This is a genomic window from Cupriavidus necator A5-1, from assembly GCF_000744095.1.
Classification (GTDB): domain Bacteria; phylum Pseudomonadota; class Gammaproteobacteria; order Burkholderiales; family Burkholderiaceae; genus Cupriavidus; species Cupriavidus necator_A.
The window spans coordinates 1,420,366-1,476,920 of sequence record NZ_JQLI01000008.1 but is presented as its reverse complement, the minus strand read 5'-3'; the positions used below and the strand labels follow the sequence as shown (position 1 = coordinate 1,476,920).

The 56,555-nt window shown below is 68.0% G+C and carries 50 protein-coding genes (2 of these 50 only partly in view); 30 read left to right on the top strand and 20 right to left on the bottom strand.

The window, feature by feature from the left end:
* The 3 genes from K307_RS30965 to uvrB all read right to left on the bottom strand — a co-directional run.
* Positions 1-192 carry the 5' portion of a hypothetical protein gene (locus K307_RS30965; RefSeq protein ID WP_022534159.1) on the bottom strand. The gene continues 30 nt to the left of window position 1, outside the view, so 192 of the gene's 222 nt are visible here — the first part of the coding sequence; it begins with the start codon at positions 190-192; the stop codon falls past the left edge of the window.
* A gap of 22 nt (positions 193-214) precedes the next feature.
* Positions 215-514, bottom strand: a complete 300-nt coding sequence (locus K307_RS30960) for a putative quinol monooxygenase (protein WP_042884776.1) — start codon at positions 512-514, stop codon at positions 215-217.
* A 65-nt stretch (positions 515-579) separates the two neighbouring features.
* Positions 580-2,664, bottom strand: a complete 2,085-nt coding sequence (uvrB, locus tag K307_RS30955; protein WP_042884775.1) for an excinuclease ABC subunit UvrB — start codon at positions 2,662-2,664, stop codon at positions 580-582.
* Positions 2,665-2,850: 186 nt separating this feature from the next.
* On the opposite strand from uvrB, the gene K307_RS30950 reads away from it, so the two are divergent.
* Together K307_RS30950 and K307_RS30945 are read left to right on the top strand one after the other, a co-directional pair.
* The gene (locus tag K307_RS30950; protein ID WP_042884774.1) at positions 2,851-4,047 is read left to right on the top strand and encodes an amino acid aminotransferase; all 1,197 of its coding nucleotides are present in this window, start codon (positions 2,851-2,853) and stop codon (positions 4,045-4,047) included.
* A gap of 358 nt (positions 4,048-4,405) precedes the next feature.
* The gene (locus tag K307_RS30945; RefSeq protein ID WP_042884773.1) at positions 4,406-5,695 is read left to right on the top strand and encodes a polyhydroxyalkanoate depolymerase; all 1,290 of its coding nucleotides are present in this window, start codon (positions 4,406-4,408) and stop codon (positions 5,693-5,695) included.
* A 43-nt stretch (positions 5,696-5,738) separates the two neighbouring features.
* Here the strand turns inward: K307_RS30945 and K307_RS30940 are convergent, their stop codons facing one another.
* The gene (locus K307_RS30940) at positions 5,739-6,374 is read right to left on the bottom strand and encodes a TetR family transcriptional regulator (RefSeq protein WP_022534154.1); all 636 of its coding nucleotides are present in this window, start codon (positions 6,372-6,374) and stop codon (positions 5,739-5,741) included.
* A gap of 304 nt (positions 6,375-6,678) precedes the next feature.
* On the opposite strand from K307_RS30940, the gene rsxB reads away from it, so the two are divergent.
* Positions 6,679-7,491, top strand: coding sequence for an electron transport complex subunit RsxB (rsxB, locus tag K307_RS30935; protein WP_042884772.1), 813 nt, complete (start codon positions 6,679-6,681; stop codon positions 7,489-7,491).
* Positions 7,488-8,132, top strand: coding sequence for an endonuclease III (nth, locus tag K307_RS30930; RefSeq protein WP_042884771.1), 645 nt, complete (start codon positions 7,488-7,490; stop codon positions 8,130-8,132). The genes rsxB and nth overlap by 4 nt, the downstream gene beginning before the upstream one ends.
* A gap of 129 nt (positions 8,133-8,261) precedes the next feature.
* Here the strand turns inward: nth and K307_RS30925 are convergent, their stop codons facing one another.
* A complete protein-coding gene (locus K307_RS30925) occupies positions 8,262-8,849 on the bottom strand; it encodes a malonic semialdehyde reductase (RefSeq protein ID WP_042884770.1) in 588 nt (195 codons plus the stop codon).
* Positions 8,850-8,936: 87 nt separating this feature from the next.
* A complete protein-coding gene (locus K307_RS30920; RefSeq protein ID WP_042884769.1) occupies positions 8,937-9,869 on the bottom strand; it encodes a DMT family transporter in 933 nt (310 codons plus the stop codon).
* A gap of 92 nt (positions 9,870-9,961) precedes the next feature.
* Between K307_RS30920 and K307_RS30915 the strand changes: the two genes are divergently transcribed.
* Together K307_RS30915 and K307_RS30910 are read left to right on the top strand one after the other, a co-directional pair.
* A complete protein-coding gene (locus tag K307_RS30915) occupies positions 9,962-10,393 on the top strand; it encodes a DUF1841 family protein (protein WP_042884768.1) in 432 nt (143 codons plus the stop codon).
* A gap of 122 nt (positions 10,394-10,515) precedes the next feature.
* Positions 10,516-11,817, top strand: coding sequence for a phospholipase A (locus K307_RS30910; protein ID WP_042887578.1), 1,302 nt, complete (start codon positions 10,516-10,518; stop codon positions 11,815-11,817).
* A 15-nt stretch (positions 11,818-11,832) separates the two neighbouring features.
* On the opposite strand, the gene K307_RS30905 is transcribed toward K307_RS30910, so the two are convergent.
* Together K307_RS30905 and grpE are read right to left on the bottom strand one after the other, a co-directional pair.
* Positions 11,833-12,243 carry a thioredoxin family protein gene (locus K307_RS30905; RefSeq protein WP_042884767.1) on the bottom strand — a complete coding sequence of 137 codons (411 nt, stop codon included), beginning with the start codon at positions 12,241-12,243 and terminating at the stop codon, positions 11,833-11,835.
* A 118-nt stretch (positions 12,244-12,361) separates the two neighbouring features.
* Positions 12,362-12,934 (bottom strand): nucleotide exchange factor GrpE, encoded by a 573-nt coding sequence (grpE, locus tag K307_RS30900; protein ID WP_042884766.1) that lies wholly within the window; start codon positions 12,932-12,934, stop codon positions 12,362-12,364.
* A 274-nt stretch (positions 12,935-13,208) separates the two neighbouring features.
* Between grpE and K307_RS48625 the strand changes: the two genes are divergently transcribed.
* Complete coding sequence (locus K307_RS48625) at positions 13,209-13,382, top strand: hypothetical protein (protein WP_042887577.1); 174 nt, start codon at positions 13,209-13,211, stop codon at positions 13,380-13,382.
* An 85-nt stretch (positions 13,383-13,467) separates the two neighbouring features.
* Here the strand turns inward: K307_RS48625 and K307_RS30890 are convergent, their stop codons facing one another.
* The 3 genes from K307_RS30890 to hrcA all read right to left on the bottom strand — a co-directional run bounded on the left by K307_RS30890 (position 13,468) and on the right by hrcA (position 16,134).
* Positions 13,468-13,863 carry an RNA-binding S4 domain-containing protein gene (locus tag K307_RS30890; protein ID WP_042884765.1) on the bottom strand — a complete coding sequence of 132 codons (396 nt, stop codon included), beginning with the start codon at positions 13,861-13,863 and terminating at the stop codon, positions 13,468-13,470.
* A complete protein-coding gene (hemH, locus tag K307_RS30885) occupies positions 13,860-14,975 on the bottom strand; it encodes a ferrochelatase (protein WP_042887576.1) in 1,116 nt (371 codons plus the stop codon). Before hemH ends, K307_RS30890 begins: the two co-directional genes overlap by 4 nt.
* A gap of 121 nt (positions 14,976-15,096) precedes the next feature.
* Positions 15,097-16,134, bottom strand: coding sequence for a heat-inducible transcriptional repressor HrcA (hrcA, locus tag K307_RS30880; RefSeq protein WP_022534142.1), 1,038 nt, complete (start codon positions 16,132-16,134; stop codon positions 15,097-15,099).
* A 112-nt stretch (positions 16,135-16,246) separates the two neighbouring features.
* On the opposite strand from hrcA, the gene K307_RS30875 reads away from it, so the two are divergent.
* The 4 genes from K307_RS30875 to mprA all read left to right on the top strand — a co-directional run bounded on the left by K307_RS30875 (position 16,247) and on the right by mprA (position 21,284).
* Positions 16,247-17,164: an NAD kinase gene (locus K307_RS30875; RefSeq protein WP_042887575.1), complete on the top strand. Its 918-nt coding sequence runs from the start codon at positions 16,247-16,249 to the stop codon at positions 17,162-17,164.
* Positions 17,165-17,217: 53 nt separating this feature from the next.
* The gene (gene recN / locus K307_RS30870) at positions 17,218-18,981 is read left to right on the top strand and encodes a DNA repair protein RecN (RefSeq protein WP_042884764.1); all 1,764 of its coding nucleotides are present in this window, start codon (positions 17,218-17,220) and stop codon (positions 18,979-18,981) included.
* A gap of 69 nt (positions 18,982-19,050) precedes the next feature.
* Positions 19,051-19,503, top strand: a complete 453-nt coding sequence (locus K307_RS30865; protein ID WP_080745272.1) for a hypothetical protein — start codon at positions 19,051-19,053, stop codon at positions 19,501-19,503.
* A 131-nt stretch (positions 19,504-19,634) separates the two neighbouring features.
* Positions 19,635-21,284: an MprA protease, GlyGly-CTERM protein-sorting domain-containing form gene (gene mprA, locus K307_RS30860; RefSeq protein ID WP_042884763.1), complete on the top strand. Its 1,650-nt coding sequence runs from the start codon at positions 19,635-19,637 to the stop codon at positions 21,282-21,284.
* 31 nt (positions 21,285-21,315) lie between these two features.
* On the opposite strand, the gene rrtA is transcribed toward mprA, so the two are convergent.
* Both rrtA and glnE read right to left on the bottom strand, forming a co-directional pair.
* A complete protein-coding gene (gene rrtA, locus K307_RS30855; RefSeq protein WP_155301401.1) occupies positions 21,316-21,852 on the bottom strand; it encodes a rhombosortase in 537 nt (178 codons plus the stop codon).
* A gap of 97 nt (positions 21,853-21,949) precedes the next feature.
* Positions 21,950-24,919: a bifunctional [glutamate--ammonia ligase]-adenylyl-L-tyrosine phosphorylase/[glutamate--ammonia-ligase] adenylyltransferase gene (glnE, locus tag K307_RS30850; protein WP_042887573.1), complete on the bottom strand. Its 2,970-nt coding sequence runs from the start codon at positions 24,917-24,919 to the stop codon at positions 21,950-21,952.
* Between the two features lie 188 nt (positions 24,920-25,107).
* Between glnE and K307_RS30845 the strand changes: the two genes are divergently transcribed.
* The 4 genes from K307_RS30845 (at position 25,108) to aroG (ending at position 33,436) form a co-directional block, all read left to right on the top strand.
* Positions 25,108-29,421: a YhdP family protein gene (locus tag K307_RS30845; RefSeq protein ID WP_080745270.1), complete on the top strand. Its 4,314-nt coding sequence runs from the start codon at positions 25,108-25,110 to the stop codon at positions 29,419-29,421.
* Positions 29,422-29,484: 63 nt separating this feature from the next.
* Positions 29,485-30,306: a carbon-nitrogen hydrolase family protein gene (locus tag K307_RS30840; RefSeq protein ID WP_042884761.1), complete on the top strand. Its 822-nt coding sequence runs from the start codon at positions 29,485-29,487 to the stop codon at positions 30,304-30,306.
* Positions 30,307-30,408: 102 nt separating this feature from the next.
* On the top strand, positions 30,409-31,869 hold the full coding sequence (tldD, locus tag K307_RS30835; RefSeq protein WP_042884759.1) for a metalloprotease TldD: 1,461 nt from the start codon (positions 30,409-30,411) through the stop codon (positions 31,867-31,869).
* Positions 31,870-32,356: 487 nt separating this feature from the next.
* The gene (aroG, locus tag K307_RS30830; RefSeq protein ID WP_042884757.1) at positions 32,357-33,436 is read left to right on the top strand and encodes a 3-deoxy-7-phosphoheptulonate synthase AroG; all 1,080 of its coding nucleotides are present in this window, start codon (positions 32,357-32,359) and stop codon (positions 33,434-33,436) included.
* Between the two features lie 72 nt (positions 33,437-33,508).
* On the opposite strand, the gene K307_RS30825 is transcribed toward aroG, so the two are convergent.
* Both K307_RS30825 and K307_RS30820 read right to left on the bottom strand, forming a co-directional pair.
* Entirely contained in the window at positions 33,509-33,907 is a 399-nt protein-coding gene (locus tag K307_RS30825; RefSeq protein ID WP_042884755.1) for a c-type cytochrome, read from the bottom strand.
* An 8-nt stretch (positions 33,908-33,915) separates the two neighbouring features.
* Positions 33,916-34,263, bottom strand: coding sequence for a c-type cytochrome (locus K307_RS30820; protein WP_042884753.1), 348 nt, complete (start codon positions 34,261-34,263; stop codon positions 33,916-33,918).
* 533 nt (positions 34,264-34,796) lie between these two features.
* Between K307_RS30820 and K307_RS30815 the strand changes: the two genes are divergently transcribed.
* The 3 genes from K307_RS30815 to K307_RS30805 are packed head-to-tail and all read left to right on the top strand — an operon-like array spanning position 34,797 to position 37,493.
* Complete coding sequence (locus K307_RS30815; protein WP_042884751.1) at positions 34,797-35,687, top strand: AAA family ATPase; 891 nt, start codon at positions 34,797-34,799, stop codon at positions 35,685-35,687.
* 13 nt (positions 35,688-35,700) lie between these two features.
* Positions 35,701-36,324, top strand: a complete 624-nt coding sequence (locus K307_RS30810) for a GNAT family N-acetyltransferase (protein ID WP_042884749.1) — start codon at positions 35,701-35,703, stop codon at positions 36,322-36,324.
* Positions 36,318-37,493: a vWA domain-containing protein gene (locus tag K307_RS30805; protein ID WP_042884747.1), complete on the top strand. Its 1,176-nt coding sequence runs from the start codon at positions 36,318-36,320 to the stop codon at positions 37,491-37,493. Before K307_RS30810 ends, K307_RS30805 begins: the two co-directional genes overlap by 7 nt.
* A gap of 21 nt (positions 37,494-37,514) precedes the next feature.
* Here K307_RS30805 and K307_RS30800 read toward each other — a convergent pair whose 3' ends face one another.
* Entirely contained in the window at positions 37,515-38,465 is a 951-nt protein-coding gene (locus K307_RS30800) for a LysR substrate-binding domain-containing protein (RefSeq protein WP_042884745.1), read from the bottom strand.
* Positions 38,466-38,612: 147 nt separating this feature from the next.
* On the opposite strand from K307_RS30800, the gene K307_RS30795 reads away from it, so the two are divergent.
* The 3 genes from K307_RS30795 (at position 38,613) to K307_RS30785 (ending at position 41,515) form a co-directional block, all read left to right on the top strand.
* Positions 38,613-39,599: a Bug family tripartite tricarboxylate transporter substrate binding protein gene (locus K307_RS30795; RefSeq protein ID WP_042884743.1), complete on the top strand. Its 987-nt coding sequence runs from the start codon at positions 38,613-38,615 to the stop codon at positions 39,597-39,599.
* Between the two features lie 12 nt (positions 39,600-39,611).
* Positions 39,612-40,499 carry an N-formylglutamate amidohydrolase gene (locus K307_RS30790; protein ID WP_042884741.1) on the top strand — a complete coding sequence of 296 codons (888 nt, stop codon included), beginning with the start codon at positions 39,612-39,614 and terminating at the stop codon, positions 40,497-40,499.
* Positions 40,500-40,750: 251 nt separating this feature from the next.
* Positions 40,751-41,515 (top strand): BspC domain-containing protein, encoded by a 765-nt coding sequence (locus K307_RS30785; protein ID WP_419187188.1) that lies wholly within the window; start codon positions 40,751-40,753, stop codon positions 41,513-41,515.
* 73 nt (positions 41,516-41,588) lie between these two features.
* On the opposite strand, the gene K307_RS30780 is transcribed toward K307_RS30785, so the two are convergent.
* Together K307_RS30780 and yaaA are read right to left on the bottom strand one after the other, a co-directional pair.
* Entirely contained in the window at positions 41,589-42,731 is a 1,143-nt protein-coding gene (locus K307_RS30780; protein ID WP_042884739.1) for a M14 family metallopeptidase, read from the bottom strand.
* 38 nt (positions 42,732-42,769) lie between these two features.
* Complete coding sequence (gene yaaA / locus K307_RS30775; RefSeq protein ID WP_042887570.1) at positions 42,770-43,555, bottom strand: peroxide stress protein YaaA; 786 nt, start codon at positions 43,553-43,555, stop codon at positions 42,770-42,772.
* A gap of 49 nt (positions 43,556-43,604) precedes the next feature.
* Between yaaA and K307_RS30770 the strand changes: the two genes are divergently transcribed.
* Together K307_RS30770 and K307_RS30765 are read left to right on the top strand one after the other, a co-directional pair.
* Positions 43,605-44,147, top strand: a complete 543-nt coding sequence (locus K307_RS30770; protein ID WP_042884737.1) for a PIN domain-containing protein — start codon at positions 43,605-43,607, stop codon at positions 44,145-44,147.
* A gap of 78 nt (positions 44,148-44,225) precedes the next feature.
* Positions 44,226-45,398: a pyridoxal phosphate-dependent aminotransferase gene (locus K307_RS30765; protein ID WP_042884734.1), complete on the top strand. Its 1,173-nt coding sequence runs from the start codon at positions 44,226-44,228 to the stop codon at positions 45,396-45,398.
* Positions 45,399-45,559: 161 nt separating this feature from the next.
* Here the strand turns inward: K307_RS30765 and K307_RS30760 are convergent, their stop codons facing one another.
* Positions 45,560-46,201, bottom strand: a complete 642-nt coding sequence (locus K307_RS30760) for a glutathione S-transferase (RefSeq protein WP_042884732.1) — start codon at positions 46,199-46,201, stop codon at positions 45,560-45,562.
* Between the two features lie 193 nt (positions 46,202-46,394).
* Between K307_RS30760 and K307_RS30755 the strand changes: the two genes are divergently transcribed.
* The 4 genes from K307_RS30755 to K307_RS30740 all read left to right on the top strand — a co-directional run bounded on the left by K307_RS30755 (position 46,395) and on the right by K307_RS30740 (position 50,704).
* Positions 46,395-47,918 carry a 3-hydroxyacyl-CoA dehydrogenase gene (locus tag K307_RS30755; RefSeq protein ID WP_042884730.1) on the top strand — a complete coding sequence of 508 codons (1,524 nt, stop codon included), beginning with the start codon at positions 46,395-46,397 and terminating at the stop codon, positions 47,916-47,918.
* A gap of 32 nt (positions 47,919-47,950) precedes the next feature.
* Positions 47,951-48,730, top strand: a complete 780-nt coding sequence (locus K307_RS30750; RefSeq protein ID WP_042884728.1) for an oxepin-CoA hydrolase, alternative type — start codon at positions 47,951-47,953, stop codon at positions 48,728-48,730.
* A 111-nt stretch (positions 48,731-48,841) separates the two neighbouring features.
* A complete protein-coding gene (locus K307_RS30745) occupies positions 48,842-49,567 on the top strand; it encodes a histidine phosphatase family protein (RefSeq protein ID WP_042884726.1) in 726 nt (241 codons plus the stop codon).
* Between the two features lie 60 nt (positions 49,568-49,627).
* Positions 49,628-50,704 (top strand): phosphotransferase, encoded by a 1,077-nt coding sequence (locus K307_RS30740; protein WP_042884724.1) that lies wholly within the window; start codon positions 49,628-49,630, stop codon positions 50,702-50,704.
* Between the two features lie 81 nt (positions 50,705-50,785).
* Here the strand turns inward: K307_RS30740 and ggt are convergent, their stop codons facing one another.
* Positions 50,786-52,516 carry a gamma-glutamyltransferase gene (gene ggt, locus K307_RS30735; RefSeq protein ID WP_419187187.1) on the bottom strand — a complete coding sequence of 577 codons (1,731 nt, stop codon included), beginning with the start codon at positions 52,514-52,516 and terminating at the stop codon, positions 50,786-50,788.
* Positions 52,517-52,875: 359 nt separating this feature from the next.
* Here ggt and K307_RS30730 point away from each other — a divergent pair, with 359 nt between their 5' ends.
* The 3 genes from K307_RS30730 to K307_RS30720 all read left to right on the top strand — a co-directional run.
* Positions 52,876-54,627 carry a vWA domain-containing protein gene (locus K307_RS30730; protein ID WP_051975228.1) on the top strand — a complete coding sequence of 584 codons (1,752 nt, stop codon included), beginning with the start codon at positions 52,876-52,878 and terminating at the stop codon, positions 54,625-54,627.
* A gap of 79 nt (positions 54,628-54,706) precedes the next feature.
* The gene (locus K307_RS30725) at positions 54,707-55,348 is read left to right on the top strand and encodes a sigma-70 family RNA polymerase sigma factor (RefSeq protein ID WP_042884722.1); all 642 of its coding nucleotides are present in this window, start codon (positions 54,707-54,709) and stop codon (positions 55,346-55,348) included.
* On the top strand, positions 55,345-56,555 hold the 5' portion of the coding sequence (locus K307_RS30720) for a hypothetical protein (protein ID WP_042884719.1). It continues 40 nt past the right edge of the window; the window shows 1,211 of its 1,251 coding nt (coding positions 1-1,211); the start codon lies at positions 55,345-55,347; its stop codon lies beyond the right edge, outside the window. Before K307_RS30725 ends, K307_RS30720 begins: the two co-directional genes overlap by 4 nt.

The following is a 56,555-nucleotide window of genomic DNA, read 5'->3' as shown; positions in this document are numbered from 1 at the left end:
CATGGCGGCGGCTTCCGCCATGGCGACGGCCGCTTCGGGCGTGGGCGCATCGCCCGCAATCGCCTCGTAGGTGGGCCCGGCTTGCTCGCCGAAGGCGTCGGCGATGCGCAGTTGGGCCGCAAACCCGCCGGCGGCGTTCGGCACCGCGCAGACCACAACCGCGTAGCCGCCGTATTCGAACTGGCGTTCCATCGTAGCTCCTCGTCCGTGGGCATCAGGGCAGCTTGGCCGCCAGCACCTCCAGCCTCTGGATCGGCGGCGTGTCCACGAACAGGTCCGGCGCCTTCGCCATCAGCGCCACCGCGACCTTGCCGCCCAGATGCGCCTCGCGCGCGGACTCGTCGGCAAAGGCATCGAAGATACCGAACATCGACGCGCCCAGCCGCAGCGCAAACCAGGCCGTGGTGCCGGCCTCCTGCTCTACCAGCGCCGCGGCGTCGCGCAGGAACTGCTCGACTTCCTGCTCCTTGCCGGGCCTGGCTTCCAGCGGTACCCACAGTCCAAGCTTGACCATGACGCGTCTCCGTTCAGGTGTGACGCATTTCACTATAGGCGAGCCGGACCGGCCGCCATCGCACATCAGGCCGGCGGCAGCGCGCCGTCGCCGCTGGCGCCGAACACCTGCGCCTTGAGCTTGGCCAGCTGGTCGCGCACCTGCGCGGCCTGCTCGAATTCCAGGTTGCGGGCATGGTCGAGCATGAGCTTTTCCAGCCGCTTGATCTCCTTGGAGACCTGCTTCTCGCTCATGTCCTCGTAGCGCGCCTGCTCCTGAGCGGCCTGCAGCTCGGCCTTGGCATCGCTGGCGTTGTAGACGCCGTCGATGATGTCCTTGATGCGCTTGACCACGCCGCGCGGGGTGATGCCGTTGGCCTCGTTGAAGGCGATCTGCTTGGCGCGGCGGCGCTCGGTCTCGCCGATGGCTTTCTTCATCGAGTCGGTCATGCGGTCCGCGTACAGGATGGCGGTGCCGTTGACGTTGCGCGCGGCGCGGCCGATGGTCTGGATCAGGGAGCGCTCGGCGCGCAGGAAGCCTTCCTTGTCCGCGTCGAGGATCGCCACCAGCGACACCTCCGGGATATCCAGCCCCTCGCGCAGCAGGTTGATACCCACCAGCACGTCGAAGGTGCCCAGGCGCAGGTCGCGGATGATCTCCACGCGTTCGACCGTATCGATGTCCGAGTGCAGATAGCGGACCTTGACGCCGTTCTCGGACAGGAACTCGGTGAGCTGCTCGGCCATGCGCTTGGTCAGCGTGGTCACCAGCACGCGCTCGCCGGCTTGAACGCGCAGATGGATCTCGGACAGCAGGTCATCCACCTGCGTGGTGGCCGGCCGCACCATGATGATGGGATCGACCAGGCCGGTCGGCCGCACCACCTGCTCCACCACCTGCCCCGCATGCTCCTGCTCGAACTGCGCCGGCGTGGCCGAGACAAACATCACCTGGCGCATCTTGCGCTCGAATTCGTCGAACTTCAGCGGCCGGTTGTCCAGCGCCGACGGCAGCCGGAAGCCGTACTCCACCAGCGTGGTCTTGCGCGCGCGGTCGCCGTTGTACATGCCGTTGAGCTGGCCGATCAGCACGTGCGACTCGTCAAGGAACATCAGCGCGTCGGGCGGCAGGTAGTCGACCAGCGTCGGCGGCGGCTCGCCCGGGCGCGCGCCGGACAGGTGCCGCGAATAGTTCTCGATGCCTTTGCAGAAGCCCAGCTCGGACAGCATTTCCAGGTCGAAGCGGGTGCGCTGCTCCAGCCGCTGCGCTTCCACCAGCCGGTTTTCCTTATGGAAGAACTCCAGCCGATCGCGCAGTTCGGACTTGATAGCCTCGATCGCGCGCAGCACGGTCTCGCGCGGGGTCACGTAGTGGCTCGACGGGTAGACCGTGAAGCGCGGGATCTTCTGGCGCACGCGGCCCGTGAGCGGATCGAAGAAGTGCAGCGACTCCACCTCGTCGTCGAACATCTCCAGCCGCACCGCCATCTCCGCATGCTCGGCCGGGAAGATGTCGATGGTGTCGCCGCGCACGCGGAAGGTGCCGCGCTGGAAGTCGGTCTCGTTGCGGGTGTACTGCATCGCGATCAGGCGCGCGATCACGTCGCGCTGGCTGATCTTGTCGCCGGCCCGCAACGTGAGAATCATCTGGTGGTATTCGGTCGGGTTGCCGATACCATAGATCGCAGAGACGGTCGCCACGATGATCGTGTCGCGGCGCTCCAGCAGGCTCTTGGTCGCCGACAGCCGCATCTGCTCGATATGCTCGTTGATCGACGAGTCCTTCTCGATAAACAGGTCGCGCTGCGGGACGTAGGCCTCGGGCTGGTAGTAGTCGTAGTAGCTGACGAAGTACTCGACCGCGTTGCGCGGGAAGAACTCGCGGAACTCGGCGTAGAGCTGGGCCGCCAGCGTCTTGTTGGGCGCGAACACGATCGCCGGCCGTCCCATGCGGGCGATCACGTTGGCCATGGTGAAGGTCTTGCCCGAGCCCGTCACCCCCAGCAGCGTCTGGAACGACAGGCCGTCGTCCACCCCCTCCACCAGTTGCCGGATGGCCTCCGGCTGGTCGCCGGCGGGCGGGAACGGCTGGTAGAGCTGGAACGGGGAGCCGGGAAATGTGACGAATTTGTCTTCGTCCAGGGCCGGCGCGGCTTCTGCAAGGTTCGACATAAGGGGGCGAATTAACGGGCGGAATTAGGGAAATACCTCAGGAATACGGGGCGGATACGCTAGAATCTTGGGGTTGTCAGCCCCCGCTTCAAGCCGGAAGAGTAACGGGGGCCTGGCAGCCCCCAGCGCAGTCCGGAGCATTCTACGCCTTCCCGTTTTCTTACATAGCCGACCACGAGATTCCAAATGAGTTTGTTTTCTGCCGTCGAGATGGCCCCGCGCGACCCGATCCTGGGCCTCAACGAAGCCTTCAATGCCGATACCCGCCCGACCAAGGTCAACCTGGGCGTTGGCGTGTACTTCACCGACGAAGGGAAAATCCCCCTGCTGCGCGCCGTCCAGGAGGCAGAAAAGGCCCGCCTGACCACCGCCACGCCGCGTGGCTACCTGCCGATCGAAGGCATTGCCGCCTATGACCAGGCCGTGCAGACGCTGCTGTTCGGCAAGGAATCGCCGCTGATCACGGAAGGCCGCGTGGTGACGGCCCAGGCACTCGGCGGCACCGGCGCGCTGAAGATCGGCGCCGACTTCCTGAAGCGCCTGTACCCGGACGCCAAGGTCGCCATCAGCGACCCGAGCTGGGAGAACCACCGCGCGCTGTTCGAAGCCGCCGGCTTCCCGGTGGTCAACTACACCTACTACGACGCCCCCAGCCACGGCCTGAACTTCGCCGGCATGGTGGAATCGCTGAAGTCGTACCCAGCCAACACCATCGTCGTGCTGCACGCCTGCTGCCACAACCCGACCGGCGTGGACCTGTCGCCCGAGCAGTGGAAGCAGGTGGTCGAGCTGGTCAAGGAACGCAACCTGATCCCGTTCCTGGACATGGCCTACCAGGGCTTTGCCGACGGCATCGACGCCGACGGCGCCGCGGTGCGCGTGTTCGCCGACTCCGGCCTGCCCTTCTTCGTGTCGAGCTCGTTCTCCAAGAGCTTCTCGCTGTACGGCGAGCGCGTGGGCGCGCTGTCGATCGTCACCACCGGCAAGGAAGAAGCGCAGCGCGTGATGTCGCAGGTCAAGCGCGTGATCCGCACCAACTACTCCAACCCGCCGACGCACGGCGGCACCGTGGTCGCCACCGTGCTGAACAGCCCGGAACTGCGCGCCATGTGGGAAGAAGAACTGGCCGAGATGCGCGACCGCATCAAGCTGATGCGCCACGCGCTGGTGGACAAGCTGGCCGCCAAGGGCGTGCCGGGCGACTTCTCCTTTGTCAAGGCGCAGCGCGGCATGTTCTCGTACTCGGGCCTGACCTCGGCCCAGGTCGACCGCCTGCGCAACGAGCACGGCATCTACGCCGTCGGTACCGGCCGTATCTGCGTGGCAGCGCTGAACAGCCGCAATATCGACGCGGTCGTCGATGCGATCGCGGCGGTAATGTAAGACGATGCGCATTCCGGCCGTCAGGAAAGGATGATTCCTGCGGTCGGAAATGGCTGATTTTCGCGGGCACCCCTTACCGGGTGACTGCCGAGAAGATCACAAAGCAACACAAAAAAAGCGGCTTCGGCCGCTTTTTGCATTTGTTTGCGTTTTTTAGGCCGGATGTCATCCGGAAATCAGGCCTTTGTCGTATTGTTTTTCGCGGAGATGCATGTACCTTAAGGTATATGCTGCACAGCACGATCGTCAGCACGGCCGTTCGATTAAGGGCATAATCGGCGCCACGATTCAAGGTGTATTGTCAGTACATTAGTACTTGGTGGTACGTATTTCTTTGTAAGACCCAGGCAGAAACGGCATGCTCTACCAATTGCATGAGTTCCAGCGCTCGATCCTGCACCCACTGACCGCGTGGGCCCAGGCGACCGCCAAGACCTTCACCAACCCCCTCAGCCCGATGTCGCTGGTTCCTGGCGCCCCCCGCCTGGCAGCCGGCTATGAACTGCTGTACCGACTCGGCAAGGAATACGAAAAGCCGGCGTTCGACATCAAGTCGGTGCGCTCCAACGGCCGCGACATCCCCATCGTCGAACAGACGGTGCTGGAAAAGCCTTTCTGCAAGCTGTTGCGCTTCAAGCGTTATGCCGACGACCCGGAAACCATCAAGCTGCTGAAGGATGAGCCGGTGGTACTGGTGTGCGCGCCGCTGTCGGGCCACCACGCCACGCTGCTGCGCGATACGGTGCGCACACTGCTGCAAGACCACAAGGTCTACGTCACCGACTGGATCGACGCGCGCATGGTGCCGGCCGACCAGGGCGCGTTCCACCTGTCGGACTACATCTACTACATCCAGGAATTCATCCGCCATATCGGCGCCGAGAACCTGCATGTGATCTCGGTATGCCAGCCGACCGTGCCCGTGCTGGCCGCAATCTCGCTGATGGCCTCGGCCGGCGAGAAGACGCCGCGCACCATGACGATGATGGGCGGCCCCATTGACGCACGGAAGAGCCCGACCGCGGTCAACTCGCTGGCGATCAACAAGTCCTACGAGTGGTTCGAGAACAACGTCATCTACACCGTGCCGGCCAACTATCCCGGCCACGGCCGCCGCGTCTACCCGGGCTTCTTGCAGCATGCCGGTTTCGTGGCGATGAACCCGGACCGGCACCTCTCCTCACACTATGACTACTACCTGAGCCTGGTCGAAGGCGATGCCGACGACGCCGAGGCCCATGTGCGCTTCTACGACGAGTACAACGCCGTGCTCGACATGGCCGCCGATTACTACCTCGACACCATCCGCGAAGTGTTCCAGGAATTCCGCCTGGCCAACGGCACCTGGGCCATCGACGGCAAGCCGGTGCGGCCGCAGGACATCAAGAGCACCGCGCTGCTGACCATCGAGGGCGAGCTGGACGATATCTCCGGCGCCGGCCAGACCGCGGCTGCACATGACCTGTGCAGCGGCATCCCCAAGGCCCGCAAGCAGCACCTGAACGCCGAACGTTGCGGCCACTACGGGATCTTCTCGGGCCGACGCTGGCGCGACGACATCTACCCGCTGCTGCGCGATTTCATCCGCAAGTACCACCCGGCCACACCTGCCACCGCTACAGCAGCTGCCACTGCCGCAGCCAAGTAACAAAAGAAAACGCCCGCAATCGCGGGCGTTTCTTCTTGCGCGTTCAGTGCCGCTTCAGGTAACAGAGCAGCATCTCTGAGTGCAGCTCGGCAAAACGCTCATGCTCATGCTGCGAGGCCACGTCGCGGCCGATCACGGCGCTGATGGTGTAGCGGTTGGACAGCACGTAGTAGCCCAGCGCGGAGATCGTCAGGTAGAACTGCGGCACGTCGATATTGTCGCGGAACACGCCCTGCTGCTGCCCGCGCCGGATCACATCGGCCAGCACGTCCACCACCGGGTTGATCAGCTGCTGCAGCTGCGCGGACTTCTTCAGGTGCCGGGCCTCGTGCAGGTTCTCGCTGTTGACCAGCCGGATGAATTCGGGGTGCTCGTAGTACCAGTCCCAGACAAAGCGCGCCAGGGTGCGCACGCCCGCCACGGGGTCTTCGTCGACCAGGTGGAGCTGCTCCTCGGCGGCGCGGAATTCCGCGTATTGCTTCTCAAGTACAGCAAGGAACAGCCCTTCCTTGCTGCCGTAGTAGTAATACAGCATGCGCTCGTTGGTTTCCGCGCGTCGGGCTATCTGGTCGACGCGTGCGCCGGCCAGGCCCCCCTTGGCAAATTCCTCGGTGGCCGCAGCGAGGATGCGTCGGCGCGTCCCTTCCGGGTCGCGTTTGGTCTTGGTCTCTGTTGACATTGGGTGGCTGGTCGATCGTTGCGCGGATTATGGCACAGGCCGGAGTGCGGCAATCCGGCTGCGCGACGCGCATCATCGCCGTTTCTGTCCGCCGGCGAAATCGGGGATAATCCTTGCGGCGCGAAGGCTCGCAGAAGCCTGCAGGGGCCGCAGTGGCCCGCCGGCATATTGTCCACCCCTATTGTTCGCCCGATTATGCGGGCGTTATGTCGCCAAGCACGCACAGCGCCCCGCCAATGTCCTGTCATGTCCTGTCCACCGTGTGCCTTTTCCGGTTTTGTCTCCTGATTTCCTGCCCGCTGCCGTGAATCCCGCCGTCCAGACCCTTGCCGACCGCATCGAGGCGCTGCTGCCGCAGACCCAGTGCACCAAGTGCGGCTTCAATGGCTGCCGCCCCTACGCCGAAGCCATGGCCAGCGGCGAGGCCACCTGCAACCGCTGCCCGCCGGGCGGCGCGGAGGGGGTGCGCCGCCTGGCAGCGGTGCTGAAGGTCGCACCGCTGCCGCTCGATCCCGAGCGCGGCATCGAGCAGCCGCGCGCGGTCGCGTACATCGACGAGAGCCTGTGCATCGGCTGCACGCTGTGCATCCAGGCCTGCCCCGTCGATGCCATCGCCGGCGCGGCCAAACAGATGCATACCGTAATCCCCGAGCTGTGCACCGGCTGCGACCTGTGCGTGGCCCCCTGCCCGGTCGACTGCATCGCCATGATCCCGGTCACCGGCGAGCGCACCGGTTGGGCCGCGTGGTCGCAGGAACAGGCCGATGCCGCGCACGCGCGCTACCTCGCGCGCAAGGCGCGGCTGGTGCGCGAGCGCGAAGAGAACGACGCGCGCCTGGCCGCCAAGGCCGCGGCCAAGCTCGCCGCGGTGCAGGCGGAAACGCCGGAAAGCGAAGCCGCGCGCGCCGCGCAGGAACGCAAGCGCGCCATCATTCAGGCCGCGATCGAGCGAGCCCGGCAGAAGCAGCATGCTGTGCAACCGCGCAACACGGAGAACGTTTCGCCCGCGGTGCAGGCCCAGATCGATGAAGCGGAAGCGCGCCGCGCGCGTGCGGGGCTCACCGCGCCCGCGACAGACAAGAACGCCGCCAACAAAGATCCAGAACAAAAACAATGAACGCCGCCAAGTGCCGTGCCATCTTCGAGACGCTGCGCGAGGTCAATCCGGCCCCGACCACTGAACTCGAATACAGCTCGCCGTTCGAGCTGCTGATCGCCGTGCTGCTGTCGGCCCAGGCCACCGACGTCGGCGTCAACAAGGCCACGCGCCGGCTGTTCCCGGTCGCGCATACGCCGCAGCAGATGCTCGACCTGGGCGAAGCCGGGCTGAGCGAATACATCAAGACCATCGGGCTGTACAAGACCAAGGCCAGGCACGTGATCGAGACCTGCCGCATCCTGGTCGAGCGCCACGGCGGCAAGGTCCCGCCCGACCGCGAAGCGCTGGAAGCGTTGCCGGGCGTGGGCCGCAAGACCGCCAACGTGGTGCTCAACACGGCGTTCGGCGAGCCCACCATCGCGGTGGACACGCATATCTTCCGCGTGTCGAACCGCACCGGGCTGGCGCCGGGCAAGAACGTGCAGGAGGTCGAGCAGAAGCTGCTCAAGTGCGTGCCTCATGAATTCCTGCACGATGCCCACCACTGGCTGATCCTGCATGGGCGCTATGTGTGCAAGGCGCGCAAGCCGGAGTGCTGGCACTGCGCGATCGAGCCGCTGTGCGAGTACCGTGAGAAAACGGAAGCGCCGAAGCTGTGAGGGGTTGATCAGCAGCACGCAGGACGACGCCGCACGATCCACCACGACGCGGTCCCCTCTCCCGCAGGCGGGAGAGGGGCGCTTGCTGCAAGCGTCATCGCAAGCAAGGCTCGCCGTCACACTACCAGATCAAACAATCCGGCAGGCTTCGTCGAACGACAGGCGCGGCCCGCGCGGGTGCAGCTTGTCGATTTCACCGTAGCCCAGGTTGCACAGGAAGTTGACCTTCCACTTGCCGTCCGGGAAGAACGCCGCGTCGACCTTGTCGGCATCGAAGCCGCCCATCGGACCGCAGTCCAGGCCCAGCGCGCGTGCCGCCAGGATGAAGTAGCCGCCTTGCAGCGAGCTGTTCACCAGCGCGTCGCGGGCGATCTTGTCGTCGTTGCCGGCGTACCAGGCACGGGCGTCGGCGTGCGGGAACAGCTTGGGCAGCTGGTCGTGGAACGCGGTGTCATAGGCAATGATCGCGGTCACCGGCGCCGAGCGGGTCTTCTCGGTATTGCCGGCCGACACGCACTCGACCAGGCGCGCCTTCTCGGCGGCGGTCTTGACGAAGACGATGCGGACCGGGGAGCTGTTGGCGGCGGTCGGGCCAAACTTCATCGCTTCATAGACTTGGTGCAGCACGGCGTCGTCCACGTGGCGGTCCTGCCACACGTTGTGGGTGCGGGCTTCGGTAAACAGCTGCGCCAGCGCGGCTTGGTCGATCTGGGACATGTGCTCCTTCCTGGTCAGGATTGATGAGAAGGCGCGATTGTACCGAACGGTGTCAGCGTGCCGCGACAGCACCTTTGAGCAAACCGTTCAATTCTCTTGCACGTTGGCCCGGGCTGGCGCCGGCGCGTTCGCGCGGCGCGTGAGCCACAGCACGCCGGCGAGGATCAGCCCGCCGCCGACGGCCTGCGCCGGGCCGATATGCTCGCCCAGCAGCACCGCGGCCAGCAGCACGGTCACCACCGGCTCCAGCGTCGACAGCATCGACGCCTGCGCCGCGCCCAGCCGCTGCAGGCCGGCAAAGAAGGTCAAGATGGCCAGCACCGTCGACAGCAGTGCGATACCCGCCAGCGCCAGCCAGCCGCCGGCGGTGGCCGGGAACTGCGGCGGCGCACCCGCGCCCACGCGCAGCAAGCCGACCACGCAGTAGACCAGCGCAGCCGCGGTGCAGATCACCGTAGTGGTGGCGATGGGGTTGACGCCCGCGGTCACGCGCGCGCCGACGATGATGTAGACGGAATAGATCACCGCCGCCGCCAGGCCCAGCGCAATGCCGAGCGGCGAGCCCTTGCCGCCGCCCACGGTCAGGCCGGCGCCGACCGAGCACAGCACCAGTGCGATCACCGCCGCGGTAGTGAGGCGCTCCTTCAGGAAGATGGCCGCCAGGATCGTCACGAACAGCGGGTACAGATACAGCAGCAGCGCCACCAGGCTGGCCTGTGCATGGTTCAGCGCGCTGAAGAAGCAAAACGACTGCCCCACATAGCCGATGCCGCCCATCGCCGCCAGCGCCAGCACGCGGCGCCATGGCGGCAGGCCAATGCCGCGCGTGCGCATCACCCACGCCAGCGCCGCGGCCGCCAGCACGAAGCGCACGAACAGCAGGCCGTAGACATCCGCGCCGGCGGCGTAGGCAAAGCGCGCAAAGATCGCCATGGCCCCGAAGGCGCTGGCCGACAGCGCGATCAGCAGCACGCCGGCAAGTTTGTCGCGGGCGTGGTCGGCGGCGGTGGAAGCGGTCATCGGGAGGGCGGGAAGTCGGCGATCCCGCATTCTACTTGGCGCGGCGGGTGCCGCCTGCGAGCACCGCAGCCCTCGTTTACAATGGCGCCACCATGTTCAATCCCTCACGAGAAGAAGTCCGCCGGTTCTTCTGCGATGCCTGGCAGAAGCAGATTGCAGGCGGCGTGCTGACCCCGCTGGAAGCCATTGCCGTCGACTGGATCGGCGAGCATCCCGAGTACCAGGACCTGCTGCGCGATACCGAAGGCGCGCTGGCGCAGGACTACACCCCGGAGCAGGGCCAGACCAATCCCTTCCTGCACCTGGCCATGCACCTGTCGATCTCCGAGCAGGTCTCGGTAGACCAGCCGCGCGGCATTCGCCAGGCCTACGAGGCGCTGGCGCGCCGGCTGGATTCGCCGCACCAGGCGCAGCACCAAGTAATGGAGTGCCTCGGTGAAATGCTGTGGCAGGCACAGCGCACCGGCCAGCCCCCTGACGGCGACCACTACGTCGACTGCGTCAAGCGCCGCGCCAACCGCTAAGGTACGCGCCAAGTGCAGCGTACATTTCGTCACAACCCTCCGACGGGTGCGTGGTAGGCTTTGCGGGTCCGTATTTTCCCTAGCCGCGTTTCCGTCACATGGCGGCGCGCTGCCCGCAAGCCATGTCCCGTATTGCCCTTCCTCCGCGCCGGCGCCGGCTGGCGCCCGCCGGCCGCGCCCTTGCCCCGATCTGCCTGTCGCTGATGCTGGCCTGGCCGCTGGCCGGCCACGCCGGCGTGGCGCTGCTGCAGCCGCCGCGCGTGATCGACGGCAACCAGCCGCTGACGCTGACGCTAGTGGTCAGCGCCGACGACGCCACGCGCCGCTACCGTATCCCCGACACGCTGGAGGTGACCGCTTCGGGCGACCTGCAGGCGCCGGTGCGACTGGTGCTGTGGCGAGAGGTATCGGGCCCGGCCGTGGTCAACCTGCGCCGCGGCGAGCACCGCGCGATCCGCTACACGGTGGCATTGCCGCCGGCCCTGCGCGGCCAGGTGCGGCTGGATGCGACTGGCATCGACGCCGCTCCGGTAACGGTGACGCTGAACCGCCTGCCGCAGCCAGGCGAGTCGGCCACGGCAACCCCGCCAGTCGCCGCCAAGCCGCCGGCGCCGCCCGCCGAGACTGCCGATACAGCCGATGCCGCGCCCGTGCCGGTGACCCCGGTCACCACCGCCAGCGCCCCCGCCCCGGCGCCGGCCGACCTGCGCGACAGCGCGCGGCTGTCGTTCCACGATCCGATGTACTTCATGGTCGGCGGGCATGGCGGCGCCAACGCCAAGTTCCAGCTCAGCTTCAAGTACCGCATCTTCGAAGGCGAGGATCCCGCGTCGAAAAGCCTGTTCGACAACCTCTACGTGGGCTACACCCAGTTCTCGCTATGGGATCTGTCCGAGAAGTCCAAGCCGTTCCGCGATACCAACTACAAGCCCAGCCTGTTCTATTACCTGTCCGATACCGGCGTGCGCAACAGCGTGATCAGCCGGCTGTCGCTGGCCACCGGCCTGGAGCATGAGTCCAACGGCCGCGACGGCGACGAATCGCGCAGCATCAACACGGTCTTCATCAAGCCGACCTTCTACTTTGGCGACCAGAACGACTGGCACTGGCGCGTCGCACCCAAGGTCTACGCCTACGTGGAAAAGTCGGAGAACCCCGATATCGCCCACTACCGCGGCTACATGGACCTGGGCATCGCCTACGGGCGGCCGGATTCGTGGGAGTTCTCGGCGACCCTGCGCAAGGGCACGCGCAAGTGGTACGGCAGCGTCGACGCGCAGGTCAGCTACCCGATGGCGCGGCTGCTGCCCGGCACCGCCGGCTACCTGGTGGCGGGCTACTTCGTCGGCTACGGGGAGAGCCTGCTCGACTACAACCACAAGCTGCCCTGGCAGTTCCGCCTCGGCTACGCGCTGTCACGCTGACGGCGCCAGCCCGACTCAGCCCGCCAGCGGCTTGCCGCTCGCCTTCAGCCGCGCATTGCCGACCGCGGCGGCAAACTGGCCGTGGCCGTGCCAGCCGGTGGCGCGGCCCAGCTTCTTGCCGTTCTGGAAGAACATGAAGACCGGGATCCCGTGCAGCCCGAAGCGGCGGCCCAGTTCCGGATACGCATAGACATTGGCGTGCAGCCAGTGCAGCTCGAGCGCGCGGATCGGCTCGGGATTGGCGAGCATGGCCTTCTTGGCCATCTCGCAGTTGAAGCAGTCCACGCCCCAGAAGAACACGCACACCAGCGCATCGCCGGCGTCGGCAATGGCGGCGTCGATGGTCTTGTCATCGACCTGCCGCATGCCGAAGGCATCGAAGGCGCGGTGGTCGAGATGGGGGGCCTGGGACGGTTCCTGTTCCATGGTCACGGTTGGCTCCGAAAAGACAAACGCCCGGGCCAGTCGGCACCGGGCGCTGCATCAGGGTTGAGGGTCAGGACATACAGCGCAGCCGCGCAGCCGCGCCGCCGCCCTGCCCGGCTTACTTGGGTGCCGCCACCGTCACCAGCGCCGGCCGCAGCACGCGGTCGGCAATGGTGTAACCGCGCTGCAGCACGGCAACCACGGTGTTCGGTTCCTGGTCGGCCGGCACCATCGAGATGGCCTGGTGGCGGTGCGGGTCGAACTTCTCGCCCACTGGGTTCAGTTCCACGATCTTGCCGCGCTCGAACGCCGCCGCCAGCTGGCGCGCGGTCAGCTCGACCCCTTCGCGCAGCTTGGCGATGTCGCCCGAGCCGTCGGCCAGCGCGGCCTGCAGGCTGTCCATCACCGGCAGCAGGTTGTCAGCGAAATTCTCGATCGCGAACTTGTGTGCCTTGGAAATATCTTCCTGCCCGCGGCGGCGGATGTTCTCGCCTTCGGCAACGGCGCGCATGTACAGGTCATAGTTCTCGCGTGCCTTGGCTTCGAGGGCGGCCAGCTGGGCCGCCACATCGTCCACGGCGGCGGTTTCCGGCGCTGCGGTGGTCTCCTGGCCTGCGGAGGCGGCGCTTGCCGCCTCATCGCCCGCGGGCGTAGGCGGCTGGGTGGATGGCGTCTGCTTCTGGTCTTCCATGTCGATCCGTATCAATACATTGTCGTGGCCGGCCGATGGCCCGGCCACGGGTGGTAAATCGGCGTGTGTTGCATGCAGTTGGTGGCAAGGCGCCGGTTTTCAAGAGTGGCGCCGGCGAGACGCGGAAACACACGGTTACAAAGCGTTGGCATATGCAATAGACGCCTTATTGCCTTGCTGCACCGCACTCACTAAGATTCTCTTAAGAAAAATGTCAAAAATGTCGGGGGCCCCGAAGATGGCTCACATTTGTGCCTCTTCCGAAAGGTTGGCCATGCATAAGCTGCCTGTGGTGACGGTGTGCCTCGTGGCCGCATTGGCGGTCATGACTGCCTTTATCTGTCTCTCCGGCGCGTTCACGCCGCGCGATACGGAGTATGGCAGTGGCAAGGCGGTGTTCAAGCATTACATCGTTCCTATCGTCAGTCAGGAAGTCACGCAGGAATAGTCGGCCGGGACCAACAGCCTCCTGTCCGACACCCTTCCGCTGCGCGGCGGCACCGGCATAGCGCCGGTGCCGCCGCGTTGTCATTTCATCCCTTGAAGTCGTCGATGCGGCGGCGGTCGCGCTTGGTCGGACGGCCCTGGATCTGCGCGGACGGCTCCGGCTGCAGGCGCCGGCGTTCGGCATCGGCCTGCCGGCGCGCCTGGCTCTCGGCGCTTTCCTCATACAGCGTCTGCGCCACTGGCGCCGGCCCGCGCGCCGGGGCAATGCCTTTCACCGCCAGTTCCCAGCGCTGCTGGTGCGCTTCCAGCACGACCTTGTCGCCCGGCTTCACCTCGCGCGAATTCTTGCAAGGCTGGCCGTTGACGGTCACCTTGCCGCGGTCCACCGCTTCGGCCGCCAGCGAACGCGTCTTGAAAAAGCGCGCGCACCACAGCCACTTGTCGATGCGCTGGCGCGCATCCGCCTCGAAATCCACATTCATGCCGCCGCTCCCCGGGTCTGCGCGCGCGAGCGCCGCGCTTCCAGTTCGTGCGGGTGCGGCGTGGCCAGCGGCCAGCCCTGCAGGTGCTGCAGCGCGATCTCCGCCATCGCCGCCACCCACGGTGCCGAATCATTCATGCACGGGATGAAGTGGAAGTCCTTGCCGCCCGCGACCTTGAATTCAGTCTGCCCTTCCATCGCGATCTCTTCCAGCGTCTCGATGCAATCGGCCGGGAAGCCGGGGCAGAACACGTCGACGCGGCCGGCCCCGACCTTGCCCAACTCGGCCAGCGTCGGCGCCGTGTACGGCTGCAGCCATTCCGCCTTGCCGAAACGAGACTGGAACGTCACCTGGTACTGACCCGGCTGCATGCCCAGCGCCTCGCCCAGCAAGCGGCCGGTCTTCAGGCACTCGCAGTGATACGGGTCGCCCAGCTCCAGCGTGCGCCGCGGCACGCCGTGGAAAGACAGGATCAGTTTGTCGCCGTGGGCGAAGTCCGGCATGCCGTGCCGGGCCCAGTAGTCGCTGACCTGCTGGTGCAGTGCCGAAATATAGGCCGGGTGGTCATGGAAATGCTTGACCAGCCGCAACTCGGGCTGGTTGCGCCACTGGCCGAGCACGCGGAACACCTCGTCGAACGCGGTCGCCGTGGTGGTGCCCGAGTACTGCGGGTACATCGGCAGCACCAGCACCTGCTCGCAGCCCTGGCGGCGCAGCGCCTCCAGCACCGACGCGATCGACGGGTTGCCGTAGCGCATCGCGCAGGCCACCGTCACCTCATGGCCGTTCTGGTTCAGCAGCCGCTGCAGCGCATGCGCCTGCCGCTCGCTGTAGACCAGGAGCGGCGAGCCCGTCATATGCGCCTCGCGCAGCCAGATCGATTCGTACTTGAGCGCCGAGGCGCGCGAGCGCAGCGGCAGGATCACACCGTGCAGCAGCGGCAGCCAGGCCGCGCGCGGGATCTCCACCACGCGCGGGTCGGACAGGAATTCCTTCAGGTAGCGCCCCACCGCCTTGGGCGTGGGCGCGTCGGGGGTGCCCAGGTTGACCAGCACGATCGCCGTGCGCGGCGCCTGGCCGTGCTGGTAGGCCGGTTCGGGAGAAAACGTCATGTCGCTTCCGGGTTGGCGCGGCGCAGGCAGGTCGCCAGCCATGGCGCCGGCATGGCGCACCGGCAAGATTTGCCGCGCTCGGTAGGGATGGGGCGGCAGCCTGTCTGACCAGCCAGCCGTATCACTGGTTCTGGCTCAGCGCGCTGGACAATAGCCGCGCGGTGATGTCGACGATGGGAATCACGCGCTCGTAGGCCATGCGCGTGGGGCCGATCACGCCCAGCGTGCCGACGATCTGCCCGTCGACCTCATATGGCGCGGTGATGACCGCCATGTCTTCCAGCGGCACCAGCCGGCTCTCGCCGCCGATAAAGATCTGCACGCCCTGGGCGTGGCTGGACACGTCCAGCAGCTGCAGCAGGCTGGTCTTGTGCTCGAACACGTCGAACAGCCGGCGCAGCTTGTCCATGCTGGAGGCCAGGTCTTCCACCTCCAGCAGCTTGCGCTCGCCGCTGATATAGACGTGGTCGTCCTCCTCGTCCTCGACGGTGCTGCCGGCCTCGACCGCCGCCTGCATCAGCTGCGACATGTCGCGGCGCAGGTCGCGCAGCTCCACGCGCAGGTGGTCGCGCACCGAGTCGAAGCTCATGCCGGCGTAGTGCGAGTTGAAGTAGTTGGCCGCCTCGATCAGCTGGGCCGGGGTGTACGCCAGTTCGGTCTGGATGATGCGGTTCTGCACGTCGCCTTCCGGGCTGACGATGATCAGCAGGATGCGCTTTTCCGACAGCCGCATGAATTCGATCTGCCGGAACGCCTGCGCGCGCCGCGGCGTCATCACCACGCCGGCAAAGTGCGACAGGTTGGACAGCGTGCGCGCCGCCATGGTGATCATCCGCTGCGGGCCCAGCTGCTGGCCACCGAGCTGGTCCTGGATCTGGCCGGTCAGCTCGGCCAGGTCGGCGTTGCGCTCGAGTGGCTTGGCCGTCAGCATGGAATCGACGAACAGCCGGTAGCCGCGCGGTGTCGGGATACGGCCGGCCGAGGTGTGCGGGCTGGAGATAAAGCCCATCTCCTCCAGGTCGGACATCACATTGCGGATCGTCGCCGGCGACAGGTCCAGCCCCGAGTACTTGGACAGGGTGCGGGAACCGACCGGCTGACCTTCCGCGATGTAGCGCTCGATCAGGGTCTTGAGCAGCGTTTTGGAACGTTCATCCATGATGTCCCGATTTTACGCAAGTTTTGGACCTTCAGGCGCCCGGCCTCGCCCGGCGCCGGGTTCCGCACCCGGCATGCTGACAACGATCACGGCGGTATGGTCTAATCCCGGCATGTCCGCCCCCCCGAAAGACAGCGCGCTGCGCACTCCGTTCAAGACCGTTGCCCTGGTGGGCCGGTATTCCACCGCCGGCATCGAAGGGCCGCTGGAGGAGATCGCCTCTTATATCCTGCGCAACGGCCAGGATGTGGTGTTCGAGCGCGAGACCGCGCTGGCCACCGGGCTGACCGGCTACCCGGCCCTGTCCGCCGAGGAGATCGCCGAGCAGGCCGACGTCGCCGTGGTCCTGGGCGGCGACGGCACCCTGCTGGGCCTGGCGCGCCAGCTGGCCGGCCACGACGTGCCGCTGATCGGCGTCAACCACGGGCGGCTCGGCTTCATGACCGATATCGCGCTGGAAGACGCGCATACGGTACTGCCCGACATGCTCGACGGCCGCTATGAGGCCGAGACCCGGCTGCTGCTGGAATCGCGCGTGGTGCGCGACGACATGGACATCTTCTCCGCGCTGGCGCTGAACGACGTGGTGGTGAACCGCTCGGGCATTTCCGGCATGGTCGAGCTGGCGGTGTCGGTGGACGGCTTTTTCATGTACAACCAGCGCTCGGACGGCCTGATCGTGTCGACCGCCACCGGCTCGACCGCATACGCGCTGTCAGCCGGCGGCCCGATCCTGCATCCTACGCTGTCCGGCGTGGTGCTGGTGCCGATCGCCCCGCACGCGCTCTCGAACCGCCCGATCGTGCTGCCGCACGACGCCGAGGTCACCATCGAAGTGGCCAGCGCGCGCGACGCCAGCGTCAACTTCGACATGCAGTCGCTGACCTCGCTGCTGCCGGGCGACCGCATCGTGGTGCGGCGCTCGCAGAAGCACATCAACCTGCTGCACCCGGTCGGCTACAACTACTACGCCACGCTGCGCAAGAAGCTGCACTGGCACGAGTATCCGTCCGAAGACAACCGCCTCTGAGCCGCCCCCCAGCCCGAGCCCGACCCACCGGACCGACACCCCCTCACGCCACGATGCTGCGCAGCCTGTCCATCCGCGATTTCGTCATCGTCGACACGCTCGACCTGGATTTCACTTCCGGCTTCACAGTCTTCACCGGCGAAACCGGCGCCGGCAAGTCCATCCTGATCGATGCCCTGGCCCTGGTGCTGGGCGAGCGCGCCGATGCCGGCGTGGTGCGCGAAGGCGCCCCGCGCGCCAGCGTCGGCGCCACCTTCTCGACCCACCCGGCGCTGGACGCCTGGCTGGCCGAGCGCGAACTCAACGGCGACGCGGAAGACGGCGTGCATAGCGTGCTGCTGCGCCGTACCGTCGATGCTGGCGGCCGCAGCAAGGCCTTTATCAACGGCGCCGCCGCCACGCTGGCGCAGCTGCGCGAAGTCGGCGACCAGCTGGTCGACATCCACGGCCAGCACGCGCACCAGCTGCTGCTGCGCCCCGACGCCCAGCGCCTGCTGTTCGACGCCCATGCCGGGCTGACCCAGCAGGCCGGTGCCGTGGCTGAGGCCTGGCGCGCGTGGCGTGCCTGCGTGCGCCAGCGCGAGGCGGTCGAGCACCAGTCGCGCGAAATGCAGCTCGAGCGCGAGCGGCTGGAATGGCAGGTGGGCGAGCTGGACAAGCTCAACCCGCAGCCGGGCGAGTGGGAAGAAATCCAGTCCGAGTACAACCGCCTGTCGCACGCCGCTGGCCTGATCGACGGCAGCCGCGCCGCGCTGGACGCGCTGTCCGAGGCTGACGGCTCGGTGCTGTCGGCGCTGAACACGATCGTGCACAAGCTGCAGCAGCTGGCCGATCTCGACCCGGCGCTGCGCGACGTGCTGGCCGCGCTCGAACCCGCCCAGATGCAGGCCGAGGAAGCCGCGCACTCGCTGACGCGCTATGTCGACCGGCTCGAACTCGACCCCGAGCGGCTGCAGGTGGTGGAAGAGCGGATGCAGGCTTTGCACGCCACCGCGCGCAAGTACCGCCTGCCGCCCGAACAACTGCCCGACGAACTGACCGCGCGCCGCCAGCAGCTCGACGACCTGCAGGCCGCCCAGGACCTGAACAAGGTGATGGCGCGCGAGGCCGCGGCCAAGGCCGCCTACCTGACGCTGGCGCAACACCTGAGCCACGCCCGCCAGCAGGCGGCGCAAGCGCTGTCGGCCGCGGTCACCGAGGCCATGCAGGGCCTGTCGATGGCCGGCGGCAGCTTTGTCACCGCGCTGAACGCACTCGAGGAAGGCCAGAGCTACGGGCTCGAACAGGTCGAGTTCCTGGTTGCCGGCCATGCCGGCGTCAGCGCGCGGCCACTGGCCCGGGTGGCCTCCGGCGGGGAACTGGCGCGGATCAGCCTGGCGATCTCGGTGATCACCAGCGAAGCGTCGCCCACGCCCACGCTGATCTTTGACGAAGTCGATACCGGCATCGGCGGCGCGGTCGCCGAGGTGGTTGGCCGGCGCCTGCAGGAGTTGGGCCGTGCGCGCCAGGTGCTGTGCGTGACACACTTGCCCCAGGTCGCCGCACAGGCCGGCACGCACCTGCTGGTCAGCAAGGAAACCACCGACGCAGGCGACGGCTCGGTCACGCGCTCGCGCATCCGCGTGCTCGATCCCGCCGGCCGCGTGGTCGAGACCGCCCGCATGCTGGGCGGCGCCACCGTCACCGCGACCACGCTGCAGCATGCCGAGGAAATGCTTGCGCAAGGCATGGCCGACAGCCAGGTCAACCTGGCGAGCCAGGCCGTGCGCGGAGCGGGCGCCAAGGAAGGCCGGCGCGGCCGCCGCGCCGCCGGCTGATCGCCCCGCTGCCCGCCCACGGCCGCCCTGCGCGGCGGCCGCCCACCCGATACTGACAGGAGCTTCACCATGACCCGCCAAGCGCCGCAAGCCGGCTTCCGGCATCGCCCCCGGGCATCCCTGCGCGCCGTGCTGGCGATCGCCACCGCCGCCTCGGCGGCACTGTTGGCGCTGTCCGGCTGCCAGGCCCAGTCCAAGGCCTACGCCCCGCCGCCGGGCAGCATCAGCGACGACCGCTCGCTCGGCGACATCATGGTCCGCTTCAAGCCGCCCACGGTGAATATGTCCGAAGACGCCGGCAAGCTGCTGGCCGAGATCAAGGGGCCGATCCGCTTCGTGGTCAAACGCCCGATGTCGGATGGCGTCTGGCTGGTGACGGCAATCTCGCCGTTGCCGGAGGCGACCATCGACCAGGCCGTCGACACGCTGCGCGCCACGCCACGCATCGACACCGCCGAGCCCGACCGCCTGATCAAGCCCAACCGGAAAATGCCCACCAGCCGCGACATGCCGCAGAGCTGACGGCGCTCCGGCGTTGTCCGGAAGAGACGAGTTCTAAGCCCTCGGTAGCCCTTGCGCTATCGGCCAGGATCGTATTCGCTACATAGCATGCCCCGCACCGTCCCCGCCGGCCGGCGCCCCAGGAGGAATACATGCCGCAATCCAACGCGCAGTCCGTCTTCTTCCGTCGATGCCTGCCGGCCCGCCGCTGGCGGGTAGCCCTCCTCACCGCAATCGCCATTTGCGGCGCGGTGCCGGCGACCGGAGCGCTTGCCGCGCCGGGCGCCCAGGCCTACACCGGTAATATCATCGTGCGCTGGCGCGATGGCTCCACCTCCGTCACCGACCCCACCAGCGCCGGCAAGGACCCGGCCTCGACAGCAACGGGCGCTCCCAAGGACAACCTGCAGCAACTGCGCGAGCGCACCGGCATCGCGGTCACGCTGCGCCGCCCGATGAGCGGCAACCTGCAGTTGCTGCAGGTGCCGGCCGAACTCGCCGCCGACCCCGAAGCGGCCGCGGCGCGCCTGCGCCAGGACCCGCGCGTGGCCGATGCCGTGCCCGACCGCTGGCTGCGGCTGCACGACACCCTGCCCAACGACCCCGAGTTCCGCGTCAACCAGCCTTACCTGATGGGCACCGGCACTGCTGTCGGCGGCGCCAACCTGCCGCGCGCCTGGGACCGCACGCGCGGCAGCACCGGTGTGGTGATCGCGGTGGTCGATACCGGCACGCTGCCCCACCCCGACCTGGCCGGGCGGCTGCTGCCGGGCTATGACTTCATCAGCAGCAGCACCATCTCCAATGACGGCGACGGCCGCGACGGCGATGCCACCGATGCCGGCGACAACGTGCCGGTGGGCTTCACCTGCCCCGGCAGCTCCACGCCGGAACAGGAGGCCACGTCCAACAGCTGGCACGGCACGCGCGTGGCGGGCGTGCTGGGCGCGCTCACCGACAACGCCCAGGACATCGCCGGCGTCGACTGGAATGCGCGCATCCTGCCGGTGCGCGTGTCGGGGCGCTGCGGCGCGCTGCTGTCCGATACCGTCGACGCCATACGCTGGGCCGGTGGCCTGCCGGTGCCCGACGTGCCGGCCAACCCGACGCCCGCGCGCGTGATCAATATCAGCCTGGGTGGCGGCACCTGCAGCAGCATCGAGCAGCAGGCCGTCAACGACCTGAACGCGCGCGGCGTGGTCGTGGTGGCCGCGGCGGGCAACAACCGCGGCGCGGTGGAAGCGCCGGCCGACTGCAGCGGCGTGATCGCCGTTACCGCGCATGCCAACGACGGCGAGAACGCCACCTATGCCAACGTCGGCCCGCAGGTCGCCATCAGCGCGCCCGGCGGCGGGTGCGGCAATTCGCGGGTGCTGAACGGTCAGTGCACGGTGACGCCGTCTGTGATCCGCACGCTGAGCAACCTCGGCCAGACTTCGGTGGGCGCGTACACCGTGTCGTCGTCGCAGGGCACCAGCTTTGCGGCGCCGATGGTGTCGGGCGTGGTGGCGATGATGTTTGCGGTGAACGGGTCGCTGACCCCGGCGCAGGTGACCACGGCGCTGAAAGCTTCGGCGCGGCCGCATCCGTCCGGCACCTTCTGCACCACCAACCCCGGTGTGTGCGGCGCGGGGCTGCTCGATGCCGACGCGGCGTTGGTGGCGGCGGTGTCGGCGCCACCCGCGGCAGCAGCGGTGGTTACCGCGTCCGGCGGTGGCGGCGGCGGCGCGGTGCCGGTCTGGAGCGCGCTGCTGCTGGCGTTGTCGGGCCTGCTGGGCTTTGCACTGCGGCGGCGTGCCTGAGCCCTGAAGCGTGGCGCGCGGGCGCTGCCGGTCAGGCGTCGCCGGCGCCTGCCGCCGGCCGCCGGGCCAGCCACCACTCCTGCAACACCCAACACAGCAACCCGGCCACGGCGCCCGCCGCATGCGCGGCGCGCACCACGCCGAAGCCCAGCGCCGGCTCGAACACCACCGGCGCCAGCCACGACTGCTCCAGCCAGACCTTGACCAGCACGCCCAGGCACAGCAGCACACCCAGCGCGCGTGAGAAGCCCGGCGCGCGCAGCAGCCCCAGCGCGCCCCACACGGCCAGCCCGTGCAGCGCACCGGACAGCCCGCCATACCAGCCGATCGCCGGCATGCGCAGCAGCACGGCTTGCACCGCAATGCCGCAGACGATCAGCACCAGCAGCATGGCGCGCGCCCGCGCGACGCGGCCCGCGAGCGCCAGCAGGCCGGTGGCCGCGAGCGCGTCGGCCAGCCAATGGCGCCAGTCCAGGTGTACCCACATGGCGCTCGCCAGCCGCCACCACTGGCCCTCCAGCCGCACCGCGTCGCGCAGGTAAAGGCCGTGCGCATGCCACCACGGCATGAAGGTGAACCAGGCCGACAGCGCCCACACCAGCGCAATCGCGGCCAGCAAGCCCGGCCACGATGCGCCGGCGGGCACGGGCCGCCCAGCCGCGCTTTCAGTCCTCACCGAACACGGCCCGCCACAGCGCGTGCACCTGCGCGGTCTGCGGCGCCACCGAGGCCGGCGCCACGCGCGCGTGCGCCTGGCCGTCGAGCCGCAACTGGTGCTGGCGCGCGCGGAACAGCCGGTAGGCATCGCCCACCGCCAGCGCCAGCGTGGCATCGATCAGCCCCAGTTCGCCGGCCTCGCGCAACAGCGCGATATTGCCGGCATTGCGCGTCAGCTGCGGATGGGCACGGCTGTGCAGCAGCACCAGGTACTGCACCGTGAACTCGATATCGACCATGCCGCCGCGGTCGTGCTTCAGGTCGAACAGGTCGGTCGGGTTGGGATGGCCCTCGGCCACCTTGCGGCGCATCTGCACGATCTCGTCGCGCAGCGCGGCAGCGTCGCGCTGCTGGCACAGCACCTCGCCGCGCAGCGCCTCGAAGCGGTCGCCGATGGCAGCGTCGCCGGCACAGTAGCGCGCGCGCGTGAGCGCCTGGTGCTCCCACACCCACGCGGTATTGTCGCCTTCGCGCAGCTGGTAGCGGCGGAAGGCGTCGAAGCTGGTAACCAGCAGGCCCGCGGCGCCATTGGGGCGCAGCCGCGTGTCGACGTCGAACAGCGCGCCGGCCGCGGTATGGCTGGTCAGCCAGGTGATCAGCCGGCGCGCGTAGGCGGCGTAGACATCGGGCGCGCGCTCGTGCTCGTCGTCGTAGAGGAAGATGATGTCGAGGTCCGAGGCGTAGCCCAGTTCCTTGCCACCCAGCCGGCCGTAGGCGATCACCGCGAAGCGCGGCGTGTCGCGGTGGCGCGTGGCGAGCTGGCGCCAGACCGTCTCCAGCGTGGCTTCGAGCATGGCATCGGCCAGGTCGGACAGGCGGTCGGCCACCTGCTCCACCGTCAGCATGCCCTGCAGGTCCTGCAGCAGCACGCGGAAGGTCTCGGCATGATGCTCGCGCCGCAGGATATCCATCTGGTGCTCGACCTGGCCCTCGGCGGCGAGCAGCCGTTCGTGCAGCCGCTTGCGGAACGCGGCCCAGTCCGGCGGGCCAGCGAGCGCGTCGCTGTCGAGCAGCTCGTCGAGCAGCTGCGGATGGCGCGTCAGGTAGGCCGCGGCCCAGCGCGAGGCATGCAGCGTCTGCGCGACGCGGTCCATCGCCTGCGGGTACTCGGACAGCAGGGACAGGTACGAGGCGCGACGGCTGATCGCCTCCAGGAAATCGATAAAGCGGGCGATGGTGCTGTCGGCGTCTTCCTGGCGCGCGGCCAGGTCGAGCGCGCGGTTCACCAGCTGGTCGAAGCGCGCACGGCTGGACTCGGACAGCGCGCGGTAGCGCAGCGACGACGCGATCGCGCGCAGCCGGTCGAGCAGCCCGGTGCAGTCGGTGAAGCCGGCGGCCTGCAGGCGATTGCAGGGCGCCGCGCCATCGTCGCAGGCCGCGTCGTCCTGCTCCTGTTCCGGGTTGTCCTGCGCTTGCGCGGCGTTATCGTCGAACACGATGCCCGGCCACAGCGCCTCGCAGGGGGCGGCATCGGGATCCGAGAAGGTCGCCTCGAACTGTTGCGCCACCGGCTCCTGCAGCGCCGCCAGGCGCGCCAGCAGTGCCTGCCAGTCGGCGCAGCCCATCATCCGCGCCACCGCCAGCTGCTCATCGGGCGACGTCGGCAGGTGGTGGGTCTGGGCGTCGTCGCGATACTGCAGCCGGTGTTCGAGCTGGCGCAGGAAGCGGTAGGCATCGCCGAGCTGCTCGGCCTGGCCGGCGGGCAGCAGGCCGCGCTCGACCGCGACCGCCAGCACTTCCAGCGTGGGCCGCACGCGCAGCGCCGGATCCTGGCCGCCACGGATCAGCTGGAACACCTGCGCCATGAACTCGATCTCGCGGATGCCGCCGCGGCCCAGCTTGATATTGAACGAGCGCTGGTTGACGCCGTGCCCGGCCAGCCCGCCGCTGCGCTTGGCGGCTTCGCTGCGGATCTGCGCGTGCAGCGAGCGAATTGCCTCGATCACGCCGTAGTCCAGGTAGCGGCGGAACACGAACGGCATGGTCAGGCGCGCCAGCAGGCTGGCGGTGCGCTGCGCGTGCGGCGTGTCCAGCGCCGACACCACGCGGCCCTTGATCCAGGCATAGCGCTCCCACTCGCGGCCCTGCACCACCAGGTATTCCTCCAGCATGCCCAGGCTGCACGCCAGCGGGCCGGCGTCGCCGTTGGGGCGCAGGCGCATGTCGACGCGGAACACATAGCCGTCGCCGGTCACGTCGGCGAGCAGGTTGATCAGCCGGCGTCCCAGCCTGATGAAGTACTCGTGGTTGGACAGGCTGCGCGAGCCGCCCCGGGTCTCGCCATCCTCGTCATAGAGGAAGATCAGGTCGATATCGGACGATACGTTCAGCTCGCGCCCGCCGAGCTTGCCCATGCCGACCACCACCAGCTCCTGCACCTCGCCGCTGGCGCCGACCGGGCGGCCGAAGGTCGCGGCCAGGTCGGCGCCCAGCATCGCCAGGCCATGCTGGATCGCCAGCTCGGCCAGGTCGGTCATGGCGCCGGTGACTTCGCCCAGCGTGGCCAGGCCGCGCAGGTCGCGCTCGATCACCACGCACATGACCTCGGCGCGCAGGCGGCGCAGCGCCCGCTTGGCGGCCTCTTCGGCATCGGCCGAGGGCTCGTGCAGCGCCTGCAGGCGCGCCTGGATCCAGGCGCGCGTCAGCGGCCGCGTGGCGGCATCGGCGAGGATGGCGGGCAGGTCCGCGCGGGCCTGGACGATGCGGCGCGCGTAATGCGAATACGCAGCCGAGTACAATACGTGGCCGCCGAGCTGACCACCGCCGTCGGCGGGCTCCGGCCCCTGCGCCACGGTGGTGGCAAAGGCGCCGGTGGCCATGGTGGCGGGGCCCTGCCCCGCAGGTGCCGGTGTGGCGAGCGCGCCATGTTGGTCGGTGGCGCCGCCGGCGGCGGAACTCGTCGGGTCAGAGGCAGTCATTCCAGTATTTGAAATGCGAGAAAAGGTGCGGCCTGCGCCGGTGTTTTCCTGCACGCGCATCAGGCGCGTCATCATAGTGAAGGCTGTGCGCCACGTGCGCAGGCTTGGCTCGCGCCACGTACGCATTCTTGTTTTAGCCGGCCGGGCACCAGATTGGAGAGCGGCTAGTATTGTCGGATAATCTGCGCATGTCCAGCCGCGCCCCACAACCCGCTGACGGTTCTCCCCCCAATAGCGGTGTGGGTGGGCACGAGGCCGCCGCTACGCTGGCTTCCTCCTCACATCCCGCGGCTTCCCCCCACATCGATGCCCCTGGCGCCCCGCGCAAGGCGTCCGCCTTTGCGCGCGCCGGCGGACTGGCGCGTGCGGGCGTGAAGGCCGGCCTGCGCGCGACGGCCGCCGCCGTGCGCCATCCGTTCTGGCGCGGGCTGGGCCGCGCGCTGGTGCGCCTGGCGCTGGTGCTGGCCGTGCTGGCGCTGGTGGTGGGCCTGCTGATCCGCTTCGTGCTGTGGCCGCAGGCATCCACCGCGCGCCAGTGGCTGGAAGAGCGCGCCTCGGTGGCGCTGTCGGCAAAGGTCAGCATCGGCAAGCTCGATACCTACTGGGACGGCTGGCACCCGGCCTTCCGCGCGGGGGACTTGCGCGCCGTGGACGCCCAGCGCCGCGTGCTGCTCGCCTCCGCCACGCTCGACGGCAAGCTGGCGTGGCGCTCGCTGTTCAGCATGAACCTGCAGTTCGTCACGCTCAGCGCCACCGGCACGGACGTGCTGGTACGCCGCACGCCTGAAGGCCGGCTGCTGGTCGGCGGCATGCTGGTGGACTCCGCCGGCGGCCAGCAGGACGACGACCGCTTCCTGGGCTGGCTGATGTCGCAGGGCCGGGTCTCGCTGTCGGGCGGCAAGCTGCGCTGGCTCGACGAGAAGGCCAGGCTGCCGCAGCTCGACGTGGGCGAAATCCGGTTCGACGCCCGCCGCGTTGGCGCGCGCCATGCCGTGACGCTGGAAGCGCGCTCGCCGGCGCTGGGCCCACGCCCGCTGGTGGTGCAGTCCACCTTCCGCAACGACTACCTGCACAGCGCCGGCAACTGGCGCTACTGGACCGGCCAGGCCACCTGGGACCTCAGCCAGCTGCAGCTGCCGGTGCTGCAGCGCTACCTGGCGATGTTCGAGCGCGTCGCCAGCGGCACCTTCAGCACCGACGGCAGCATCGAATTCCGCGAGGGCCGCATCGTGCGCAGCCAGACCCGGCTGCGCACCAGCGGCGTCGACCTGCAGCTGGCCGGCGCCGCCGCGCCACTGCGGCTGGCCAACGCGCAGGCCTTCCTGCTGCACCGGACCGAGCGCGACGGCAGCAACCTGCTGACCGTCGACACGCTGCTATGGCAGCCCGCCGACGGCGACGGGCAGGCCGCTGCCGGCGACAGCACCTGGCGCGAAGGCATGCGCAAGGTCACGCTGGGCTGGGCCAGCAACAACGACGGCAGCCTGCGCAAGTTCTCGCTCAAGGCGCCCACGCTGGACCTGAACACGGTGCGCGCGCTGGCCACCTCGATGCCGCTGGACACGGCGGTGCTGCGCCGGCTGCGCGCGCTGCAGCCGGCCGGCCACCTGGACAACCTCAACGTCAGCTGGAGCCGCGAGCGCACCGGCATGCTGGATCGCCGCGACGGCAAGGCGCATTACAAGGTGCAGGGGACGCTGCGCAACGTCTCGGTCAACGGCCAGCCGGCGGTGCCCGCGCTGCGCGCCAACGGCAGGCCGCGGCTGGGCACGCCCGGCTTCTCGAACCTGTCCGGAACCTTCGCCTTTGATGACCAGCAGGGCAATGTCCGTTTCGAAGGCAATGGTGCGGCACTGACGCTGCCCGGCCTCTTTGAAGAGCCACGCCTGCCCTTCGACCAGATCGGCGGCGACGTGCGCTGGACCCACACCGGCGGCAAGCTGGCGGTGACGCTGGACGGCATTCGCTTCGCCAATGCCGACGCAGCGGGCACGGTAGGCGGCACCTGGCGTGAAGGCGGCGACGACGGCTCCGGCATCGCCGACCTGAGCGGCGAGATGACCCGCGCCCAGGTGGCGCGCGTGCCGCGCTACCTGCCGCTGTCGATCCCGGCCGGCACGCGGCACTACCTGGCCGGCGCGCTGGCGGCCGGCGAGGCGGCCAACGTGCGCTTCGTGCTCAAGGGCGACCTGGCGCACTTCCCGTTCCACGCCCCGCACGAGAAGGCGGGCGAGTTCCGCGTCGAGGTGCCGATCGAACATGTGCGCTACCAGATCGCCCCGCACGAGACCGCCACGGGCACGGCCGGCGGCGCCCCGCTGTGGCCGGACTTTACCGACATCGCCGGACAGGTGGTGTTCGATCGCGGCGGCATGACCTTCCTGGCGAAGCGAGCGGCGGTGCAGGATATCCCCGGCGTCACGCTGCAGGACGTCAGCGGGCGCATCGACGATCTCAGCGAGCACGGCCGGCTGGTGATCGATGGCGGCGCCAGCGGCCCCGTGCAGGGCTTCCTGCGCTATATCGCCACCTCGCCGGTGCGCGAATGGACCGCGCGCGTGGCCGATGCGGCGCGCGCGCACGGAAACGGCGAACTCGGGCTCAAGCTCGACATGCCGCTGGAACACGCCAATGCGGCCAAGGTCGAGGGCCGCTTCCACTTCCCGGGCAACGATGTCGTGCTGAGCCTGCAGATGCCGCTGCTGGGCAACGCCAACGGCACCATCACGTTCAACGAGCACGGCTTCGGGCTGGAAAACCTGCGCGCGCGCTTCCTGGGCGGCGAGGTGCGGCTGGGCGGCGGCACCCAGCCCGACGGCGCCACGCGCGTAAGCGCCAGCGGCAACGCCTCTGCGGCCGGGCTGCGCGAGGCGGCCGCGGGCTCGGCGCTGGCGCCGCTGGCGGCGCGCCTCGAAGGCAGCACCGGCTACAGCGTGGTGATCGGCACCGTCGGCGATGCCCCGCAGCGCCAGTTGCAGGTGCAGCTCAGCTCCGGACTCAACGGCATGGCGATCGGCCTGCCCGCGCCGCTGGCCAAGGCTGCGGCGCACGACCTGCCGCTGCGGGTGGACCTGCGCCCGGCCGGCGGCGCGGCCCGCGCCGGCACCGACGAGCTGGTGGTGCAACTGGGCAACGCGCTCAACGCGCGCTACCTGCTGCGCCGCGACCAGAATGGCGGCAGCAACGGCATCGAGGTGCTCGCCGGCGGCATCGGGGTGCAGCAGGCGGCGCCGCCGCCGGCGGCCGGCGTCAGTGCCGCAGCCACCTTCGAGCAGCTCGATATCGACGCCTGGCGCGCCGCCTTCGCCACGACCGCCGCCAACGGCAACGCCGCCGGGACGCCCTCGCCGTTCCTACCCGGCCGCATCGCGCTGCGCGCGCGCACGCTGCACGGCATGGGCCGCACGCTGGATGATGTAACGCTGGACGCGACGCGCGAGGGCGACGGCTGGAACGCAAAGGTCGACTCGCGCCAGGTCGCCGGCGCGGTACAGTGGCGCCCGGCCGGGCCTTCGGCGTCCGGATCGCTGCAGCTGCGCCTGTCGCGCCTGAACGTGCCCGATGCCAGCGACGAACATAACGTGGTGGACGCGCTCGCCAGCAGCATCGACGACCTGCCCGCGATCGACCTGGTGGCCGACCAGTTCATGCTGCGCGGGAAAGACTTCGGCAAGCTCGAGGTCAAGGCGCATACCGGCATGAGCGGCGCCGACCCGGTCTGGACGCTGGACAAGCTGCAGATCGAGCAGCCCGGCGCCACGCTCACCGGCAGCGGCAGCTGGCGCGTGCCGCGCCGCCTGCGCGCCGATGGCAACGCCGAGCGCCGCACGCTGCTGTCGTTTGCCATCGATATCCGCGACGCCGGCGCCACGCTCGACCGCCTGGGCCTGGCGCACACGCTGCAGGATGGCAAGGGCAAGCTGGAGGGGCGCGTGGCCTGGCGCGGCTCGCCGCTGTCGATCGACTACCCGACGCTGTCCGGCAAGCTGTCGCTGGAACTGGAGAACGGCCAGATCCTGAGCGTGGAGCCGGGCGCGGCGCGGCTGCTGGGCGTGCTCAGCCTGCAAGGGCTGCTGCGCTTTGCCACGCTGGATTTCCGCACCTTGTCCGGGCGCGGGCTGCTGTTCGACCGCATTGCCGGCACCGGCACCATCGAGAACGGCATCGGCACGATCGAGGAATTCCAGCTCCGCAGCCCGCAGATCACCGCCAGCATGGCCGGCACCGCCAACCTGCTGAGCGAGACGCAGGACCTGCGCGTGGACGTGGTGCCGCGCATCAACGCCACGTCCACCTCGGTCGCCGCCGCGTTTATCAACCCGGCGCTGGGCATCGGCACGCTGGCCGCCCAGTTGCTGTTCGCCGACGAGTTCTCCAAGATGTTCACCCAGCACTACCACATCACCGGCAGCTGGGCCAACCCGCAGATCGGCAAAGTGGAGGACAATATGGCGCGAGGAACGACCTTCCAGAACCGCGCGGATCCGGCCTTCCCGCGCTGATTTTCTTGGTGTGAACCTGCTTTTCCGGTGAACCTTCGCCGTCCACAGAGGAAACCAACGCCCATGACAGCGCCCGCCCCGTTTCGCGTTGCCGCGGTCCAGACCGTCACCGGCACGTCGCTCGATGCCAACCTCGCACGCGCCGACGCGCTGATCGCCGAGGCCGCCGCCAGCGGCGCGCAACTGGTGCTGCTGCCCGAGTACTTCTGCATGATGGGCCGGTCCGAATCCGACAAGATCGCCGTGCGCGAGCGCGACGGCGACGGCCCGGTGCAGCAGTTCCTGGCCGACGCGGCGCGCCGCCACGGCATCTGGCTGGTGGGCGGCACGCTGCCGATGTGGTGCGACGATCCGGCGCGCGTCTACAACTCCTCGCTCGCCTTCGACCCGTGCGGCGAGCGCGTGGCGCGCTACGACAAGATCCACCTGTTTGGCTTCACCCGCGGCGCCGAGAACTATGACGAGTCGCGCACCATCCTGGCCGGCCGCACGCCGGTCAGCTTCGATGCGCCGTGCGGCCGGGTGGCGATGTCGGTGTGCTACGACCTGCGCTTTCCGGAGCTTTACCGCGGACTGGCAGCGGGCGAAGGCACCAGCTTGATTCTGATGCCCGCCGCCTTCACCTACACCACCGGGCAGGCGCACTGGGAGATCCTGCTGCGCGCCCGCGCCATCGAGAACCAGTGCTATGTGCTGGCCGCCGCACAGGGCGGCAAGCATGAGAACGGCCGGCGCACCTGGGGCCATTCCATGCTGGTCGATCCCTGGGGCGAAGTGCTGGCCATGTTGCCCGAGGGTGAAGGCGTGGTCGGCGGTGTCATCGACCCGGCACGCCTGGACGAGGTCCGGCAGAACCTGCCGGCGCTGCGACACAGGGTGCTGTAGCATGTACGCAATCGCGGGGCCTGCGGGCGCCCGCCCACGGATTTTCACGCGCCGGCAAGACAGAGAGCAAGCCGGCACGACCCAAAGCAGAAAGGACATTTCATGAACGCCGGCGATCTCGGAATCCGCAACCTGGCCACCGCGCAGCAACTGCTGCTGGCGCCGTACGGCCTGGATGAAGCCAAGCTCCAGCGCGTGCTGGCCGATATCTTCACGCACAAGGTCGACTACGCGGACCTGTACTTCCAGTACACCCGCAACGAGGCCTGGAGCCTGGAAGAAGGCATCGTCAAGTCGGGCAGCTTCAGCATCGACCAGGGCGTGGGCGTGCGCGCGGTCTCGGGCGACCGCACCGCCTTCGCCTACTCGGATGAAATCAGCCTGCCGGCGCTGTCGCAGGCGGCAGCGGCCACGCGCACCATCGGCCGCGCCGGCAGCGGCCGCATCAAGGTCGCCGGCGAGCTGGCCACGCACGCCGGGCGCAATCTGTACGCGCCCAACGACCCGCTCGACTCGATGAGCGCGGCCGAGAAGGTAGCGCTGCTCGAACGCATCGAGCGCATGGCGCGCGCCAAGGACTCGCGCGTGGTGCAGGTGATGGCGGGCCTGGCCGGCGAGTACGACGTGGTGCTGGTGGCGCGCAGCGACGGCGTGTTCGCCGCCGACGTGCGCCCGCTGGTGCGCGTTTCGGTCACGGTCATCGCCGAACAGGGCGGGCGCCGCGAGATCGGCTCGTCCGGTGGCGGCGGCCGTTATGCCTACGGCTACTTCACCGACGACCTGCTGCAGACCTACGTGGACGAGGCGGTGTCGTCGGCGCTGGTCAACCTGGATGCGCGCCCCGCCCCGGCCGGCGCGATGACCGTGGTGCTCGGCCCGGGCTGGCCCGGCGTGCTGCTGCACGAAGCGGTCGGCCACGGGCTGGAGGGTGACTTCAACCGCAAGGGCTCGTCGGCTTTTGCCGGCCGCATGGGCGAACGCGTCGCGGCCAAGGGCGTGACCGTGGTCGACGACGGCACGCTGGCCAACCGCCGCGGCTCGCTCAACCTGGACGATGAAGGCAACCCGACCCAGTGCACCACGCTGATCGAGGACGGCATCCTGCGCGGCTATATCCAGGACACGCTCAACGCGCGCCTGATGAAGATGCCGGTCACCGGCAACGCACGCCGCGAAAGCTATGCCGCGCTGCCGATGCCGCGCATGACCAACACCTACATGCTCAACGGCGACAAGGATCCGAAGGAGATCATCGCCAGCGTCAAGAAGGGCCTGTACGCGGTCAACTTCGGCGGCGGCCAGGTCGACATCACCAACGGCAAGTTCGTGTTCTCGGCGAGCGAGGCGTACGTGATCGAGGACGGCAAGATCAGCTACCCGGTCAAGGGCGCGACGCTGATCGGCAACGGCCCGGAATCGCTGAAGGACGTCACCATGATCGGCAACGACATGCGCCTGGATTCGGGCGTGGGCGTGTGCGGCAAGGAAGGGCAGAGCGTGCCGGTGGGCGTGGGGCAGCCGACGCTGCGCATCGAAAACATGACGGTGGGCGGCACCGCCTGACGCCTCTGCGCGACACGAAAAACGGGACCTGCACGGTCCCGTTTTTCATTGGCGCGACGCGCCATGGCCGCAGCCCACGGCCGTTGCGAAAGAACGCCGCGTCGCCGACACTTGCCAACATTTTCAAAAGGCGCTATAAAGATGCTTCGCTGTGTGACAAGCAACGGACGCACCGCGAAAAATCGTCCACCGGCGCGCAATTTCCTGCCTTTCTGCTACGCAGTGCAGCATAAATTCGGCGCCTACCGACCAAATCGATTCAAGCTGACCCAAGCCAACGCCTTTTTCCGCCATGTCCGCTAAGTTTTACTTTTACTTCTTTAGCGATCTCACACCGCTGGCGGATAGGGAGGGACGGCTGTAAGCAGCGCCCCGAATACAAAAGAAACCGCCAGCGACCCTGGCGGTTTTTTTATACCTGTTTGCCGAAGTGCCCCAAAACCCCGATTCCCCACTCCCACGACCTCACAGAAATCCTGGAGCCATCATGCTGAAGAACACCGACGACCTGCGCATTCGCGAACTCAAGGAACTGCTGCCGCCCGCGCACCTGATCCGCGAGTTTGCCTGCTCCGAAAAGGCCTCGGACGTGATCTACGGCGCGCGCCAGGCCATGCACCGCATCCTGCACGGCATGGATGACAGACTGATCGTCATCATCGGCCCCTGCTCGATCCACGACACCCGCGCCGCGCTGGACTACGCCAAGCTGCTCAAGGTCCAGCGCGACCGTTTCGCCGGCGAGCTGGAAGTGGTGATGCGCGTGTACTTCGAGAAGCCGCGCACCACCGTGGGCTGGAAGGGCCTGATCAACGACCCGCACATGGACGGCAGCTTCAAGATCAACGACGGCCTGCGCACCGCGCGCGAGTTGCTGCTGAACATCAGCGAGATGGGCGTGCCGACGGGCACCGAGTACCTGGACATGATCAGCCCGCAGTACATCGCCGACCTGGTCAGCTGGGGCGCGATCGGCGCGCGCACCACCGAATCGCAGGTGCACCGCGAGCTCGCGTCGGGACTGTCGTGCCCGGTGGGCTTCAAGAACGGCACCGACGGCAACGTCAAGATCGCCGTGGACGCGATCAAGGCCGCGTCGCAGCCGCACCATTTCCTGTCGGTGACCAAGGGCGGCCACTCGGCGATCGTGTCGACCTCCGGCAACGAGGACTGCCACGTGATCCTGCGCGGCGGCAAGGCGCCCAACTATGACGCCGCCAGCGTGCAGGAAGCCTGCGACGCCATCGCCAAGGCCGGCCTGGCCTCGCGACTGATGATCGATGCCTCGCATGCCAACAGCAGCAAGAAGCACGAGAACCAGATCCCGGTGTGCGAAGACATCGGCCGCCAGATCGCCGGTGGCGATGAGCGCATCATCGGCGTGATGGTCGAATCGCACCTGGTGGCGGGCCGCCAGGACCACGTGCAGGGCACGCCGGTGGAGAACCTGACCTACGGCCAGTCCGTGACCGATGCCTGCATCGGCTGGGACGACTCGGTCACGGTGCTCGAGGGCCTGGCCGAGTCGGTGCGCCAGCGCCGGCTGGTGCCGGGCAGCGGCAACTGAGCCGCGCAAAAATAAAGCCGCTTCGATGAAGCGGCTTTATTTCCGTTTGAGCGGCAGGTGCCGCGCGCCGGCTTACTTCTTCAGCACCAGATCGCCAGGCAGCGACTCGATGTAGGCGGCAATGTCCTTTAGCTCCTTGCGGGTGAACGGACGCGGCTTGCCATCCTTGCCGGTCACGGCCGGGTTGGCGTTGACCTGGCCGGCCATGATCGCGTTGGAGCGGCCCACCAGCGGGCTGCCCGACACCTGGTAGGACAGCAGCGCGTGGTACAGGTAATCGGCATGCTGGCCGGCGAGCTTCGGGTACTCGGGCGAGATCGGCTTGTTCATGCCGGCACCGTGGCAGGCCACGCAGGCACCCTTTTCCACCAGCGCCTTGCCGTTGGCGAGGTCGGCGGCCGAGACCGGCATGGCGGCAGCACCCAGCACGAGTGCGCCGAGCGCGAACGAAAGCGTCTTGAGCGTCTTCATGGGGTCTCTTACTTGAGGGAGTTGTTCTGCGTACCGGCCTTCTGCTGCGAGTAGTAGGCAGCGACGTTGGCGATATCCTGCTCGGTCAGCGACGCAGCGATGCTGCGCATGGTCGGATGCTTGCGCTCGCCCTTCTGGTAGGCCTTGAGCGCGTTCTCGATGTATTTGGCGCTCTGCCCGCCCAGCAGCGGCACTTCATAGGTCTCGGGGAACGACGCACGGTAGCCCGGAATGCCGTGGCATCCGATGCACATTGCAACCTTGTCCTTGGCAGCGTCTCCATTGCCCTTGACTTCCTGTGCCTGCGCGACCGTTGCAGCCGCGCCCAGCACCACCATCGTGAGGAGCTTTTTCATTGTCTTAGCGGATTGGAAGTTAAACCGTGCGTGACCTGCCCTGCCGGGCGGAGACGGTTTCAGAATGCTTCTGCGGGGAGCCTGGCAGCCGTGGGATTGCCGAGGTGCAACCCGCCAGACATGTCGCATCCGGTTGCTTGCCGTGATGTGGAACACCATTCTGGAACCACCTCTCGCAATCGCCGCGACCCGGAAGGGCCGCTGGGACTTCTGAACGCGGACTGCCGGATACTAGGAAACTGGACGTGGGGGCGCGTCAAACCGCCGCATTGTACAGCAGGCGGCACCTGCCAGTCCAGCGACCGGGGCCGGCCAGGGCCGTGCCGTCAGCCAGTCCCAACACGAACCGCAAAGGTCTTTTATACTGGCCCATTCGAGGAATCCGCACGACCGTTCGCAGCCGCTGCCGCGGCGCCGCCACGGGCGCACGGCTCCGGCCCCTGTTTCCAATAATGAAAGCGCGCGTGACAGCGCGAAGAGACTGCGCCACACGCCAACCCGGCCGCTCCACGGCCGTCACCTCAGGTTGCCTCATGTCAAACACCGCCAACGCTTCCGCCCAAGCACCCTCCGCCCAGCAGGTTAAATTCGAGGGCAGTGACCAGTATGTCGCCACCGACGACCTCAAGCTGGCCGTCAACGCCGCGCGCACGCTGCAGCGTCCGCTGCTGATCAAGGGCGAGCCCGGCACCGGCAAGACCATGCTGGCCGAGGAAGTGGCCGCCGCGCTGGGAATGCCGCTGCAGCAATGGCATATCAAGTCGACCACGAAGGCGCAGCAGGGCCTGTACGAGTACGACGCCGTCTCGCGCCTGCGCGACTCGCAGCTGGGCGACGACCGCGTGCACGACATCCGCAACTACATCGTCAAGGGCGTGCTGTGGCAGGCCTTCGAGGCCGACGAGCAGGTCGTGCTGCTGATCGACGAAATCGACAAGGCCGACATCGAATTCCCCAACGACCTGCTGCGCGAACTCGACCGCATGGAGTTTTACGTCTACGAGACGCGTGAACTGGTCAAGGCGAAGCACCGCCCGCTGGTGATCATCACCTCGAACAACGAGAAGGAACTGCCCGACGCCTTCCTGCGCCGCTGCTTCTTCCACTACATCAAGTTCCCGGACGCCGACACCATGCAGCAGATCGTCGACGTGCACTACCCGGGCATCAAGCGCGAGCTGGTCGCCGCGGCGCTGGAATCGTTCTACGAGATGCGCAACCTGCCGGGCCTGAAGAAGAAGCCGTCGACCTCCGAGCTGATCGACTGGCTCAAGCTGCTGATGGCCGAGGACATCCCGCCCGAGGCGCTGAAGAGCCCGGACAAGAAGGCCGCGATCCCGCCGCTGCACGGCGCGCTGCTGAAGAACGAGCAGGACGTGCACCTGTTCGAGCGCCTGGTGTTCATGAACCGCGCCAACCGCTGAGGCGATTCCCGTCATGACCGCGTTCGCCAAACCCATCACGCTGGTCGGCCGTCACGCCACGCTGGAGCCGCTGCGCCCCGAACACGCCGAGGGCCTGCGCGCCGCCAGCGCCGACGGCGAGCTGTGGAAGCTCTGGTACACCAGCGTGCCCGCGCCCGAGCGCATGGAAGCCGAGATCGCGCGGCGCCTGGGCCTGCAAGAGCAAGGCTCGATGCTGCCGTTCGCGGTGCGCGATGCCGCGGGCGAGCTGGCGGGCATGACCACCTTCATGAATATCGACGCCGCCAACCGGCGCGTCGAGATCGGTTCGACCTGGTATGCCCGTCGAGTCCAGCGCACGCCGCTGAACACCGAATGCAAGCTGATGCTGCTGGGCCACGCCTTCGACCATCTCGAATGCATCGCCGTCGAGTTCCGCACGCACTGGATGAACCAGCAGAGCCGCGCCGCGATCGCGCGCCTGGGCGCCAAGCAGGACGGCGTGCTGCGCAACCACCAGCGCATGCCGGATGGCTCGTTGCGCGACACCGTGGTGTTTTCGATCATCGCCAGCGAATGGCCGACGGTGCGTCAACATCTGCAATTCCAGCTCGAGCGGCCGCGCGCCGAGTCCCCCCGAAGCGAGGCATCATGCTGATCGATTTCTTCTTCTCGCTGCGCCACGCCAAGCTGCCGGTCTCGGTCAAGGAATACCTGACCATGCTGGAAGCGCTCAAGGCCCAGGTCATCTCGCCGTCGATCGACGAGTTCTACTACCTGTCGCGCATGACGCTGGTCAAGGACGAGAAGCACTTCGACAAGTTCGACCAGACCTTCGCCGCCTACTTCAAGGGCGTGGAGAGCCTGGTCGACTGGAAGTCGGACATCCCGCTCGACTGGCTGCAGAAGACGCTGGAACGCGAGCTGTCGCCCGAGGAAAAGGCCAAGATCGAGGCCATGGGCGGCCTCGACAAGCTGATGGAGCGCCTCAAGCAACTGCTCGAAGAGCAGAAGGAGAAGCACGAAGGCGGCAACAAGTGGATCGGCACCGGCGGCACTTCGCCGTTCGGCCACGGCGGCTACAACCCCGAGGGCATCCGCATCGGCGGTCCCTCCAAGGGCAACCGCACCGCGATCAAGGTGTGGGAGACGCGCGCCTACAAGGACTACGACGACCAGGTCGAACTGGGCACGCGCAACATCAAGGTGGCGCTGCGCCGGCTGCGCCGCTTCGCACGCGAAGGCGCCGACACCGAACTGGACCTGGACGACACCATCCATTCCACCGCGGCCAACGCCGGCCTGCTCGACATCAAGCTGCGGCCCGAGCGCCACAACAAGGTCAAGGTGCTGATGCTGATGGACGTGGGCGGCTCGATGGACGACCACATCAAGCGCGTGGAGGAACTGTTCTCGGCCACCAAGACCGAGTTCAAGCACCTGGAGTACTACTACTTCCACAACTGCCTGTACGACTACGTGTGGAAGAACAACCGCCGCCGCCACGCTGAAAAGCTGGCCACCTGGGACCTGCTGCACAAGTACACGCCCGACTACAAGATCATCTTCGTCGGCGACGCCACCATGAGCCCGTACGAGATCCTGCAGCCGGGCGGCTCGGTCGAGTACAACAACGCCGAGGCCGGCGCGGTGTGGCTGAACCGCATGACCGAGCAGTTCCCGCACTTCGTCTGGCTCAACCCCGAGCCGGAAGGCCTGTGGCAGTACCGCCAGTCCATCACCGTGATCAACCAGCTGATGAAGGGCCGCATGTACCCTGTCACGCTGGCCGGGCTCGAGCAGGCGATGAAGGTGCTGTCGAAGTAGCGGCAGCACCCTTTTCTTCCATCACGCCGGCGCAGGGCCCTCCTGTCCGGACGCTGGCGCCGACGGCCGCGCGCCAGCCAGGTCCGCCCCCTCCATCACCCACTCGCGAAACGTGCGCAGCGCCGGCAGGTGCTGCTTCTGCTCCGGATAGCACAGGTAGTAGCCCTTCCTCGCCAGCACCTGCGCCGGATGCGCCACCACCAGCGCGCCGGTGGCCAGTTCTTCCTCGATCAGGCAGCGCGGGATCAGCGCGATGCCCAGCCCCGACAGTGCCGCCTGGGTCAGCAGCGAGAACTGGTCGAAGCGCGCCCCGCTCCATGCCTGCCGCGTGGGCACGCCCAGCGTGGCGAACCAGTCGGGCCAGGCTTCGGGCACGGTGGTGTGGTGCAGCAGCGGATAGCGCAGCAGCGCGGCCGGCGTGGGTGCCACGCCGTCGGGCTGGTTGGCCAGCAGGCCCGGGCGGCATACCGGCAGCACCTCGCGCCCGGTCATGTAGTCGGCCAGGCTGCCCGGCCAGACGCCGTCGCCGAAACGGATCGCCGCGTCCAGGTCAGGCTCGGAAAAATCGTAGCCCTGCGCATGCGGCACGAATTCCAGCGTGACTTCCGGATGGCGCGAGAAGAACTGCGGCAGGCGCGGGATCAGCCACTTGGCGCCCAGCGTCGGCATGCTGGCGATATGCAGCACGCCGCCGCGGCCCTGGCTCGCCATCAGCTCGACCGTGGCCGCCTCCAGCTCGCTCAGGCTCGGGCCGATGCGTTCGAGGTAGCGTTGCCCCGCGGTGGTCAGCACCAGGCGCTGGCGCACGCGCTCGAACAACTCCACGCCGAGGTAAGCCTCCAGGCTGCGCACCTGCTTGCTCACCGCGCCCTGCGTGACATGCAGTTCGCGCGCGGCCACGGTAAAACTGTTGTGGCGGGCGGCGGCTTCAAAAGCCTGCAACTCGGTCAGCGACGGACATAAGCGTCGCATAATTCACCTCTACTTCACGACCAGATGGAATGAGCTAGGGATTTTATTTCGTTTGCGACGGGCTTGCCCGAACGCGCAGAATCGTGAAAACCACTTTGTTCCGCCATTCCGCCTTCCGCCCTCCACCCTCTTCCCCATAAAACCGTCATGCAACGTCGCCATCTTCTCCGAGTCCTGGCCGCCACTTCGGCCGCTGTCGCCGCCGGCATTTCCTTCAGCGCCGTCGCCCAGCCCGGCTACCCGAACAAGCCGATCACGCTGGTAGTGCCGTTCCCGGCCGGCGGCACTACCGATATCGTCGCGCGCATCGTCGCCGACAAGCTCGGCCAGCAAATGGGCCAGCCCGTGGTGGTCGACAACCGCGGCGGCGCCGGCGGCAGCATCGGCACCACCTTCCTGTCCAAGGCCGCGCCGGACGGCTACACGCTGGGCATCGCCACCGCCTCGACCCACGGTATCAACCCTGCGGTCTACCCGCGCCTGTCCTACGATGCAACCAAGGACTTCACCACCATCACCGACCTGGCCTCGGTGCCCAACGTGATGAGCATCAACCCGGCGGTCAAGGCCACCGACATGAAGTCCTTCATCGCACTGGCTCAGTCGCAGCCGAACAAGCTGGCCTATGGCTCGGCCGGCAACGGCAGCGTCTCGCACATGATGGGGGAACTGTTCAAGATGAGCAGCAAGACCGAACTGCTGCACGTGCCGTACAAGGGCGTGGGCCCGGCGCTGAACGACGCGCTGGCCAACCAGGTGCAGGTGCTGTTCGACAACCTGCCGTCGTCGCTGCCGTTCATCGAAGGCGGCAAGCTTCGCGCCCTGGCAGTGGCCGCGCCCAAGCGCGTGCCCGCGCTGCCCAACGTGCCGACCTTTGCCGAGCTGGGCCTGGGCGAAGTCAACGACGCCGCCTGGTTCGGCCTGATCGCGCCTGCCAACCTGCCGGCCGATATCCAGGGCAAGCTCAACGCCGCCGCAATCAAGGTGCTGGCCATGCCGGAAGTGAAGGCCAAGCTGGAGAAGCTCGGCGCCACCACGGTTGGCGACACCCCGGCGCACTTTGCCGCCCAGATCAAGAGCGAAGTGGCCAAGAACAAGCGCATTGCCGCCGCCGCCAAGATCTCCCTAGACTGATTTCGCCCCGCCATGACTGAAACAGAACGAAAGACCGCGGACAGTCCGTTCTTCCTGTACCAGCCGGAGGGCGAGCCCTCCGCGCTGTTCCTGGACTCACCGCACAGCGCGACCACCTACCCGACGGACTTCCGCCCCGACCCCGCCCTGCCGCTGCCGCTGCTGCGCCAGGCCGAGGACACCTTTGTCGACGAGCTCTACGCCGGCGCCCCGGCGCGCGGCATCCCGCTGCTGTGCGCAGGCTTCCCGCGCAGCTACCTGGACGCCAACCGCGCGCTGGACGAGATCGACGAGACCCTGCTGGAAGCGCCGTGGCCCGGCGCGAAGCAGGAGACCTCCAAGACCCGGCTCGGCAAGGGCCTGGTCTGGCGCGTGCTCGACACCGGCGAGCCGATCTACGACCGCAAGCTAAGCGTGGAAGAAGTGCAGGCGCGCATCAACGGCTACTACCTGCCCTACTACGCGCAACTGCAGAAGCTGGCCGACCGCGCCATCGCCGGCCACGGCGCCGCCTGGCACATCAACTGCCATTCAATGCCAAGCCACGCCGCCGAATACGCGACCGAGTTCCCGGGGCTGGAGCATCCGGACTTTGTCGTCGGCGACCGCGACGGCACCACCTGCGACAAGCGCTTCACCGACCGCGTCGAAGGCGTGCTCAAAGACATGGGCTACGACGTCTGGCGCAACCACCCGTACAAGGGCGTGGAGATCGTGCGCGTGGTGGGCCAGCCACAGGCCGGGCGCCACAGCCTGCAGCTGGAGGTCAACCGCAAGCTGTACATGGATGAGGTGGGCCTGACCCACACCGCGGGCTTCGCCAAGCTGCGCCATAACCTGAACGCGCTGCTCGACGAGCTGCTGCGCTTCACGCGCTCGATGCCCTCGCGCGTGGCGTGAGCGGCAACGCGCCGTTGGCCCGGACAGTCGTCCGGGGCCAACGGCGACGCTGGCTGCGGGTTCGCCGCAGTTGTGCGGCAAGGGTGATTCCTGCTAGCAGGCAGGTCACTTCCTGCGCGACATCATGGTTAGAAGAATGGGTAACAAGATTTAGGAACTTTGTCAGATAGGTTTCCTCTATCATGGCAATCCTTTGCGAACCCATTCTGCATCCCAGCCCCCTGGGCTGGCACGCACACACCGCTAACACCGTGATCCGACGAATCTCCGAACTGCTCGGCAGCGGGCTCCGCATGGTGACTGCCGCAGTGGCCGGTGCAATCGCGCTGGCAGGCTGCGCCAACCTGCCGGCCGACGAGGCCGCCACCGCTGCCACACCAGCCCCCGCGCCGGCACCTGCCCCGACCACCGCCACTCCCGCCGCCTCCACCACTCCGCCCACCAAGACCATCACCCTGCCCGACCGCGGCCGCGTCAGCCTGTCCGAGTACCGCACGCGCATGCGCGAACAGCTGATGAAGACCGAGAACGCCACCAGCGACGTGGCCGACTGCGCCGCGCACGCCAGCTGGGTAGTGCCACGCTCGGCCACCTACGACGCGCTGAAGATCCCGACCGGCGCGCTCGCCGCCGGACAGGCCACCACCGAACCGTGGAGCGGCCGCTTCTCGCCCGGCAAGCAGGCCGTGCCGGTCAGTTCTGTGGTCACGTTCAACGCCACAGCACACAAGCGCCGCGGTGACAACGAATGGCAGCCGGTACGGGTGCGCTGCGGCTATGACGATGGGATGATGCTGGCGTACGAACTGCTGGACAGCGGCGGCGCCACCGTCACCGAAGCCTCGGGGCCGCCAGCCGCGCCGGACGTGAACCACACCTCCGCCAGCAAGAGCCGCAAGGGGAGCAAGGGCTCGGCGTCGAAGTCGAGTGCTGCATCCAAGTCGTCGAAGTCCGCGTCGTCCAAGTCAACGTCCGGCTCGGCCAAGACGAGCAGCAAGACCAAGAAGAAGCAATAAGCGGGAAACAAGCGCGGCGTCCGCGTGGCGCCGGCCAGGCCCGCCCTTGCGGCGGGCTAATGGCGGCGCTGGCTCAGCCCAGGTAGTCCAGGATCGCCTGCAGCATCGCCGTGCCCAGCAGCGCGCTGCGCGCGCCATTCCAGCCCACCTCAGGCTCGGGCAGGTCGGCGTTGTCCTTGAACGGCATTTCCAGCGTCAGCGCCAGGCAGCCGAAGGTATGGCCGATGTACTTGGACGCCAGCTTGAGCGCATCGGCGTTGTACTTGCTGGCCGCATAGCCGTGCACGTCCTGGAAATCCGGCGAGGCGCGCTTGAAGGCCTCGATAAAGCGCAACTGCTCGCGCCGGCGCGCCTCGGTGAAGCCGGGCAGCATCTCGCTGCCGGCGACGAAGTTGTACGGCAGCCCCTCGTCGCCGTGGATATCGAAGAACATGTCGCAGCCGCTGGCCTCGATGGCGCGGCGCACGTGATAAACCTCGGGGCTGGTATCGGGGCTGGGCGCCATCCACTCGCGGTTCAGGTTCGCGCCTGCGGCGTTGGTGCGCAGGTTGCCGCGCGCCGAGCCGTCCGGGTTCATGTTCGGCACGATATGGAACACGGCGCGCTCCAGCAGCTTGCGCGCGACCGGGTCGCCGGCCCATACCCCGGTGCCGGTCAGGCGCTGCAGCACGCCTTCGACAAACCATTCGGCCATGCTCTCGCCCGGGTGCTGCCGCGCGATCATCCAGATGGTCTTCTTGCCGGGGCCGGGCTGGCCTAGCGTGACGCGGGTCATGTCGCGCCCGTCCACGGTGCTGCCCAGGTGCGACAGCCGTGCCAGCGGCGAGCGCTGGCAGGTGGCCAGCAGCGACAGGTGGCGCTCGTCCGGGTACGGCTCGAAATATGCGAACCAGACGCTGTCATGCTCGGGCGTAAAGTCCACCGTCATCACGTGGCCGTCGAAGCGCGTCGGCACGCGGAACCAGTGCGCGCGGTCGTACGAGGCCACCGCGCGGTAGTCGCGCCAGCCGTCCGGATAGGTGCAGTCGCCGGCGTTGAGGAAATGCATCCGGCACGCCTGCCCCGCCGCACCCTGCAGGCGGAAGTGGAACCACTGGCGGAAATCGGCATGCGAATCGGCACGGATGCGCAGGCGGATATCGTCGGCACGGTCGAGCGCCTCGACCTCGATGGCGCCGGAATCGAAATGCGAGGAGATATGCAGGGCGGAAGGCATGGCGGGCAGTCTCGTGGCAGTGGGTGCGGGCAGTCGGTTCAGTCTTCCAGGCGGCGACGGAACACCCAGCGGGCGGCGTCAGAAGCCGCGGCGTCGAAGGCGTAGCCATCCTCGGCAAAGCGCTTGAGCTTTTCCGGCTCGGTAATGCGATGCGTGAGCGCGTAGCGCGCCATGGTGCCGCGTGCGCGCTTGGCGTGGAACGAAATGATCTTGTAGCGGCCGCCCTTCCAGTCCTCGAACACCGGGGTGACGATGCGCGCGTTCAGCACCTTGGGCCGCACCACCTTGAAATACTCTTCCGAGGCCAGGTTGACCAGCACCGGCGCGCCTTCCTGCTTGAGCGCGGCCATGTCGCCGTTGATCATCTGCGTGACCTCGTCGCCCCAGTACGCGTACAGGTCCTTGGCGGCGGCGGTGTCGAGCCGCGTGCCCATCTCCAGCCGGTACGGCTGCATCCAGTCCAGTGGACGCAGCACGCCATAGAGGCCCGACAGGATGCGGATGTGCTTCTGCGCGAAGCCGAGGTCGTCGGCCGACAACGTCTTTGCGTCGAGACCGTCGTAGACGTCCCCGTTGAAGGCCAGCACGGCCTGCTTGCTGTTGGCCGCGGTGAACTCGGGCGACCAGTCGGCGTAGCGGGTCACGTTGAGCACGGCCAGCTTGTCGGAGATGTCCATCAGCGCGCCAACGTCCTGCGGCGCCAGCTTGCGCAAGCGCTCGATCAGCGTGGCGGAATGGTCGATGAAGCGCGGCAGCGTATGGGTCTTGATACGCGCGGGGGTCTCGTAGTCCAGCGACTTGGCGGGAGACAAAACGATGAGCATGGCAAAATCGCGGCAGTAGCCAAGTACAAACAAGCCAAGATTGTAGCGAATGCGCCTCGACACCACCGGAACCACACTTCCCGCCAGCCTCGCCGGCATCACATCCGCGCCCGCGGCTGCGCCCTGCGTGGTGCTGGACTCCAATATCTGGGTCGACCTGCTGGTATTCCGCGACCCGCATGTCGAGCCGATCCGCCAGGCGCTGGAAGCTGGCACCATCGCCCCGGTGATCCGCGCCGACTGCCGCGAGGAGCTGCGCCGGGTGCTGGCCTATCCGCAATTTGCCCGCTTTGACGTCGATATCGACGCGGCGCTGGCCACGGTCGATCGCCTGACCCGGCTGGAGCCCCTGCCGCCGCAGGCCGAGTCCGACGCCATCAAGCTGCCGCGCTGCAAGGACACCGACGACCAGAAGTTCGTGGAGCTGGCCCACTTTGCCGGCGCCGCCTGCCTGGTGTCGAAGGACAAGGCCGTGCTGAAGCTGCGCAGCCGCCTGCGCCGCTCCAGCGGCGTGGAAGTGCTGACGCCGCCGGGCTTCGGCGCGTGGCTGGCCACGCAGGCCGGCGCCGACAGCGCGGCCGATCCGCTTTAAAATTGCCGCACCTCGCACGGCGCTGCCCGGCGTGCGCCGGGCAGTTCCCCATATCACCCGCATCGACACGCTCGCAACATGTCCGCAGACACCACGCTCGCTCCCCTGACCCCGCCGCCCTCGCGCCTGCCCGCCGTCGGCACCACCATCTTTACCGTGATGTCGGCGCTCGCCACCGAGAAGAACGCCGTCAACCTGGGCCAGGGCTTCCCGGACTTCGACTGCGACCCGAAGATCATCGATGCCGTGACCGCGGCGATGCGCGCCGGCCATAACCAGTACCCGCCGATGGCGGGCGTGCCGCGCCTGCGCCAGGCCATCGCCGCCAAGATCGCCAACCTGTACGGCCACCAGTACAGCTGGGACACCGAGATCACCGTCACCGCCGGCGCCACCCAGGGCATCCTGACCACCATCCTGTGCGCCGTGCACCCGGGCGACGAGGTCATCGTGCTCGAGCCCTGCTATGACAGCTACCTGCCCGCGATCGAACTGGCCGGCGCCACCGCGGTGCCGGTCACGCTGGAAGCGCCCGGGTTCCGCGTGCCGTTCGACAAGCTGGCCGCCGCGATCACACCGCGCACGCGCATGATCCTCATCAACACGCCTCACAACCCGACCGGCACGATCTGGCGCGCGGGCGACATGGACAAGCTCGCGCAGATCCTGGCCGGCACCGACATCCTGCTGCTGTCGGACGAGGTCTATGAGCACATGGTCTACGACGGCCAGGAGCATGCCTCGGCGTCGCGCCACCCCGGGCTGGCGCGCCGCAGCTTCGTGATCTCCAGCTTCGGCAAGACCTACCACGTGACCGGCTGGAAGGTCGGCTATGTGGCCGCGCCCGTGGCGCTGATGGCCGAATTCCGCAAGGTCCACCAGTTCAACGTTTTCACCGTGAACACGCCGGTGCAGCACGGGCTGGCCGACTATATGGCCGACCCGGCGCCGTACCTGCAGCTCTCGGCGTTCTACCAGGCCAAGCGCGATTTCTTCCGCGCCGGGCTGGCCAATACGCGCTTCAAGCTGCTGCCGTCGGACGGCACTTACTTCCAGTGCGTCGATTACTCGGCCATTTCCGATCTGAGCGAAGCCGACTTTGCGATGTGGCTGACGCGCGAGATCGGCGTAGCGGCGATTCCGGTGTCGGCGTTCTACACGCAGCCGCGTGAATCGGGCGTGGTGCGGTTCTGTTTTGCGAAGAAGGAAGAGACGTTGGCGTTGGCGCTGGAGCGGTTGGGGAAGCTGTAAGAAGGAAAACAGAAACGCCCGCTGAGAGTCGCGGGCGTTTTTACGCTCAGCCGGCCTTCGCACGCCGGCGGTTTGCTCCCTCTCCCGCAAGCGGGAGAGGGAGCACTCAAGCGGCAACTCCAGGCTCGTTGGCAGCGAGTCTCGCAGAGCCCCGCCGCTTATTACTTGCTCCTGCTCAGCATCAACTCGGTATTGGCCTTGCGGTCGGCATTGACCTTCTGCACCGTCTCGCGCTGCGACAGCGTCTTCAGGTAGTCCTTGACCGGCAGGTCCGCCAGCAGGTCGGTGCCGTAGATGATCTTGGTGCACGACGACACCAGCGGCAGGTGCACCGCAGCAGCACAATCGGCCAGCGTGAAGCTGTCGCCTGCGATATACGGCGAGAACCTGGCCAGCTTGGCGAACGCAGGGATATAGCGGTTCAGCAGTTTACGCTGGCGCTCCTTGACGTTGTCGCTGACCTTGCCGCCGAAGAAGGCCTCGGGGTACAGCTCGCGCGCGGTCAGCTCTAGGTACAGCTCCATGAAGGTGACGATCTCGCGCACCTTGCCGGCTTGCAGGGGATCTTGCGGCAGCAGCGGCTTCTGCGGATAAGCCGCTTCCAGGTACTCGACGATGACTTCCGACTCGCACAATGAGCCGGATTCGGTGATGATGTAGGGCACCTTGCCCGCCGGCGACGCTGCCAAATCGGTTTCACCGATCCATGCCAGTACCTCTTCGAACGGAACCTCCTTTTCCAGCAGCGCCAGCTTCACTTTGTTGTAGTAGTTGCTGGCGGCAAAACCGCAGAGCTTCAGCATGTCGTCTCTCTCCGTTGTTGGAATGGTCGCCCGCAGTGCAGATCCCGCAGGTGTGTGGGCGATTGTGGACCATCCGGAGCCTGCAGTGTCCGGTCTGGCCGATCAGCGCACGCCGCCTGCCCTGCCCATCTGTTCGGGAAGGTGCAAAAAACGTACGATCGTGCTAATTTAACCACAACTTTTGGGACGAACGATGAGCACTTTCACCATCGACACGCTGGGCATCGTCGGTACCGGCGCCATGGGCCGCGGCATCGCGCAGATCGCCGCGCAGGCAGGCCTCACCGTCAACCTGTACGACGCCAACCCGCAGGCGGTCGCCGCGGCGCGGCAGTACCTGCAGGATACGCTGGGCAAGCTGGCCGACAAGGGCAAGATCAGCGCCGCCGACGCCGAGGCCACGCTGGCCCGCGTCAAGCCCTGCGGCGCGCTGGAAGACCTGGCCGGCTGCGACATGGTGCTGGAAGCCATCGTCGAGAAGCTGGAGGTCAAGCGCGACCTGATCGCCAAGCTCGAAGCCGTGCTGCGCGAAGACGCCATCATCGCCTCGAACACGTCCTCGCTGTCGATCACCGCGATCGCCGTGGGTTCGAAGCAGCCGGGCCGCATCGCCGGCTATCACTTCTTCAACCCGGTGCCGCTGATGAAGGTGGTCGAGGTCATCGACGGCCTGTCGGGCAACCCGGCGGTGGGCGACGCGCTGATGGCGCTGTCGCGCCGCATGGGCCATACGCCGGTGCGCTGCAAGGACATGCCGGGCTTTATCGTCAACCATGCCGGCCGCGGCATGAATATCGAAGGCCTGAAGGTCGCGCAGGAAGGCGTGGCCGAGTTTGCCGACATCGACAACATCATGCGCGAGCAGGCCGGCTTCCGCATGGGGCCGTTCGAGCTGATGGACCTGACCGGGCTGGACGTGTCGCACCCGGTGATGGAATCGATCTACAACCAGTTCTACCAGGAACCGCGCTACCGCCCATCGCCGATCACCGCGATCCGCTCGGTCGGGGGGCTGGTCGGCCGCAAGGCTGGCGCTGGTTTCTATTCGTACGCCGATGGCCAGAAGCAAGTGCCGGCCGCCGCCGTGGTGCCGTCCGCGCGCCCGTCGAGCGTGTGGGTGAGCCACGCCAGCGAGCGCGGCCATGCCATGGTGACCAGGCTGCTGGGTGCGCTGGGCGTGACCCCGGAAGGCGGCAACAAGCCCTCGGCCGACGCACTGATCATCGTGACGCCGCTGGGCCTGGACGCCACCACCAGCGCGCTGCAACAGGGCCTGGACCCGGCCCGTACCGTCGCCATCGACACGCTGTTGCCGTTCGAGGCCACCAAGCGCCGCACGCTGATGACCACGCCGGCCACCAGCGCCGCCGCGCGTGATGCCGCGCACGGCCTGTTCGCCAGCGACGGCGTGCCGGTCACGGTAATCCGCGACTCGGCCGGCTTTGTCGCACAGCGCGTGCTCTGCTGCATCATCAATATCGCCAGCGATATCGCGCAGCAGCGCATCGCCACGCCGGCCGACATCGACCTGGCCGTCAACCTGGGTCTGGGCTATCCCAAGGGCCCGCTGGCACTGGGCGACGCGGTCGGCCCGCAGCTGGTGCTGGAGACGCTGCGCAATATGGAAGCGCTCACCGGCGACATGCGCTACCGCCCGAGCCCGTGGCTGTGGCGCCGTGCCGGCCTGGGCCTGTCGCTGCTGGCCGAAGAGCAGTAAGCCCACCCGCCCCCACTCAGCGAGACCGCCACATGCCCGCACAGCTGCTATCCGAACGCGTCGATTCGACGCTGGTGCTGACCATTTCGAACCCCGAGGCACGCAATGCGCTGCACCCGGATATCTATGCGGCATCGAAAGCGGCGCTGGAACAGGCCGCCGCGGATGACTCAGTGCGCGCGGTCATCTTCACCGGTGCCGACGGCATGTTCTGCGCGGGCGGCAACCTGAACCGGCTGCTGGGCAACCGCAGCCAGCCGCCCGAAGTGCAGGCCGCCAGCATCGAGGTGCTGAACGGGTGGATCCAGTCGCTGCACGCCTTTCCCAAGCCGATCATCGCGGCAGTGGAAGGCGCGGCCGCCGGCGCGGGCTTCTCGGTGGTGCTGGCGTGCGATTTCGTGGTTGCTGCCAGCGATGCCAAGTTCGTGATGGCCTACGTCTCGGTCGGGCTGACGCCGGATGGCGGCGGCTCGTACGAGCTGGCGCGCGCACTGCCGCGCCAGCTCGCAAGCGAACTGATGATGGAAGGCAAGCCGGTCAACGCCGAGCGGCTGGCGCAGTTCGGGCTGGTCAACCGCGTCACGCCGCCGGGCGAGGCGCTGGCCGAGGCATTGCGCCTGGCGCAGGGCATCGCGAAGCAATCGCCGCATGCGGTGGGCCGCATCAAGAGCCTGATCAACCATGCGGGCACGGCCTCGCTCGCCGAACACCTGGTGGCCGAGCGCGACAGCTTCGTGGCCGCGCTGCATCACCCCGATGGCGGCGAAGGCATCAGCGCCTTCCTGGCGAAGCGCAAGCCGCAATATCGCTGATCATCCCGGCTGATCATCCCGGCTGATCATCCCGGCTGATCACCCCGCCGCTCATCATTACGGCCAGCCCGCGACAGACGGCCATGCCGCCACAAAGCAAGGAGACAACGCATGGAATTGCCGCCGTCCTCGCGTCGCCGCATCTACCTGATGCGGCATGGCGCCGTCTCTTACTTCGATGAGGCCGGGCGCCCCGCGCTGCCCGAGATGGTGCCGCTCAACGAGACCGGCCGCATGCAGGCCACCGCCGCCGGCCGCGCCTTTGCCGCCGAACAGATCCGCTTCGACCGAGTGATTGTCAGCGGCCTGCCCCGCACCGTCGAGACGGCTGAGCGCGTGCTGGCCATACTGCCCGGGATGGACGACGTGGTGCCGGAAGTCTGGCCCGCGCTGCAGGAGATCCGCGGCGGCGACCTGTCCGCGATCGCCGACCAGGACCTGCGCGACGCCTTCGTCGGCGCCTTCGAAGGCGAAGTCCCGGAAGACAAGCGCTTCCTCAACGGCGAGACCATTGGCCAGTTCCTCGACCGCGTGCTGCCCGCGCTGGAGCGCCTGCGCGCCGATCCCGACTGGGACACGGTGCTGATGGTACTGCACGGCGGCACCAACCGCGCCATCCTGTCGCAGGCGATCACCTGCGGGCGGCGCGTGTTCTTCGGCTCGCTGCTGCAGACCGCGGGCTGCATCAACGTGCTCGACATGGGCGACGACCCGCTCGACTGGGTGGTGCGCATGACCAACTACTCGCCACCCACGCCCGTTCACAGCGGCACGCGCCACACCACCATGGAAGTGCTGCTGCACCAGTATTTGCGCGGACGCCAGCCGCAGGGCTGAGCGCGCCGCGAGATGGATCGAATTCCAACCGATGCCGAACAGAAAACCAACGGAGACAGCATGACGAGCAACGTATCGCACTTCGAGGGCACGCGCCCGGTGGCGGACCAGCAGCGCTTCGACACCGACGCGCTGGAAGCCTGGATGCGCCAGCACGTGGAGGGCTTTGCCGGCCCGCTGACCGTGGAGCAGTTCAAGGGCGGCCAGTCCAACCCGACCTTCAAGCTGGTCACGCCGGGCCAGACCTACGTGATGCGCGCCAAGCCCGGCCCCAAGAGCAAGCTGCTGCCGTCGGCGCACGCGATCGAGCGCGAGTACCGCGTGATGGCCGCGCTCGCGGGCAGCGACGTGCCGGTGGCGCGCATGTACGCGCTGTGCGAGGACGAGTCCGTGATCGGCCGCGCCTTCTACATCATGGAGTTCGTCGCCGGCCGCGTGCTGTGGGACCAGTCGCTGCCCGGCATGAGCGCTTCCGAGCGCAGCGCCATCTACGACGAGATGAACCGTGTCATCGCGGCGCTGCATACGGTCGACTACAACGCCATCGGGCTGGGCGACTACGGCAAGCCGGGCAACTACTTCCAGCGCCAGATCGAGCGCTGGTCCAAGCAATACAAGCTGTCAGAGACCGAATCGATCCCGGCCATGGACGCGCTGATTGACTGGCTGCCGCAGCATATCCCGCAGGAAGACGCCGACCTGACCTCGATCGTGCACGGCGACTACCGGCTCGATAACCTGATGTTCCACCCCACCGAGCCGCGCGTGCTGGCGGTGCTGGATTGGGAACTGTCCACGCTGGGGCACCCGATGGCCGACTTCAGCTACCACTGCATGAGCTGGCATATCGCGCCGGGGCAGTTCCGCGGCATCGCCGGGCTGGACTTCGCTGCGCTGGGCATTCCGGACGAAGCGGCGTACCGCCGCCTGTACGAGCAGCGCACCGGCCGGCCGATCACCGGCGACTGGAACTTCTATCTCGCCTTCAGCATGTTCCGCATCGCCGGCATCCTGCAGGGGATCATGAAGCGCGTGGTGGATGGCACTGCGTCGTCGGCGCAGGCGCTGGACGCCGGCAAGCGTGCGCGGCCGATGGCGGAGATGGGGTGGGAGTATGCGCAGAAGGCGAAGGGCTGATACTGGCTGATTGTTTGCTCCCCTCTCCCGCTTGCGGGAGAGGGGAGCAAACCGGCGGGACAGCACCCGCTAGCGCCTGCCTCAATCCCCCAGCGCCACCCCTTCCCGCCGCGGATCCGCACCACCGGCCCATACCGCCTTCCCGTCAGGCCCTTGCTTGCGCATGATCGCCTGCGTGCCGCTGGTCATCTCGATCTCCGCCACCTGGTGGCCGCGCTGCTGCAGCGCCTGCACCAGGCCCGGCGACACCAGCCCCTTCTCCACCTCGGTCGGGCCATTGCGGCTGCCGAAGTTGCCCATGCCGATCGCCGCCTGCACGTCCATGTTCCAGTCGAGCATGCCGACCAGCGTCTTGGAGACGTACTCGATGATCTGCGAGCCGCCCGGCGAACCGACCGTGGCGACCAGCTGACCGGTCTGGCGGTCGAACACCAGCGTCGGCGCCATCGACGAGCGCGGGCGCTTGCCCGGCTGCACGCGGTTGGCGACCGGTTTGCCGTTCTCGCTCGGCGCGAAGGAGAAGTCGGTGAGCTGGTTGTTCAGCATGAAGCCGCGCACCATCAGGTGCGAGCCGAAGTACGACTCGATGGTGGTGGTCATCGATATCGCCCCGCCGCGGTCATCGACGGCGACGATCTGCGAGGTGGAAACGCGCGGCGGCGAACGGTCGGGTGCATAGGACACCGCGGTGCCGGGCGGCACGCCCGGCTGGGCCTTGCCCATGCTCTTGTCGCCGATCAGCTCTGCGCGCGAGGCCAGGTAGGACGGGTTGACCAGGCCCGCCACATTGACCGGCACGAACTCGGCATCGGCCACGTACAGGCCGCGGTCGGCGTAGGCCAGGCGGTCGGCTTCGGAGATCGCGTGGACGGCGTCAGGGTTGGCTTCCATCACCGCCGGCGTGTTCACGCCTTGCGGCTTGAGCGCAGCCAGCGCGTACTTGGGATTCTTTGTCTCCAGCGCCTGCAGCGTGCCAAGGATCTGCGCGATTGCGATGCCGCCTGACGACGGCGGCGGCATGCCGCAGATCTTCCAGCGCTTGTAGTCGGTGCAGACCGGCTCGCGCTCCTTGGCCTTGTAGTTGCGCAGGTCCGCCAGCGACAGCGAGCCGGCGTTGGCGCTGCCGTTCACCTTGGCGACGATGTCCTGCGCGATCGGGCCGCTGTACAGCACGCCGGCGCCGCGCCGGGCAACATCGCGCAGTGTCTGCGCCAGCTTCGGGTTCTTCACCACGGTGCCGGCCGGCTTGGGCTTGCCCTGCGCATCGAGGAAGTAGGCGGCCATCTCGGGCGAATTGGCCAGGAACTTGTCGGCGGCCACCTGCGTGTACAGCCGCTCCGAGATCGGGAAGCCCTTCTCCGCCAGCGCGATGGCGGGCTCGAACAATTTGGCCCACGGCAGGCGGCCGTGCTGGCGATGCGCCATCTCCAGCGCGCGCATCACGCCCGGCGTGCCGACCGAGCGGCCGCCGATCTGCGCTTCGCTGAATTCCATCGGCTTGCCGTCAGGCCGCAGGAACAGGTTCTCGGTGGCGCCGGCCGGGGCCGTCTCGCGCCCGTCGAAGGCCTGCACGCGCTTGCCGTCCCAGTACATGATGAAGGCACCGCCGCCAATGCCGGTTGCCTGCGGCTCGACCAGCGTCAGAACGGCCTGCATGGCGATGGCGGCGTCGATGGCCGAGCCGCCCTGGCGCAGGATGGTGCGCCCTGCCTCGGTCGCGAGCGGATTGGCGGCGGCGGCCATGTGGCGCTGCGCGTAGGCCGTCGACATGCCGGGGCGGTAGCCGGAAGAGACTTCCGGGGCCGGCGGCATGGCAGGTGGAGGCGTAGTCGCGGCCGGGGCGGCGGCCGGCGCGGCCGGGGCGGTCGCCCCCCGCCTTGCGTACCACAAGCACCGAGCAGCGCCATCAGGGCAAGGGCCAGCGCGCCGCGCCAGACCATCGAAGAGGGGTCAAGGTGAGCCATGCGATATCTCCGGGGGAAGGATCAAGGGATTGTAGTGGCGATCGGGGCATCCGGGGGTGCGGGAAAGTCTGAATCGCGCCACCTGGGGGCAGTCGCGCGCCAGCGCAGAAAAATTCTTAGCCGCCTTAACCCCGAACGCGCGCCTCCCCCGTTTCATCGACAGGCCGTCATGCCGGCGTCCCGCCCGCGGCCCCCAAGGAGAACAACATGCAACTTCGCGTACCGGTCGTTTCCACCGTCGGCGCCCGGCGTGGCCGGGCCGCCGCCGCCATCTGCGCCGCCGCACTGGCGCTGTCGGCCTGCGGCGCCCGTTCGCCGTCGGTTTCCCAGGATGTGTCCCAGCCAGTCCCGCCGACGGAGGCCCAGGCCCCGGCCGTGCCTGCGCCACCGTCGCCGGCCTATGTGCCTTCGGCCAACGCCATCAAGGCCGCGCCGGCCGCCGAAATGCACGCCCGTGCCGCCATGGCGCCGCGGCCGTACTATGTGCCTCCGCCTCCGGCGGAAGACCGCGAGCGCTACGGCGCCATCGACGAGAACGGGGTCAAACTGGTGGCGCAGGCACCGGTGTCAACTTTCAGCATCGATGTCGATACCGGCAGCTACAGCAATATGCGCCGCCTGCTCAATGCCGGGCGCCTGCCGCCTGCCGACGCGGTGCGGGTTGAGGAGCTGCTGAACTACTTCCCCTATGACTACGCCCAGCCCGCCGATGGGCGACCATTCGCCGTGCATACGGCGCTGGCGCCCGCGCCATGGCATCCCGCCAACGTGCTGCTGCGCATCGGCATCAAGGGCAAGGACATGGCCAGCGGCGCGCTGCCGGCCGCCAACCTGGTGTTCCTGGTGGATGTGTCCGGCTCGATGAATTCGCCCGACAAGCTGCCGCTGCTGAAGTCCTCGCTCAAGCTGCTGGTGAACAAGCTGCGCCCGCAGGACCGCATCACGCTGGTCACCTACGCCAGTGGCACGCGCGTGGCGCTGCCGCCCACGCCGGGCAGCGACAGGGCCACCATCAGCGCCGCCATCGACCAGCTGGTGGCAGGCGGCAGCACCGCCGGCGCCAGCGGGATCGCACTGGCCTACCAGGCCGCGCAGCAGAGCTATATCGCCGGTGGCATCAACCGCGTGCTGCTGGCCACCGACGGCGACTTCAACGTGGGTGTGACGGACTTCAGGCAGCTGAAGAGCATGGTTGAAGAGAAGCGCAAGTCGGGCGTATCGCTGTCCACGCTCGGCTTCGGCACCGGCAACTACAACGAGCAACTGATGGAGCAGCTGGCCGATGCCGGCGACGGTGCGTACTCGTATATCGATAACCTGATGGAAGGCAACAAGGTGCTGGTCAGCGAGATGAGTTCCACGCTGGCCACTATCGCGCGCGACGTGAAGATCCAGGTGGAATTCAACCCGGCCACGGTGAAGGAATATCGGCTGATCGGCTATGAGAACCGCATGCTGGCGCGCGAAGACTTCAACAATGACAAGGTCGATGCCGGCGACATCGGCGCGGGCCATACCGTGACCGCGCTGTACGAATTGACGCTGGCGGGCCAGCCGGGGCTGGTCGATCCGCTGCGCTACCAGCAGCCCGCACCGGCGCCCGGGCGCGACGGCGAGCTGGCGCACGTCAAGCTGCGCTACAAGCTGCCCACGGCCAGCACCAGCCTGCTGATGGATGTCACCGTCGCCCGCCAGGCCATCCGACCGCTGGCGCAAGGCGATGACGACTTCCGCTTCGCCGCGGCCGTGGCCGGCTTCGGCCAGGCGCTGCGCGGCGGCAAGTTTACCGGTACGTGGGGCTACGCCGATGCCCGCGCGCTGGCGCAGGGCGCGCGCGGCGCCGACCGCTTCGGCTACCGCGGCGAGTTCCTCAAGCTCGTGGACCTGACGCAGAGCCTGGCCACGGCCGCTCCCGTCGGCACGACCGGAGAAGGATTGCCCGAGCGTGCGGCACGCTGACACCACGTCGCCCCGCGAGGCACCGGGAGGCGGGGCGACGACCTGTCGCGCCGCCTCCGCCTCTCCTATACTCGGGCGCATGCAGGCATCCGAGCCCCCACCCGAGCCCCCTTCTCCCGCAAGCCACCCGTCCGGCGACGCGCTCGCCGCGCTGCCCGACCACGACCTGATGCTGCTGGTGGCCGGCGGCATCATCGAGCAGCCCGTCACCGAGCTGTTCCGCCGCCACAATGCCGGCCTCTACAACTATGTGGCGTGGCTGTGCCAGGGCAACAGCGGCGAAGCGGAAGACATTGCACAGAAGGCCTGGGTCAAGCTGATGACCCGCTGCGGCGACTACCAGCCCACCGCGGCGTTCCGCACCTTCCTGTTCCAGATCGCGCGCAATACCTGGCTCGACCAGGTGCGCAGCGCCGATGCGCGCCAACGTGAGTCGCAGGATGAGCAGCCGTTGGAGATACCCGCCGACGACCTCTCGCCCGAAGCCGAACTGCAGCTGCGCCAGCACGCGCACCACGTGCATCGCGCGCTGCTGCACTTGCCGGTGGCGCAGCGCGAAGTGGTGGTGCTGCGCTTCTTCAGCGATATGAGCGTCGAAGATATCGCGCTGATGCTGGGCGAGAAATTCGAGACGGTGAAGAGCCGGCTGCGCTATGCGTTCGCGCACCTGCGCGGCGAGCTGGCCGGCAGCGTGCCGGGATCGCAGGAGACGCGGTCGTGAGCGCGGTGGATCGATTTATCGATGGCGAGGATCGGCTCTCGGCGTTGCTGAAGCGCCTGCCGGCCTACGCGCCATCGGACGCGCTGGAAGCGTCCGTGCGCGCAGCCGCGCGCACAGCACAGGAGGAAGCCGATCGGCTTCGGAGCAGTGCGGCGCCGCTACCCTTCCCCGCACCGCCAACGCTTGCCGCGGCGGTGTTGCAGGAAGCCGCGCGCGTGCAGGCGGCACAGGCGGCACGGCGCGACGCATTGCTGGGCCGCGTTGCGGCGGGCCAGCCGGCAGCCGAGGTACTCGGCGCACCGGTCAGCGCCGCCACGCACGACTGGCTTGCCGCGCAAGCTCAGGCCAACGCGGCCGCGCAGCAGGCCGCGCAGGCACGCACCTCGCGCGCCGTGCGCGCACGCCAGTGGTGGCGTTCGTTGGGACTGGCCGCCAGCGTCGCGGCGGTAGCGGGGCTCACGACCAGCATCGTGCTGCGGCAGATCGACGATGGCGCGCTGCTGCCGGCGACCACACGCGAGATGTCCGCACCGGCACCAGCGCCCGCTGCCGACAGCGCGGCTGGTCCCGCAACGGAAGCCGCGCCGGAAGCCGCACCGGAAGCCGCAGCCGCGGCGCCGGCAAGCCCGGCACCGCCAGCCGTGAAAGCCGCCCCACCCCCGCAGCGCGAGCAACAGCGTCCCGCCGCGAACGAAGACAAGCGCAGCCGCGCGCCGGGCGAACGCAGCGCACCGCGCGAATCCGCCAGGGACAGCGAGCCCGCGGCGCGAGCCAGTGAAGGCCTCTCTGCCCACGCGCCGGCGATCACGGCGTCACCGCCAGCCCTGCCCATGCCGTCAGCGCCCGCTTACTCGGCCATGGCGGAAGCCGCACCGCCTGCTCCACCCGCTGCCGCAGCCCCGGCCTCGCCTCCACCACCGGCGGCCGCACCGCAGGCCAATTTCGCCCGCAAGGCCGCACCGCCGATGGCGGCCGCACGCGAGCGCGCAGCCGCGTCCGCTGCGCTAGCCATGACCGTGTCGACACAGGACGACCCCGCCACGACGGCGGCGCGCCTGGGCACACTGACCCCGCTCAGGCTGTGGGCAGCCGAGCCGGACAATACGGAAATTCGGGAATGGGCAGAACGGCTCTGGCAGTCGCTGCCGGCGGGACAACGCCCGCCGGTGCCATTTGCCGTGCAGGCCGACCGCACGCTGGCGCCGGG

Coding starts and splice junctions, on each gene's coding strand:
- K307_RS30960 (WP_042884776.1), bottom strand. CDS start 514: ATGGTCAAGCTTGGACTGTGGGTACCGCTGGAAGCCAGGCCCGGCAAG.
- uvrB (WP_042884775.1), bottom strand. CDS start 2,664: ATGTCGAACCTTGCAGAAGCCGCGCCGGCCCTGGACGAAGACAAATTC.
- K307_RS30950 (WP_042884774.1), top strand. CDS start 2,851: ATGAGTTTGTTTTCTGCCGTCGAGATGGCCCCGCGCGACCCGATCCTG.
- K307_RS30945 (WP_042884773.1), top strand. CDS start 4,406: ATGCTCTACCAATTGCATGAGTTCCAGCGCTCGATCCTGCACCCACTG.
- K307_RS30940 (WP_022534154.1), bottom strand. CDS start 6,374: ATGTCAACAGAGACCAAGACCAAACGCGACCCGGAAGGGACGCGCCGA.
- nth (WP_042884771.1), top strand. CDS start 7,488: ATGAACGCCGCCAAGTGCCGTGCCATCTTCGAGACGCTGCGCGAGGTC.
- K307_RS30925 (WP_042884770.1), bottom strand. CDS start 8,849: ATGTCCCAGATCGACCAAGCCGCGCTGGCGCAGCTGTTTACCGAAGCC.
- K307_RS30920 (WP_042884769.1), bottom strand. CDS start 9,869: ATGACCGCTTCCACCGCCGCCGACCACGCCCGCGACAAACTTGCCGGC.
- K307_RS30915 (WP_042884768.1), top strand. CDS start 9,962: ATGTTCAATCCCTCACGAGAAGAAGTCCGCCGGTTCTTCTGCGATGCC.
- K307_RS30910 (WP_042887578.1), top strand. CDS start 10,516: ATGTCCCGTATTGCCCTTCCTCCGCGCCGGCGCCGGCTGGCGCCCGCC.
- K307_RS30905 (WP_042884767.1), bottom strand. CDS start 12,243: ATGGAACAGGAACCGTCCCAGGCCCCCCATCTCGACCACCGCGCCTTC.
- grpE (WP_042884766.1), bottom strand. CDS start 12,934: ATGGAAGACCAGAAGCAGACGCCATCCACCCAGCCGCCTACGCCCGCG.
- K307_RS48625 (WP_042887577.1), top strand. CDS start 13,209: ATGCATAAGCTGCCTGTGGTGACGGTGTGCCTCGTGGCCGCATTGGCG.
- K307_RS30890 (WP_042884765.1), bottom strand. CDS start 13,863: ATGAATGTGGATTTCGAGGCGGATGCGCGCCAGCGCATCGACAAGTGG.
- hemH (WP_042887576.1), bottom strand. CDS start 14,975: ATGACGTTTTCTCCCGAACCGGCCTACCAGCACGGCCAGGCGCCGCGC.
- hrcA (WP_022534142.1), bottom strand. CDS start 16,134: ATGGATGAACGTTCCAAAACGCTGCTCAAGACCCTGATCGAGCGCTAC.
- K307_RS30875 (WP_042887575.1), top strand. CDS start 16,247: ATGTCCGCCCCCCCGAAAGACAGCGCGCTGCGCACTCCGTTCAAGACC.
- recN (WP_042884764.1), top strand. CDS start 17,218: ATGCTGCGCAGCCTGTCCATCCGCGATTTCGTCATCGTCGACACGCTC.
- K307_RS30865 (WP_080745272.1), top strand. CDS start 19,051: ATGACCCGCCAAGCGCCGCAAGCCGGCTTCCGGCATCGCCCCCGGGCA.
- mprA (WP_042884763.1), top strand. CDS start 19,635: ATGCCGCAATCCAACGCGCAGTCCGTCTTCTTCCGTCGATGCCTGCCG.
- rrtA (WP_155301401.1), bottom strand. CDS start 21,852: ATGCCGTGGTGGCATGCGCACGGCCTTTACCTGCGCGACGCGGTGCGG.
- glnE (WP_042887573.1), bottom strand. CDS start 24,919: ATGACTGCCTCTGACCCGACGAGTTCCGCCGCCGGCGGCGCCACCGAC.
- K307_RS30845 (WP_080745270.1), top strand. CDS start 25,108: ATGTCCAGCCGCGCCCCACAACCCGCTGACGGTTCTCCCCCCAATAGC.
- K307_RS30840 (WP_042884761.1), top strand. CDS start 29,485: ATGACAGCGCCCGCCCCGTTTCGCGTTGCCGCGGTCCAGACCGTCACC.
- tldD (WP_042884759.1), top strand. CDS start 30,409: ATGAACGCCGGCGATCTCGGAATCCGCAACCTGGCCACCGCGCAGCAA.
- aroG (WP_042884757.1), top strand. CDS start 32,357: ATGCTGAAGAACACCGACGACCTGCGCATTCGCGAACTCAAGGAACTG.
- K307_RS30825 (WP_042884755.1), bottom strand. CDS start 33,907: ATGAAGACGCTCAAGACGCTTTCGTTCGCGCTCGGCGCACTCGTGCTG.
- K307_RS30820 (WP_042884753.1), bottom strand. CDS start 34,263: ATGAAAAAGCTCCTCACGATGGTGGTGCTGGGCGCGGCTGCAACGGTC.
- K307_RS30815 (WP_042884751.1), top strand. CDS start 34,797: ATGTCAAACACCGCCAACGCTTCCGCCCAAGCACCCTCCGCCCAGCAG.
- K307_RS30810 (WP_042884749.1), top strand. CDS start 35,701: ATGACCGCGTTCGCCAAACCCATCACGCTGGTCGGCCGTCACGCCACG.
- K307_RS30805 (WP_042884747.1), top strand. CDS start 36,318: ATGCTGATCGATTTCTTCTTCTCGCTGCGCCACGCCAAGCTGCCGGTC.
- K307_RS30800 (WP_042884745.1), bottom strand. CDS start 38,465: ATGCGACGCTTATGTCCGTCGCTGACCGAGTTGCAGGCTTTTGAAGCC.
- K307_RS30795 (WP_042884743.1), top strand. CDS start 38,613: ATGCAACGTCGCCATCTTCTCCGAGTCCTGGCCGCCACTTCGGCCGCT.
- K307_RS30790 (WP_042884741.1), top strand. CDS start 39,612: ATGACTGAAACAGAACGAAAGACCGCGGACAGTCCGTTCTTCCTGTAC.
- K307_RS30780 (WP_042884739.1), bottom strand. CDS start 42,731: ATGCCTTCCGCCCTGCATATCTCCTCGCATTTCGATTCCGGCGCCATC.
- yaaA (WP_042887570.1), bottom strand. CDS start 43,555: ATGCTCATCGTTTTGTCTCCCGCCAAGTCGCTGGACTACGAGACCCCC.
- K307_RS30770 (WP_042884737.1), top strand. CDS start 43,605: ATGCGCCTCGACACCACCGGAACCACACTTCCCGCCAGCCTCGCCGGC.
- K307_RS30765 (WP_042884734.1), top strand. CDS start 44,226: ATGTCCGCAGACACCACGCTCGCTCCCCTGACCCCGCCGCCCTCGCGC.
- K307_RS30760 (WP_042884732.1), bottom strand. CDS start 46,201: ATGCTGAAGCTCTGCGGTTTTGCCGCCAGCAACTACTACAACAAAGTG.
- K307_RS30755 (WP_042884730.1), top strand. CDS start 46,395: ATGAGCACTTTCACCATCGACACGCTGGGCATCGTCGGTACCGGCGCC.
- K307_RS30750 (WP_042884728.1), top strand. CDS start 47,951: ATGCCCGCACAGCTGCTATCCGAACGCGTCGATTCGACGCTGGTGCTG.
- K307_RS30745 (WP_042884726.1), top strand. CDS start 48,842: ATGGAATTGCCGCCGTCCTCGCGTCGCCGCATCTACCTGATGCGGCAT.
- K307_RS30740 (WP_042884724.1), top strand. CDS start 49,628: ATGACGAGCAACGTATCGCACTTCGAGGGCACGCGCCCGGTGGCGGAC.
- ggt (WP_419187187.1), bottom strand. CDS start 52,516: ATGCCGCCGGCCCCGGAAGTCTCTTCCGGCTACCGCCCCGGCATGTCG.
- K307_RS30730 (WP_051975228.1), top strand. CDS start 52,876: ATGCAACTTCGCGTACCGGTCGTTTCCACCGTCGGCGCCCGGCGTGGC.
- K307_RS30725 (WP_042884722.1), top strand. CDS start 54,707: ATGCAGGCATCCGAGCCCCCACCCGAGCCCCCTTCTCCCGCAAGCCAC.